The organism is Amycolatopsis cynarae, assembly GCF_026802195.1.
Lineage (GTDB): Bacteria > Actinomycetota > Actinomycetes > Mycobacteriales > Pseudonocardiaceae > Amycolatopsis_E > Amycolatopsis_E rhizosphaerae.
The window spans coordinates 6,332,617-6,388,642 of sequence record NZ_CP113836.1; the positions used below are offsets into that span (position 1 = coordinate 6,332,617).

At 69.2% G+C, this 56,026-nt stretch carries 55 protein-coding genes and 1 tRNA gene (1 of these 56 cut by a window edge); 15 read left to right on the forward strand and 41 right to left on the reverse strand.

Annotated elements, in window-relative coordinates; translation table 11 throughout:
- Positions 1-13 precede the first annotated feature (13 nt).
- Positions 14-1,090 carry a hypothetical protein gene (locus ORV05_RS30495; RefSeq protein ID WP_268755367.1) on the reverse strand — a complete coding sequence of 359 codons (1,077 nt, stop codon included), beginning with the start codon at positions 1,088-1,090 and terminating at the stop codon, positions 14-16.
- Between the two features lie 762 nt (positions 1,091-1,852).
- Positions 1,853-1,934, reverse strand: a tRNA-Tyr gene (locus ORV05_RS30500).
- Positions 1,935-2,058: 124 nt separating this feature from the next.
- Here ORV05_RS30500 and ORV05_RS30505 point away from each other — a divergent pair.
- Positions 2,059-2,550: a YajQ family cyclic di-GMP-binding protein gene (locus ORV05_RS30505; RefSeq protein WP_186382322.1), complete on the forward strand. Its 492-nt coding sequence runs from the start codon at positions 2,059-2,061 to the stop codon at positions 2,548-2,550.
- Here the strand turns inward: ORV05_RS30505 and ORV05_RS30510 are convergent.
- The 4 genes from ORV05_RS30510 to ORV05_RS30525 are packed head-to-tail and all read right to left on the reverse strand — an operon-like array spanning position 2,541 to position 5,287.
- Positions 2,541-3,107 carry a hypothetical protein gene (locus ORV05_RS30510; RefSeq protein ID WP_268755368.1) on the reverse strand — a complete coding sequence of 189 codons (567 nt, stop codon included), beginning with the start codon at positions 3,105-3,107 and terminating at the stop codon, positions 2,541-2,543. The genes ORV05_RS30505 and ORV05_RS30510 overlap by 10 nt on opposite strands.
- 53 nt (positions 3,108-3,160) lie before the next feature.
- The gene (locus tag ORV05_RS30515) at positions 3,161-3,793 is read right to left on the reverse strand and encodes a DsbA family oxidoreductase (protein WP_268755369.1); all 633 of its coding nucleotides are present in this window, start codon (positions 3,791-3,793) and stop codon (positions 3,161-3,163) included.
- A gap of 29 nt (positions 3,794-3,822) precedes the next feature.
- Positions 3,823-4,416 (reverse strand): TetR/AcrR family transcriptional regulator, encoded by a 594-nt coding sequence (locus ORV05_RS30520; RefSeq protein WP_268755370.1) that lies wholly within the window; start codon positions 4,414-4,416, stop codon positions 3,823-3,825.
- A gap of 4 nt (positions 4,417-4,420) precedes the next feature.
- Positions 4,421-5,287, reverse strand: a complete 867-nt coding sequence (locus tag ORV05_RS30525; RefSeq protein WP_268755371.1) for an alpha/beta fold hydrolase — start codon at positions 5,285-5,287, stop codon at positions 4,421-4,423.
- Positions 5,288-5,379: 92 nt separating this feature from the next.
- Here ORV05_RS30525 and rfbA point away from each other — a divergent pair, with 92 nt between their 5' ends.
- The gene (gene rfbA, locus ORV05_RS30530; protein ID WP_268755372.1) at positions 5,380-6,261 is read left to right on the forward strand and encodes a glucose-1-phosphate thymidylyltransferase RfbA; all 882 of its coding nucleotides are present in this window, start codon (positions 5,380-5,382) and stop codon (positions 6,259-6,261) included.
- Positions 6,262-6,283: 22 nt separating this feature from the next.
- On the opposite strand, the gene htpX is transcribed toward rfbA, so the two are convergent.
- A complete protein-coding gene (gene htpX, locus ORV05_RS30535) occupies positions 6,284-7,144 on the reverse strand; it encodes a zinc metalloprotease HtpX (RefSeq protein WP_268755373.1) in 861 nt (286 codons plus the stop codon).
- A gap of 276 nt (positions 7,145-7,420) precedes the next feature.
- Here htpX and ORV05_RS30540 point away from each other — a divergent pair, with 276 nt between their 5' ends.
- Positions 7,421-8,293 carry an LLM class F420-dependent oxidoreductase gene (locus ORV05_RS30540; RefSeq protein WP_268755374.1) on the forward strand — a complete coding sequence of 291 codons (873 nt, stop codon included), beginning with the start codon at positions 7,421-7,423 and terminating at the stop codon, positions 8,291-8,293.
- Positions 8,294-8,332: 39 nt separating this feature from the next.
- On the opposite strand, the gene ddaH is transcribed toward ORV05_RS30540, so the two are convergent.
- Positions 8,333-9,163, reverse strand: a complete 831-nt coding sequence (ddaH, locus tag ORV05_RS30545; protein WP_268755375.1) for a dimethylargininase — start codon at positions 9,161-9,163, stop codon at positions 8,333-8,335.
- A 73-nt stretch (positions 9,164-9,236) separates the two neighbouring features.
- Between ddaH and ORV05_RS30550 the strand changes: the two genes are divergently transcribed.
- The 4 genes from ORV05_RS30550 (at position 9,237) to ORV05_RS30565 (ending at position 13,583) form a co-directional block, all read left to right on the forward strand.
- Entirely contained in the window at positions 9,237-9,683 is a 447-nt protein-coding gene (locus ORV05_RS30550) for an Lrp/AsnC family transcriptional regulator (protein ID WP_268755376.1), read from the forward strand.
- Between the two features lie 21 nt (positions 9,684-9,704).
- Positions 9,705-10,469 carry an enoyl-CoA hydratase gene (locus ORV05_RS30555; protein ID WP_268755377.1) on the forward strand — a complete coding sequence of 255 codons (765 nt, stop codon included), beginning with the start codon at positions 9,705-9,707 and terminating at the stop codon, positions 10,467-10,469.
- Between the two features lie 148 nt (positions 10,470-10,617).
- Positions 10,618-12,519: a 2-oxoacid:acceptor oxidoreductase subunit alpha gene (locus tag ORV05_RS30560; protein WP_268755378.1), complete on the forward strand. Its 1,902-nt coding sequence runs from the start codon at positions 10,618-10,620 to the stop codon at positions 12,517-12,519.
- A complete protein-coding gene (locus ORV05_RS30565; protein ID WP_268755379.1) occupies positions 12,516-13,583 on the forward strand; it encodes a 2-oxoacid:ferredoxin oxidoreductase subunit beta in 1,068 nt (355 codons plus the stop codon). Before ORV05_RS30560 ends, ORV05_RS30565 begins: the two co-directional genes overlap by 4 nt.
- A 305-nt stretch (positions 13,584-13,888) precedes the next feature.
- Here ORV05_RS30565 and ORV05_RS30570 read toward each other — a convergent pair whose 3' ends face one another.
- Both ORV05_RS30570 and ORV05_RS30575 read right to left on the reverse strand, forming a co-directional pair.
- A complete protein-coding gene (locus ORV05_RS30570; RefSeq protein ID WP_268755380.1) occupies positions 13,889-15,025 on the reverse strand; it encodes a sunset domain-containing protein in 1,137 nt (378 codons plus the stop codon).
- Between the two features lie 85 nt (positions 15,026-15,110).
- On the reverse strand, positions 15,111-16,130 hold the full coding sequence (locus ORV05_RS30575; protein WP_268755381.1) for a polyprenyl synthetase family protein: 1,020 nt from the start codon (positions 16,128-16,130) through the stop codon (positions 15,111-15,113).
- Between the two features lie 419 nt (positions 16,131-16,549).
- Here ORV05_RS30575 and ORV05_RS30580 point away from each other — a divergent pair, with 419 nt between their 5' ends.
- Complete coding sequence (locus tag ORV05_RS30580) at positions 16,550-17,773, forward strand: IS110 family RNA-guided transposase (RefSeq protein WP_268759824.1); 1,224 nt, start codon at positions 16,550-16,552, stop codon at positions 17,771-17,773.
- A gap of 80 nt (positions 17,774-17,853) precedes the next feature.
- On the opposite strand, the gene nuoN is transcribed toward ORV05_RS30580, so the two are convergent.
- The 18 genes from nuoN to ORV05_RS30670 all read right to left on the reverse strand — a co-directional run bounded on the left by nuoN (position 17,854) and on the right by ORV05_RS30670 (position 38,055).
- A complete protein-coding gene (nuoN, locus tag ORV05_RS30585) occupies positions 17,854-19,416 on the reverse strand; it encodes an NADH-quinone oxidoreductase subunit NuoN (protein ID WP_268755382.1) in 1,563 nt (520 codons plus the stop codon).
- On the reverse strand, positions 19,413-20,969 hold the full coding sequence (locus ORV05_RS30590) for an NADH-quinone oxidoreductase subunit M (RefSeq protein WP_268755383.1): 1,557 nt from the start codon (positions 20,967-20,969) through the stop codon (positions 19,413-19,415). The genes nuoN and ORV05_RS30590 overlap by 4 nt, the downstream gene beginning before the upstream one ends.
- On the reverse strand, positions 20,966-22,861 hold the full coding sequence (gene nuoL / locus ORV05_RS30595; protein ID WP_268755384.1) for an NADH-quinone oxidoreductase subunit L: 1,896 nt from the start codon (positions 22,859-22,861) through the stop codon (positions 20,966-20,968). Before nuoL ends, ORV05_RS30590 begins: the two co-directional genes overlap by 4 nt.
- A 12-nt stretch (positions 22,862-22,873) precedes the next feature.
- On the reverse strand, positions 22,874-23,173 hold the full coding sequence (gene nuoK / locus ORV05_RS30600; protein ID WP_144587045.1) for an NADH-quinone oxidoreductase subunit NuoK: 300 nt from the start codon (positions 23,171-23,173) through the stop codon (positions 22,874-22,876).
- Positions 23,170-23,985, reverse strand: a complete 816-nt coding sequence (locus ORV05_RS30605) for an NADH-quinone oxidoreductase subunit J (RefSeq protein ID WP_268759971.1) — start codon at positions 23,983-23,985, stop codon at positions 23,170-23,172. Before ORV05_RS30605 ends, nuoK begins: the two co-directional genes overlap by 4 nt.
- 5 nt (positions 23,986-23,990) lie before the next feature.
- Positions 23,991-24,557 (reverse strand): NADH-quinone oxidoreductase subunit NuoI, encoded by a 567-nt coding sequence (gene nuoI, locus ORV05_RS30610; protein WP_268755385.1) that lies wholly within the window; start codon positions 24,555-24,557, stop codon positions 23,991-23,993.
- Positions 24,544-25,872 carry an NADH-quinone oxidoreductase subunit NuoH gene (gene nuoH, locus ORV05_RS30615; RefSeq protein WP_407652610.1) on the reverse strand — a complete coding sequence of 443 codons (1,329 nt, stop codon included), beginning with the start codon at positions 25,870-25,872 and terminating at the stop codon, positions 24,544-24,546. Before nuoH ends, nuoI begins: the two co-directional genes overlap by 14 nt.
- Complete coding sequence (locus tag ORV05_RS30620) at positions 25,869-28,352, reverse strand: NADH-quinone oxidoreductase subunit G (protein WP_268755386.1); 2,484 nt, start codon at positions 28,350-28,352, stop codon at positions 25,869-25,871. Before ORV05_RS30620 ends, nuoH begins: the two co-directional genes overlap by 4 nt.
- Positions 28,349-29,644, reverse strand: a complete 1,296-nt coding sequence (nuoF, locus tag ORV05_RS30625) for an NADH-quinone oxidoreductase subunit NuoF (protein ID WP_268755387.1) — start codon at positions 29,642-29,644, stop codon at positions 28,349-28,351. The genes ORV05_RS30620 and nuoF overlap by 4 nt, the downstream gene beginning before the upstream one ends.
- Positions 29,641-30,366 (reverse strand): NADH-quinone oxidoreductase subunit NuoE, encoded by a 726-nt coding sequence (nuoE, locus tag ORV05_RS30630; protein ID WP_268755388.1) that lies wholly within the window; start codon positions 30,364-30,366, stop codon positions 29,641-29,643. Before nuoE ends, nuoF begins: the two co-directional genes overlap by 4 nt.
- A complete protein-coding gene (locus ORV05_RS30635; protein ID WP_268755389.1) occupies positions 30,363-31,742 on the reverse strand; it encodes an NADH-quinone oxidoreductase subunit D in 1,380 nt (459 codons plus the stop codon). The genes nuoE and ORV05_RS30635 overlap by 4 nt, the downstream gene beginning before the upstream one ends.
- Positions 31,739-32,500: an NADH-quinone oxidoreductase subunit C gene (locus ORV05_RS30640; protein WP_326938097.1), complete on the reverse strand. Its 762-nt coding sequence runs from the start codon at positions 32,498-32,500 to the stop codon at positions 31,739-31,741. Before ORV05_RS30640 ends, ORV05_RS30635 begins: the two co-directional genes overlap by 4 nt.
- A 7-nt stretch (positions 32,501-32,507) precedes the next feature.
- A complete protein-coding gene (locus ORV05_RS30645; protein WP_144587037.1) occupies positions 32,508-33,050 on the reverse strand; it encodes a NuoB/complex I 20 kDa subunit family protein in 543 nt (180 codons plus the stop codon).
- A 4-nt stretch (positions 33,051-33,054) separates the two neighbouring features.
- Positions 33,055-33,468, reverse strand: coding sequence for an NADH-quinone oxidoreductase subunit A (locus tag ORV05_RS30650; RefSeq protein ID WP_407652805.1), 414 nt, complete (start codon positions 33,466-33,468; stop codon positions 33,055-33,057).
- Between the two features lie 292 nt (positions 33,469-33,760).
- A complete protein-coding gene (locus ORV05_RS30655; protein WP_268755390.1) occupies positions 33,761-35,032 on the reverse strand; it encodes a geranylgeranyl reductase family protein in 1,272 nt (423 codons plus the stop codon).
- 10 nt (positions 35,033-35,042) lie between these two features.
- Positions 35,043-35,744 (reverse strand): demethylmenaquinone methyltransferase, encoded by a 702-nt coding sequence (locus ORV05_RS30660; protein ID WP_268755391.1) that lies wholly within the window; start codon positions 35,742-35,744, stop codon positions 35,043-35,045.
- 64 nt (positions 35,745-35,808) lie between these two features.
- Positions 35,809-36,927: a glycosyltransferase gene (locus ORV05_RS30665; RefSeq protein WP_268755392.1), complete on the reverse strand. Its 1,119-nt coding sequence runs from the start codon at positions 36,925-36,927 to the stop codon at positions 35,809-35,811.
- A gap of 6 nt (positions 36,928-36,933) precedes the next feature.
- A complete protein-coding gene (locus ORV05_RS30670) occupies positions 36,934-38,055 on the reverse strand; it encodes a glycosyltransferase family 4 protein (protein WP_268755393.1) in 1,122 nt (373 codons plus the stop codon).
- 186 nt (positions 38,056-38,241) lie between these two features.
- Here ORV05_RS30670 and ORV05_RS30675 point away from each other — a divergent pair, with 186 nt between their 5' ends.
- Together ORV05_RS30675 and ORV05_RS30680 are read left to right on the forward strand one after the other, a co-directional pair.
- Entirely contained in the window at positions 38,242-39,090 is an 849-nt protein-coding gene (locus ORV05_RS30675) for an inositol monophosphatase family protein (RefSeq protein ID WP_268755394.1), read from the forward strand.
- Positions 39,091-39,203: 113 nt separating this feature from the next.
- Positions 39,204-39,614, forward strand: coding sequence for a zinc-ribbon domain-containing protein (locus tag ORV05_RS30680; protein ID WP_268755395.1), 411 nt, complete (start codon positions 39,204-39,206; stop codon positions 39,612-39,614).
- A 39-nt stretch (positions 39,615-39,653) separates the two neighbouring features.
- On the opposite strand, the gene ORV05_RS30685 is transcribed toward ORV05_RS30680, so the two are convergent.
- From ORV05_RS30685 to menD, 3 genes are all read right to left on the reverse strand, one after another.
- Positions 39,654-40,121, reverse strand: coding sequence for a DUF3592 domain-containing protein (locus tag ORV05_RS30685; RefSeq protein WP_268755396.1), 468 nt, complete (start codon positions 40,119-40,121; stop codon positions 39,654-39,656).
- Positions 40,122-40,193: 72 nt separating this feature from the next.
- Positions 40,194-41,699 (reverse strand): M1 family metallopeptidase, encoded by a 1,506-nt coding sequence (locus ORV05_RS30690; RefSeq protein WP_268755397.1) that lies wholly within the window; start codon positions 41,697-41,699, stop codon positions 40,194-40,196.
- Positions 41,700-41,805: 106 nt separating this feature from the next.
- Positions 41,806-43,473 carry a 2-succinyl-5-enolpyruvyl-6-hydroxy-3-cyclohexene-1-carboxylic-acid synthase gene (gene menD, locus ORV05_RS30695; RefSeq protein ID WP_268755398.1) on the reverse strand — a complete coding sequence of 556 codons (1,668 nt, stop codon included), beginning with the start codon at positions 43,471-43,473 and terminating at the stop codon, positions 41,806-41,808.
- Positions 43,474-43,530: 57 nt separating this feature from the next.
- Between menD and ORV05_RS30700 the strand changes: the two genes are divergently transcribed.
- The 3 genes from ORV05_RS30700 to ORV05_RS30710 all read left to right on the forward strand — a co-directional run bounded on the left by ORV05_RS30700 (position 43,531) and on the right by ORV05_RS30710 (position 46,553).
- Positions 43,531-44,454 (forward strand): 1,4-dihydroxy-2-naphthoyl-CoA synthase, encoded by a 924-nt coding sequence (locus ORV05_RS30700; protein WP_268755399.1) that lies wholly within the window; start codon positions 43,531-43,533, stop codon positions 44,452-44,454.
- Positions 44,455-44,462: 8 nt separating this feature from the next.
- Entirely contained in the window at positions 44,463-45,608 is a 1,146-nt protein-coding gene (gene menE / locus ORV05_RS30705; protein WP_268755400.1) for an o-succinylbenzoate--CoA ligase, read from the forward strand.
- Positions 45,609-45,680: 72 nt separating this feature from the next.
- The gene (locus tag ORV05_RS30710; RefSeq protein WP_268755401.1) at positions 45,681-46,553 is read left to right on the forward strand and encodes a 1,4-dihydroxy-2-naphthoate polyprenyltransferase; all 873 of its coding nucleotides are present in this window, start codon (positions 45,681-45,683) and stop codon (positions 46,551-46,553) included.
- A 22-nt stretch (positions 46,554-46,575) separates the two neighbouring features.
- Here the strand turns inward: ORV05_RS30710 and cds1 are convergent, their stop codons facing one another.
- The 3 genes from cds1 to ORV05_RS30725 are packed head-to-tail and all read right to left on the reverse strand — an operon-like array spanning position 46,576 to position 48,448.
- Entirely contained in the window at positions 46,576-47,643 is a 1,068-nt protein-coding gene (gene cds1 / locus ORV05_RS30715; protein WP_268755402.1) for an L-cysteine desulfhydrase Cds1, read from the reverse strand.
- A complete protein-coding gene (locus ORV05_RS30720) occupies positions 47,640-47,978 on the reverse strand; it encodes a DUF4229 domain-containing protein (RefSeq protein ID WP_268755403.1) in 339 nt (112 codons plus the stop codon). The genes cds1 and ORV05_RS30720 overlap by 4 nt, the downstream gene beginning before the upstream one ends.
- 11 nt (positions 47,979-47,989) lie before the next feature.
- On the reverse strand, positions 47,990-48,448 hold the full coding sequence (locus tag ORV05_RS30725) for an Lrp/AsnC family transcriptional regulator (RefSeq protein WP_144590061.1): 459 nt from the start codon (positions 48,446-48,448) through the stop codon (positions 47,990-47,992).
- 168 nt (positions 48,449-48,616) lie between these two features.
- Between ORV05_RS30725 and ORV05_RS30730 the strand changes: the two genes are divergently transcribed.
- On the forward strand, positions 48,617-48,826 hold the full coding sequence (locus ORV05_RS30730) for a BldC family transcriptional regulator (protein WP_144590062.1): 210 nt from the start codon (positions 48,617-48,619) through the stop codon (positions 48,824-48,826).
- A 166-nt stretch (positions 48,827-48,992) separates the two neighbouring features.
- The gene (locus ORV05_RS30735) at positions 48,993-49,166 is read left to right on the forward strand and encodes a hypothetical protein (protein ID WP_268755404.1); all 174 of its coding nucleotides are present in this window, start codon (positions 48,993-48,995) and stop codon (positions 49,164-49,166) included.
- Between the two features lie 6 nt (positions 49,167-49,172).
- Here the strand turns inward: ORV05_RS30735 and ORV05_RS30740 are convergent, their stop codons facing one another.
- The 7 genes in view from ORV05_RS30740 to hemL are tightly spaced (at most 57 nt apart) and all read right to left on the reverse strand, a layout consistent with a single transcriptional unit that may run on beyond the window.
- Positions 49,173-50,258, reverse strand: coding sequence for a MinD/ParA family ATP-binding protein (locus tag ORV05_RS30740; RefSeq protein ID WP_268755405.1), 1,086 nt, complete (start codon positions 50,256-50,258; stop codon positions 49,173-49,175).
- Positions 50,258-51,259, reverse strand: a complete 1,002-nt coding sequence (gene ccsB, locus ORV05_RS30745; protein ID WP_268755406.1) for a c-type cytochrome biogenesis protein CcsB — start codon at positions 51,257-51,259, stop codon at positions 50,258-50,260. The genes ORV05_RS30740 and ccsB overlap by 1 nt, the downstream gene beginning before the upstream one ends.
- A gap of 2 nt (positions 51,260-51,261) precedes the next feature.
- Entirely contained in the window at positions 51,262-52,875 is a 1,614-nt protein-coding gene (resB, locus tag ORV05_RS30750; RefSeq protein ID WP_268755407.1) for a cytochrome c biogenesis protein ResB, read from the reverse strand.
- The gene (locus ORV05_RS30755) at positions 52,872-53,699 is read right to left on the reverse strand and encodes a cytochrome c biogenesis CcdA family protein (RefSeq protein WP_268755408.1); all 828 of its coding nucleotides are present in this window, start codon (positions 53,697-53,699) and stop codon (positions 52,872-52,874) included. Before ORV05_RS30755 ends, resB begins: the two co-directional genes overlap by 4 nt.
- A gap of 57 nt (positions 53,700-53,756) precedes the next feature.
- Complete coding sequence (locus ORV05_RS30760) at positions 53,757-54,329, reverse strand: TlpA family protein disulfide reductase (protein ID WP_268755409.1); 573 nt, start codon at positions 54,327-54,329, stop codon at positions 53,757-53,759.
- Entirely contained in the window at positions 54,326-54,952 is a 627-nt protein-coding gene (locus tag ORV05_RS30765; RefSeq protein WP_268755410.1) for a histidine phosphatase family protein, read from the reverse strand. Before ORV05_RS30765 ends, ORV05_RS30760 begins: the two co-directional genes overlap by 4 nt.
- On the reverse strand, positions 54,949-56,026 hold the 3' portion of the coding sequence (hemL, locus tag ORV05_RS30770) for a glutamate-1-semialdehyde 2,1-aminomutase (RefSeq protein WP_268755411.1). Its footprint extends 230 nt past the window's final position; 1,078 of the gene's 1,308 nt are visible here — the last part of the coding sequence; its start codon lies off the right edge, out of view; the stop codon is at positions 54,949-54,951. The genes ORV05_RS30765 and hemL overlap by 4 nt, the downstream gene beginning before the upstream one ends.

The following is a 56,026-nucleotide window of genomic DNA, read 5'->3' on the forward strand; positions in this document are numbered from 1 at the left end:
CCGGAAGTCAGGTTCAATGAGACACCTCCCTACAACCACGAGGGCCAGCCCCGAGATTCTGCCAACACGTCTCTATTAGGGATCCATCTACCCCGACAAGATTGAAACGAGAGTAAGTTGCTCCACCAGCTAGAGTAGTTTCCACAGAATACTCCACAGCCAGCTCTCTCGTCATTTTTAGCGACAAGCTCACTGGCACCTTATTCAATTCGACTCCGGCAGAAATATACCCAAAAGAACTGGAGGAGATCTTAGATTGTGCCTTATATAAATTATGCGGCGAAGTCTCTGTCATGTCTACGATTTCAATATCCTCAGGGTACGGCCCCCTGCATCGATCCGCTCTTGCCGGTATATCGCGTATATATTGACTCCTTGAATCTGGCGGCATTAACAGATACCGCGCGACATAGTAAACAGCATTACCATTCACGTTCACCCATCCGTGCTGGACCTGGACCTTACTCCGAACGGCAACCTCCACACAGGCATCATTGGCGACATAGGTGCGACGCAGCGCAGACCTGAACTTCAACGACCCGCCTGCGCCAAGGCCTGTAAACCCGAACTTTCCTTGAATACTTGCACCTTCAGCAAGCTGGCTAACAGCCGTAGTTGAACATCCAGCCGCTTGAGGCCTATGGATCCGAATGAGAGGAAGGTACACGTCCCCCACCCACGAGGGAGCGTCAGGATCACGCTCAAATTGGACAGAAACAGGTATAAAACCGAACTTCTTCTCCCTTATAGGAGGATCAGGGAAGGCGAAATAATCCGATACGTCAGCCGAAGAGAGGACGTCGAACGCCTTGCTTCCAGCGTAGACTTTGATACCTCCCAATGATTCAGCAGATAGCGAGACTGTTCCACCTTGCCCCTCCTTCCTTGCGTCAACTATCCGACTTTCAACGATTAGCGATTCCCCGCTTCCTATTTCCATATTTGAGATAGGCCCACTAACACCAATCACCCTGAGCGCCTTAGCCTCATCATCTTCCTTCATCGTTTCAAATGAGGAAACAAGATGAATCACCCCATCGTTCGCAGGTTCCGCGTACTCTACGTCACCAATGTCGCCGATCTTCTGCATGACACTCCTTTACGTAATCTGCATGCTTCCAACTACGCTAACGCCTATTCCACTTTCCAGCTCGACAGATCCGCCCGCACAGGAACTCTGGAGATCACTCTTTTACTAAAATGATGCATGCCCTTAATGATCGAGACGACGGACGAATATCTGTGCCACAGCCCCTCACTTAACGAGACGTCCCGGGAGGAGTGCTGTCGATACCGGCCAGTGCTGCGAGGCAACAACACAGCCCATTGAGTCGACTTACCTCGCGCGACGGCCCGCCAGGCCAACGAGCCGTTACGGTAGGCGGAGATGCCCGAGCCCCCGCGGTGCCTCTCAGTTCGCGATCACCCGAATCCTCCGTCGCTCATCGATCCCAGGTATCGGTATCTACGCGACGACGTTTGCGCCCAGGGGTGGCGGTGCCAACAGCGAGGTGGTACCCAGCGGTCCAGCCCCACGCGCCACAGGCCCTCGCAGGAGTCCCCACCTCTTCATCATCAAAGGTGGGTTCCGCGCCGGTCACGGCCGGGCTGTCTGCCCAGCTTGATTCCACGAGCCACGGGGTGCTAACCATCTACGGGCTTGGCCAGCTTCAACATGTCCAGGAGTTGACCAAAGTTTCTGATACGGAGGGTCTCTGTCTCACTGGCGAGAACTTGGCCGCGTATTTGCCGCGACCACCCGCCGCGGGCCGGACCACCCCGGACACAGCCGGAAAGACAAGATCACCCCCGTGTCCTGTTTTCGCAGGTCGCGGGGGTGATTACTCTGGTGTGGCGGGTGAGGGATTCGAACCCCCGAAGGCAGTGCCGTCTGATTTACAGTCAGATCCCTTTGGCCGCTCGGGCAACCCGCCATGGCCGGGTGGACCGGCCGAGGACAAGAGTACCCAATGCCCCGACGGCCCCGGCAACCGGGTTGGCCATCGGCGGCTAGGGTGTGTGGCCGACCCGACAAGCGAGAGTACGAGGTGGGGATCCGTGGCCGATCCGTCTTTCGACGTAGTGAGCAAGGTCGACCGCCAGGAGGTGGACAACGCGCTGAACCAGGCCGCGAAGGAGCTGTCCACCCGGTTCGACTTCCGCGGCGTCAACGCGAAGGTGTCCTGGGCCGGCGAAGAGGCGATCACCATCGAGGCCGAGACCGAGGAGCGCGCGCTCGCGGCGGTCGAGGTGTTCAAGGAGAAGCTGATCAAACGCGGCATCTCTCTGAAGGCGTTCGAGGCCGATGAGCCCGCCGTGTCCGGCAAGATCTACAAGGTCAACGGCAAGATCATCCAGGGGATCGCCTCGGACAAGGCCAAGCAGATCGCCAAGATCATCCGCGACGAGGGCCCGAAGGGGGTCCAGGCCCAGATCCAGGGCGACCAGTTGCGCGTGTCCGGCAAGAAGAAGGACCACCTGCAGGACGTCATCGCCCTGCTCAAGGGCAAGGACCTGGACATCGCGCTCCAGTTCACCAACTACCGGTGATCCGAGGGCTCTGCTTGTAGGTCGGCCGACCGTACCCGGCGAGCTGGGAGGTCGGCCGACGCGGTTCCGTCTCGTACTTCCCGGCGTGCCCGGAACAGCCGGCGTGTTGCCGGCAGGAAGAACACGAGGATCACGGCGAGGGCACCAAGGACGATGAGCGGACCGCCCACCGCCTGGCAGAATGCCGACCATCCGCGCATGTTCGGGTCAGGAACTGGATCCACGCTCCGACTGGTCGCCGGGTCGGAGACCAGGGAGACGATCTCGATGTAGCTGCCGAAGCCCGCAAAGGGCACGCTCAGCACGGTGGCCACCGCGGCGGCGAGCCTCGACCGGCGCAGCACGAACGGCAGCAGCACCAGCACGAGGCCGACGGTCACGAGGAAGATCATCCGGAGCAGTCGGTAGAGATCGTTGACGATGGCCTCGCCGATCTCCTCGCCCTCCAGGCGTTTGCCCCGCACGGGCGCCATCACCGCGTCCCAGTGAGCCAGCGCATAGCTCAAGGCCACGCGCTCCGAGATCAGCCCGGCACTGAATACCAGCATCGCCATCACGAAAACGACGAGAGCTTGGCGCCCGCCGTCAATTCGACCGTGTCGCCCGAGGATCAGGCTTCACACGCCTTCGCGAGGGCGGCCTCGAAGGTCTCGACCGACTGGGCGCCGGACACCCCGTACCGGTTGTCGAAGACGAAGAACGGCACGCCGTTCGCGCCGAGCGCTCGCGCCTCTTCGGCGTCCGCGCGGACCTCGTCCGCGTAGGTGCCCTCCTTCAGGACCGTTCGCGCCTCGTCCGCGCCCAGACCCGCTTCGGCGGCCAGCGCAACCAGTGAATCCTCGTCGAACACCGACCGCTGTTCGGTGAAGTACGCGCGGAAGAACCGCTCCGTCACCTCGGCCTGCACGCCGCGTTCCTTCGCCAGGTGCAACAGCCGGTGCGCGTCGAAGGTGTTGCCCATGACGCCGCCGTCGAGGTGGTACTCCAGCCCTTCCGCGGCGGCGAGTTGTTCGAGCCGGTGCTCCATCTCCCGCATTTCCGACTCGTCCCGCCCGTACTTCGCGGCCAGCAACGGGAGTTTCGGCACGGTCTCGCCGCGCGGCATCCGGGGGTCGAGCTCGAACGAGCGGTAGACCACCTCGACCTCGTCACGGCGCTCGAAACCGGCGAGGGCGCGTTCGAAACGACGCTTGCCGAGATAGCACCACGGACAGACCACATCGGACCAGACGTCAACGCGCACGCCCAGCCCCAACGTGATCCCGCCGCAGGCTATTCCCGCGCCACCAGCGAGGCGAACCAGTGGCCGAGGACCTGCTGGACATCGGCGCGGGCGGCGGCCGGATCGTCGGCCTCGGCGATCATCCGCGCCCCCTCCATCACCGCGCTCAGCGCGAGCTGGGCCAGTGCGGGCACCGGCTGCGGCACGACCCGCCCCTCCTCGACCGCCTGCGCCAACACCCGGATGAGCAGCCCGAGGCCGTACTCCGCCTCGATCTCGCGCCAGACGCCCCAGCCGAGCACGGCGGGCGCGTCCGTCAGCGAGATCTGCCGGATTTCTTCGCGCAGGCAGGCGTCGAGGAACACGGACAGCGCCACGCCCATTCCCGAGACCGCGTCCGGCGCGTCCTGGAACGCGGCTTCCACTTCGGCGGTGACCTCGCGTTCCAACTCCTCCACCACCGCGCGGAACAGGCCCTGCTTGTCGGCGTAGTGGTGGTAGAGCGCGCCCCGCGTCACACCGGCCGCGCGCACGATCTCGTCGGCCGGGACGGCCTGGTAGCCGCGGCTGGCGAACAGTTCGCGGGCCGCCGCGACCAGTGCCGTCTTGGTGCTGTTGGAGCGATCTTGCTGGGTGCGTCGCACGCCCCTAATGTGCCACGACGCCCGCGAACTCGACGATCTGCCGCACCAGCACGGCGGGCTGGTCCTCGGCGATGAACGTGTAGGTGTCGGGGACCTCGACCAGCCGTCCCTTCGGCAGCAGTTCGGCGAGCCTGCGCCCGAACCTGATCGGGAACAGCTTGTCCTCCGTCCCCCACAGCAGCAGGACCGGGCGCGAGAAGGTGCGCAGCTTCTCCGCCGCCGCCAGTGTGTGACGCGGGTGCACGGCCCGCAGCAGCTTCCGCAGATCCCGGCGCACCCCGGCGGACCGGCTCACCGGCCCGAGATAGGAGTCGAGGATCTCGGGCGGGACGGGCCGCTTGACCACCCAGCCGAACAGCAGCGGGGACCGCTGCAGCGTCTTGCTCCGGGTCACCCGGGCGAGCAGCCGCATCGAACCGGGGAGCTTCGCGAGCACCGGAAGGGGCTTGAAGATCGGCGGGAAGAAGTACTCGAAGCTGTCCGAAGGCAGCAGTACCACGCGGTCGACCCGCTCCGGATGCCGCGTGAGCAGGATCTGGGTCAGCGCGCCCCCGGTGTCGTTGGCGACCAGGATCACGTCCCGCACGTCCAGTGCCGCCAGGAAGGCCGCGATGAGGTCCGCGTGGCCGGGCGGGGTGAGGTCGGCGTCGTCGTTCATCGGCTGCTCGTGCCCGCCGAGCGGCCAGTCCGGCGCGAGGCACCGGAACCCGGCCTCGGCCACCCCCGGCACCACGGCCCGCCACAGATCGGCGTTGGTGAGGATGCCGTGGAGGAAGACCACCGTCCGCCCCGATCCCCGCTCGTAGTAACGGATCCGCCCTTGCGGCAGGTCGAGGTGGCGCTCCTGCCCCAGTGATTCGCTTGTCGTCATACCCGCAGATTTACATACATACTGCATGTATGTAAATACTCCCGCTAGGGTGGGCTCGGAAGGCGCGAGGCCGACTGAGGAGGAGCCGCGGGATGAAGGGGATCGTGCTGGCGGGGGGCAGCGGGACGCGCCTGCATCCGATAACTCAAGCCGTGTCCAAGCAGTTGCTCCCGGTGTACGACAAGCCGATGATCTACTACCCGCTCTCGGTGCTCATGCTGGCCGGGATCCGGGAGATCCTGATCATCTCCACCCCCGAGGACCTGCCCAGCTTCCGCCGCCTGCTCGGCTCCGGCGATCAGTACGGCCTCACCTTCGACTACGCCGAGCAGCCCAGCCCCAACGGCCTTGCCGAGGCGTTCCTGATCGGCGCCGACTTCATCGGCGATGGCGACGTCGCGCTCGTCCTCGGCGACAACATCTTCTACGGGCAGGGTTTCTCCGAGCGGATGCAGCGCGAGGTGTCCTCTTTGGACGGCTGCGTGCTGTTCGGCTACCCGGTCAAGGACGCGCAGCGCTACGGCGTCGGCGAGACGGACGCCGAGGGCAGGCTGGTCTCCATCGAGGAGAAGCCCGAGCGGCCGAAGTCGAACAAGGCCATCACCGGCCTGTACTTCTACGACAACAACGTGGTCGACATCGCCCGCGAACTGCGGCCCTCCTCGCGCGGCGAGCTGGAGATCACCGACGTCAACCTCACCTACCTGCGGCAGGGCCGGGCCAAACTGGTGGACCTCGGCCGCGGTTTCGCCTGGCTCGACACCGGTACGCACGATTCACTGCTGGAGGCGGGTCAGTTCGTGCAGGTGCTCGAACACCGCACCGGGGTGCGCATCGCCTGCCTGGAAGAGGTCGCGCTGCGGATGGGTTACATCGACCCCGACCAGTGCCTGGCCCTGGGCATGAAGCTCTCCAAGTCCGGCTACGGCGACTACGTGGCCGCCGTGGCTCGCGCGGCGGGCGCCACCGGCTGAGCCACCAGCCGAGCCACCGAGGTCAGCGGCCCCGGCGCGCCATCTCCTCGAGCCGGGCGATGCGGTCCTCCATCGGCGGGTGGGTGGAGAACAGCCTCGACAGGGACTCGCCCGGCCGGAACGGGTTGGCGATCATCAGATGCGACTGGGCCACCAGCTGCGGCTCGGGCACCAGCGGCGCGCGCCGCGTCCCCTCGGCCAGCTTGCGCAGCGCCGAGGCCAGCGCCAGCGGGTCACCGGTGAGTTCGGCGCCGGAGGCGTCCGCCTGGTACTCCCGCGACCGGCTCACCGCCAGGCGGATCACCGCGGCGGCGATCGGGCCGACCAGGATCAGCAGCAGGGAGACGAACGGGTTGCCGCCCTCGCGGTCGTTCCCGCCGAAGCCGATGAACATCGCGAGGTTCGCGAGCACGCTGATCACACTCGCCAGTGCCCCCGCCACACACGAGATCAGGATGTCCCGGTTGTAGACGTGGGACAGTTCGTGACCCAGCACCGCGCGCAACTCGCGCTCGGTGAGCAGGTCGAGGATTCCGGTGGTGCAGCAGACGGCCGCGTGCCGCGGGTTCCGCCCGGTGGCGAAGGCGTTCGGCGCCACGGTCGGGCTGAGGTAGAGCGCCGGCATCGGCTGGCGGGCCGAGGTGGCCAGCTCGCGCACGATCCGGTACATCACCGGCTGCTCCGCTTCCGAGATCGGACGAGCGTGCATGGCCCGCAGGGCCAGCTTGTCGGAGTTGAAGTACGTGTAGGCGTTCATGCCGAGCGCGATCGCCAGGCCGACGAACAGGGCGGTACGGCCGAACAGCGAACTGATCGCGATGATGAGGGCACTCAGCAGGCCGAGCAGCAGCGCGGTCTTCAACCCGTTCTGATGCCTGTGCACTTGACCTGCGCCTCCCTCGAGCAACACACCCGATTTCTGAACGTGCCGGCGAGCCGGGAAAGTTCCACGATGATTGTGGTCCGGGCGGGCGCGGGCGACCAAGACCGAACTCGTCACGTCCCGTTCTCCCTGGTGACGCCGCGCGACGAAAGCGCAGGTCGGCCGGTGACACCCGGCCGGTGAATTCGGTCACCACCCGCGGGCAGGAGTGAGGTGCGGTCACCGCGGGTATAGCGCCGGAAACACTTGAACAACAAATCGGACCGGAAGGCGCTCATGAAACTCGGTTTGCAGATTCCGGACTTCACCTGGCCGGGCGGCTCGGCCAGGCTCGGCGCCGATCTCGCCGAGGTCTCCCGTGCCGCCGACGCCGCGGGTTTCGAGTACCTCGCCGTAATGGACCACTTCTTCCAGATCCAGGACGTGGGCCCGGTGGAGAACGACATGCTCGAGGCCTACACCACGCTCGGCTTCCTCGCCGCGCACACCGAGCGGGTCACCCTGCTCACCGTCATCACCGGCGTCATCTACCGCCAACCCGGCGTGCTGGCGAAGGCCGTGACCACGCTCGACGTGCTGTCGGGCGGGCGGGCGATGCTCGGCATCGGCGCGGGATGGAACGAGGAGGAGTCCCGCGGCCTCGGCTTCCCCTTCCCGCCCATGAAGGAACGCTTCGCGATGCTCGAAGAGGCGCTGCGCTACGTCCGGCAGATGTGGTCGGACGACGACGGCCCGTTCTCCGGCGACTACATCCACGCCGAGCGGCTGCTGAACGTGCCGCAGGCCCTGTCCAAGCCGCATCCCCCGATCATGGTCGGTGGCGGCGGGGAGAAGAAGACGCTGCGGTTCGTCGCCCGGTACGGCGACGCGTGCAACATCTTCGACGGCCCGGATCTGCCCCGCAAGCTCGACGTCCTGCGCGCCCACTGCGAGGCCGAGGGTCGCGACTACGACGAGATCACCAAGACCGCGTACCACACCCTCGACATCGGGGCGAACGGGGAAAAGGCCGAGGAACTCAAGACCGAACTCCGGCGCCTCGCGAGCCTTGGCGTGGACGCCGTGATCGGCTCGGTGCCCGGCATGCCGGACACCAGGCTGCTCGACTTCTTCGCCACGGACATCATTCCCGAGGCCGAGGGCTACTGACTCCACTGTCCATTCCGGACATTGGCGGTCGTGGTGTCCCTACTTGCGGATTTCCAGGGTGCAGCACTTGGGGCCGCCGCCCCCCTTGCGCAGTTCGGACAGCTCCACCGGCACCGGTTCGTAACCGCGGTCGGCGAGGCGCTCGGCCAGCGCCGCGGCCTCCGCGGGGAGCACGACGTGACGGTTGTCGGAGACCCCGTTCAGCCCGAAGCACTCCGCGTCGGCGTCGGTGGCGATGACCGCATCGGGGAACAACCGGGCCAGCACGCGCTGTGAACCGGGCGAAAACGCCGGGGGGTAGTAAGCGATTTCCCCTGGCGAGTCGTCGGTCGCCTCGCTGAGCACGAACAGGGCCGTGTCCAGGTGGTAGAAGCGCGGGTCGACCAGCCGCAGGGACAGCACCGGCACGCCGAACACCTCCTGCGCCTCGGCGTGCGCCTCCGGCTCGGTGCGGAAGCCGGTTCCCGCCAGCAGCAGACGGCCCGTCCAGGCGAAATCGCCCTCCGCCTCGTTGATCCGTGACGGCATGGTGATGTCGGGGTAGCCGTGTCCGGTGAACCAGCGACGGTAGTGCTCGGCCTCGGGTGCCCGCTGCGGGGCGCGGAAGCGCGCGCCGAGCACCCGCCCGCCGAGGACGAGACCCGAGTTGGCGGCGAAGACCATGTCGGGCAGGCCGGGCTCCGGCTCGATCTCTTCGACGGTGTGCCCGAGCCTGCGGTAGGTGTCGCGCAACCCGGCCCACTGCGCCAGCGCGCGTTCCCGGTCGACCGGGGTTTCCGGGTCCATCCAGGGGTTGATCGCGTAGTCGACGGCGAAGTAGCGGGGTGGGCACATGAGGTATCGGCGGGTCAGGGGTACCCGAGTGGTCATACATTCAAGGTATGGGGCGCCCAGGCGGCTATCAATCGTTCTTTCTTGTGGGAATACCTGCTAAACATTGCGTGTGAACCCTATCGATCAGCGAATCGTTTCGTGCCTGGTTGCCAACGCGCGGTCCAGCTACGCCGAGATCGGCAAGGTCGTCGGCCTGTCCGCCCCGGCGGTGAAACGCCGGGTGGACCGCCTGCTGGAGACCGGGGTCCTGCGCGGGTTCACCGCGGTGGTCGATCCGGAGGCGCTCGGCTGGGGCACCGAGGCGTTCGTCGAGGTGCACTGCCGGGGCAACGTGTCCCCGGCGCGGATCCGGGCCCGGCTCGAACCGCTGCCCGAGGTGGTCGCGGCCTACACCGTCACCGGCGCGGCGGACGCGATCGTGCACCTGCGGGCGGCGGACATCGGCCAGTTGGAGACCGCGCTGGAACGGGTGCGCGGCCTGGAGATCGTCGACCGCACCGTTTCCACCGTGGTGCTGTCCCGTCTACTGGAACGACCGCCTACGCCGGGAACCTGACCCCCGGGACATGATGGGGGTATGACGGAACGGATTCTCGCCGAGCGCAGGGGCAAGGTCGCGGTGATCACCGTCGACGCCCCGGACCGGCGCAACTCGCTCACCCTGGCGCTGTCCGGCGAACTCGCGGAGGCGGTGGCCGAGGCCGAGCGCGACACCGGGGTGCACGCGCTGATCGTCACCGGCACGCCACCGGCGTTCTGCGCGGGAGCCGATCTCACCGCCCTCGGCGAAGCGCAGGAGGAGGGACTTCGCGCGGTCTACGCGGGGTTTCTCGCGGTCGCGCGCTGCTCGCTGCCGACGATCGCCGCGGTCGGCGGTGCGGCCGTCGGTGCCGGTCTGAACCTGGCACTGGCCGCGGACGTCCGGATCGCCGGTCCCCGGGCGAAGTTCATTCCGCGCTTTCTCGAACTCGGCATCCACCCCGGCGGCGGATTCACCTGGATGCTGCAGCGGGCGGTGGGCGTGCAGCGCGCGCGTGCCATGGCACTGTTCGGTGAAACGCTCGACGCGACGGCAGCCGAACGGGCCGGTCTCACCATGCGGACGGTCGAGGGCGATCACGAACAGTTACTCGAAGCGGCGCTGGAACTGGCCGCCCCGGCGGCCGCGGCGCCCCGTGAACTGGTGCTCTCGACCAAGCATTCCCTGCGCCTGACCTTGGCTCTTACCGAGCACGCGGAGGCCGTGGAGACCGAGCTCGGTCCGCAGGTCGAGTCGCTGAATTCACCGGAGTTCGCCCTCCGTCTGGCGGCCATGCGGGCCGCCATCAACGACAGAAAGTAACTGTTACCATGAGTAGCAGGTAAGCCGGATCACAGGAAGAACCGCCGGATCAAAATCCCCAGTAAGGTGGAGGTATCGGCGGAAGTGCGCCCGGCACAAGGTGTTCTTCGCGGACACGACTAGTCGGGAGAGAGGGATTCCCTGACCTATGAGCACGAGTGCCAACGGCAACGGTGCGTTGTCGGCCACCCGTCCGACCGAGATCTCCAAGTTGGACCGGGTCGTCATCCGGTTTGCGGGTGACTCCGGCGACGGTATGCAGCTGACGGGTGACCGGTTCACCTCCGAAGCCGCAGCCTTCGGCAACGACCTGGCGACGCTGCCCAACTACCCGGCCGAGATCCGGGCCCCCCAGGGCACCATCCCGGGCGTGTCGTCGTTCCAGGTGCATTTCGCCGACTACGACATCCTGACCCCCGGCGACCGGCCCGACGTCCTGGTCGTGATGAACCCGGCCGCGCTGAAGGCCAACCTCGGCGACCTGCCGCAGGGCGCGACCCTGATCGTCAACACCGACGAGTTCAGCAAGCGGAACCTGACCAAGGTCGGCTACGCGTCGAACCCGCTCGAGGACGACTCGCTGTCCGCCTTCCAGGTGCACCAGGTCGCCATGTCGACCCTGACGCAGGGCGCACTGGCCGGCACCGGTCTCGGCAAGAAGGACGCCGAGCGCTGCAAGAACATGTTCGCCCTCGGCCTGCTGTCGTGGATGTACCACCGGCCCACCGAAGGCACCGAGCAGTTCCTGCGGGAGAAGTTCGCGAAGAAGCCGGACATCGCCGAGGCGAACATCCTGGCCTTCCACGCGGGCTGGAACTACGGCGAGACCACCGAATCCTTCGCCACCACCTTCGAGGTGGCCCCGGCGAAGCTCGCCCCCGGCACCTACCGCCAGATCACCGGCAACACGGCGCTCGCGTACGGGATCGTCGCCGCGGGCCAGCGGTCCGGGCTCACCGTGCTGCTCGGCACGTACCCGATCACCCCGGCCTCGGACATCCTCCACGAGCTGTCCAAGCACAAGAACTTCGGTGTGATCACCTTCCAGGCCGAGGACGAGATCGCGGGCATCGGCGCCGCGCTGGGTGCCTCCTACGGCGGCGCGCTCGGGGTGACCAGCACCTCCGGCCCCGGCATCGCGCTCAAGTCCGAGACCATCGGGCTCGGCGTGATGCTGGAACTGCCGCTGGTGGTGATCGACGTGCAGCGCGGCGGCCCGTCCACCGGCCTGCCCACCAAGACCGAGCAGGCCGACCTGCTGCAGGCGATGTTCGGCCGCAACGGCGAATCCCCGGTACCGGTCATCGCGCCGCAGTCGCCCGCCGACTGCTTCGCCGCGGCCGTGGAGGCGACCGAAATCGCGCTCAAGTACCGCACCCCGGTGATGATCCTTTCCGACGGGGCCAACGCGAACGGCTCCGAGCCGTGGCTGATCCCGAACGTGGAGGACCTGCCGGACCTGCGCGTGGAATTCGCCACCGAGCCCAACGCCAAGGACGGCTCGGCCGAGTTCTGGCCGTACGTCCGCGACCCCGAGACGCTGGCCCGCGAATGGGCGATCCCCGGCACCGCGGGCCTGCAGCACCGCATCGGCGGACTGGAAAAGGCCGACGGCAAGGGCAACATCTCCTACGACCCGGACAACCACGACCACATGGTCCGGTTGCGCCAGGCCAAGGTCGACGGTGTCGCGGTGCCCGACCTCGTGGTCGACGACCCGAGCGGGAACGCCCGCGTGCTGGTGCTGGGCTGGGGCTCCACCTACGGCCCGATCGGCGCGGCCTGCCGCCGGGTGCGCAAGCGCGGGCTGGCCATCGCGCAGGCCCACCTGCGCCACCTCAACCCGTTCCCGGCCAACCTCGGCGAGGTGCTGGCCTCCTACGACAAGGTCGTGGTGCCGGAAATGAACCTCGGCCAGCTCGCGCTGCTGCTGCGCGCGAAGTACCTGGCCGACGTCCACTCCTACACCAAGGTCGCCGGCCTGCCGTTCAAGGCCGAGGAGCTCGAGGCCGTGTTCACCGACATCATGAAGGGGGTCGTGGCAGCATGACGGCCATCGATCTGGGTCTCCCGGCCGTCACCGGCCTGGACCTCGTCCCGCACACCGACGAGCCGCAGAAGGCCAAGGACTACAAGTCCGACCAGGAAGTGCGCTGGTGCCCCGGCTGCGGGGACTACGTCGTGCTCAACACGGTGCAGTCCTTCCTGCCCACGCTCGGCCTCAAGCGCGAGAACATCGTGTTCGTCTCGGGCATCGGCTGCTCGTCGCGATTCCCGTACTACCTCAACACCTACGGGATGCACTCGATCCACGGGCGCGCCCCCGCCATCGCCACCGGCCTGGCCACCACCCGCCCCGACCTGTCGGTGTGGGTCGTCACCGGCGACGGCGACGCGCTCTCCATCGGCGGCAACCACCTGATCCACGCCCTGCGGCGCAACGTCAACCTCAAGATCCTGCTGTTCAACAACCGGATCTACGGGCTGACCAAGGGCCAGTACTCGCCCACCAGCGAGCCGGGCAAGGTCACCAAGTCCACCCCGATGGGCTCGCTGGACACTCCGTTCAACCCGCTCTCGCTGGCGCTGGGCGCCGAGGCCACCTTCGTCGCCCGTGCACTGGACAGCGACAAGGCCGGGCTGACCGAGGTGCTCACCGCGGCCGCGCAGCACCGCGGCTCGGCGCTGGTGGAGATCTACCAGAACTGCCCGATCTTCAACGACGGCGCGTTCGACGTCCTCAAGGACGCCGACCAGGCGGCGGAACGGATCATCCCGCTCAAGGCCGGGCAGCCCATCCGATTCGGCGCCGAGGGCGAGTACGGCGTCACCAGCAGCGGGTGGGGCGGACTGGAGATCGGCAAGGTGAGCGAGCTCGGCGAGGAGAACCTCATCGTGCACGACCCGTCGATCGACAGCACCTCGTACGCCTTCGCGCTTTCGCGGCTGGGCGACCAGCACCTCAACCACACGCCCACCGGGATCTTCCGGCAGGTCCAGCGCCCGACCTACGACGACCAGGCCCGCGCGCAGGTGGAACAGGCCCGCGAGGCCCGTCAGCCCGACCTGCAGGCCCTGCTCACCGGCAAGGACACCTGGACCGTCACCGCCTGACAGCGGGAAACGAAAACGGGGTCGTGAGGAGACCACCTCACGACCCCGTTGCCGTGAGGGGTCCGGCAAAGTCGTGTCGCTCGGCCGCGCGAGTCCCACCTTCCGGCGCTTGTGTCCCATGCTGGTGCGCGTGAGTTCCACGTTCGTGTGGGGTTGTGTGCCCCGAAGGTCGCCTTGAGGGTCAAAAATGCTCTCAAGGTCGCCTTGAGGGCAAGCGCTCCTCAGCCGAGGAGCGTCTGCCGACGGCTGCCGTGAGGGGACCCCTCACGGCAGCCGCTCGACAGGGCCCCGATTGACGCTCAAGGTCAGAGCGGGCGGAAGCCGACGCGCTCGGCGTCCGTTGGCGTGCGGAACCACACCTCGGCCACCATGCGGGCGAACTGCGGAGAATCCTCCGTGCAGTAGCGCAACGCGGTGACACTGGCCTTGACCGCGAAATCGTCGGCGGGCTTGCCACCGCCGGGCCGGGGCATCGCCGAACCGGGACCGAACGGGCCGGGCGGCACCGAACCCGACGAGAGGGAGCGGGACTCGCCCGCACCGCCGGCCGTGCTCACCGCAGGCTCGAACAGGGAGCCGCTGCGCCCCCTCCCCTCGGCGTCGAGTGGTTCGCGGCGCTCGATCGCGCGCATGGACGGCGGGCTCAGCTGCGGCATTTCGGTGCCCCTCGGCGGGGTCTTCGGCTGGCGCTTGGGCAGCAGGACCTGCGTCGACTCGACCGGCGTCTCCTCGTGGGCGACCGGAGCACTGTCCCCGCCGAAGGCGTAGGCGGGGGGTGCCGGCTCGACGGCCTCCTCCCGCTCGTCCAGCAGTCCGTGCCGCCCCGTCTGCTCCGGCGCCGGTTCGAACAGCGAGCCCGCCTCGTGGCCGGTGTCGAACAGGGATCCTGTCTCGCGGCCCGGCTCGAAGAGGGACCCGGCCTCCTTGCCGGATTCGAACAGCGAGCCCGATTCCGCCTGCTCGAACGGCGCGAAGACCGAGGTCTTCTCGGCCTCGGTCTCGGGTTCGGGCCGGTGCTCGGATTCGGGTTCCAGTGCGGAGGACACCGGCGAAGAGAACAAGGACCCGCCGGACTCGGCCTGCTCGGTGACCGGACTGCCGAAGCTGTCCCGTTCGTACCAGTGCGGTTGCGGCCCCGGTTCGGGCTGGGCGGGATAGTCGGCCGGGTGCTCCGGCTGGAATGGCTCCGGCTGGAACGGCTCGGGCTCGAAGGCACGGGTCGGCTCCGGCTCGGGCTCCGGTTCGAAGGTGCGGGTCGGCGCGACCCGCTGCTCCGGTTCCGGTTCCGGCTCCCGTGCCGGTGCGGCCTGCGCGGCGAGCAGCCTGCGTTCGAGGAGGCGGTTCCTGGCCTGCGCGGGGCGGACCAGCAGCAACCAGGTCAACAGCACACCGGCCGCGAACGCCAGCACGCTCCACAACCACACCTGTCCGAAGAGGGACATCGTGGGTCCTTTCTCTTCCTAACGCACCGGTAGCACTTTCAGTGACACCGGAACGCCTCGCTCATGACGCGATGAAGGGATCGCGTCAGCGCGTACGAGCGACAAGATAATCCGCGACCGACTCACAGGCGTCGCGTGCCGCCGAAGCGGGCAGCGCCGACAACTGCGCCCGGGCGCGCCGGGCGTAATCGGCCAGCGTAGCCGTCGCGCTGTCCAGGCCCTTCGAGACCCGAAGCAACTGGAGGGCCTCTTCGACCAGGTCATCGTCACCGATCGGCCCGGCCAGCAGTTCCCGCAGCCTCGGATCCGTTTTCGGGTCGGCGAGCGCGAACAACATCGGCAGGGTGCGCACACCCTCGCGGAGATCCGTGCCCGGCGTTTTGCCCGACTCGTGGGACGGCGAGGCGATGTCGATGACGTCGTCGGAGATCTGGAAGGCGGTGCCGATGATCTCGCCGAACCGCTGCAACGCCTCGACGTGTTCGGGTTCGGCCCCGGAGACCATGCCCCCGAACCGGCCCGCGGTCGCGATCAGCGAACCCGTCTTCTGCGCCACCACGCTCAGGTAGTGCTCGACAGGGTCCTCGCCGTCACCGGGACCGACGGTCTCCCGCATCTGTCCGGTGACCAGTTCACCGAAGGTCTCCGCGATGATCCGCGCCGCGTCCGTGCCCAGTTCCGACACCAGCCGGGAGGCGTGCGCGAACAGGAAGTCGCCGGTCAGGATCGCGATCGTGTTGTCCCAGCGGGCGTTGACGCTCTGCGCGCCGCGCCGCATGGTCGCCTCGTCCATCACGTCGTCGTGGTACAGGGTCGCCAGGTGGACCAGCTCCACGGCGGCCGCCGCGGTCACGACGCCCTCGTGGTTTCCCTTGCCGAACTGGGCGGCGAGCAGCGTGAACATCGGCCGGAACCGCTTGCCCCCGGCTTCCACCAGATGCGAGGCGGCTTCGTGGACCGCCTTGACGTCGCTCCGGGCCGTTTCGCGCAGCAGGTTCTCGACGTCGGCGAGTCCAGCGGCCAGCGTGCGCAGCAGTTGCTCATCGGCGATCCGCAGGCCCACGCTCGCGCGCAGATCCTCGATGGTGCCACTCTGAACCGACACTTCTCCCCTGCCCTCTCGCGCTCCGTACGGTCCTCACCAGCGTAATGGCAAGCAAGGACGGGTTGGCGCTCCGCTCGCCAAGGGCATCGGTGACGATCGTGACAGGCCACTCCCCGTAACCCGGGCAACCCCTCTGACCTGCGAAGTAGCCGTGAAGGGTCCCTAATGGGGTGTGTTCGGGCTGGTTTGGCAGGCTCGGATGTGGTGGCTGCTGGTGGGTGAGCACTTGTGGGTCCCGGGTTTGTTGAGATCTTCGTGAAGACCGTGCCCCTGCTGGTGGTGGAAGAGGTTGATCACTGAAGGGATGTCGTGCCGACCTGTGTGGTGTGAGCACTTGACCATTAGGCCGTTGATCTTCTTCCACGTGGCTGCCGGTGACTCGTTCGATACGGACTGGTGGTTGGAGGGTTGAGGGCGTGGTGTTGTTCGTGGGTGATGACTGGGCGTGTGATCACCATGATGTGGAGATCCAGGATGCGTCCGGGCGGCGGCTGGTCAGGGCCCGGTTGCCGGAAGGAGTGCAGGGGGTAGCGCGGCTGCATGAGTTGCTGGCGCGGTGGTTGCCCGCCGATGCCGAGCCGGACCAGGTGTTGATCGGGATCGAGACCGATCGGGGGCCGTGGGTGGCGGCGCTGGTCGCGGCGGGGTATCGGGTGTTCGCGGTCAATCCGCGGCAGGCGGCGCGTTCGCGGGAGCGGTTGGGGGTGTCGGGTGCGAAAAGCGACGCCGGGGATGCGCATGTGCTGGCGGATCTGGTGCGCACTGACGGGCACCAGTTGCGTGAGGTTGCCGGGGACAGTGACCTGGCCGAGGGGGTGCAGCAGCTGGCCCGGGCGCATCAGTCCCTGATCTGGGACAGGACCCGGCATCTGCTGCGGTTGCAGGCGGTGTTGCGGGAGTATTTCCCGGCCGCGCTCGAAGCGTTTGCCGACCTGGGGGCGCCCGAGGCGCTGGCCTTGCTGGCCAAAGCCCCGGATCCCGCGCGGGCGGCCAGGCTGTCCCGCGCGCAGATCACCAGTGCGCTGAGCAGGGCGGGCCGTCGTGACGTCACGGGCAAGGCCGAGGCGATCCGGGCGGCGCTACGCGCCCAGCATCTGGGGCGTGGCCCGGTCCTGACCGCCGCTTCCGCGGCGGTCACCCGCTCGCTGATCTCGGTGATCACGACCCTGACCAGCGAGATCAGTGAGCTGGAGGGCGAGGTGAAGACCCATTTTGGGAGGCACCCTGACGCCGAGATCTACCTGTCCCAGCCCGGTCTCGGACAGATCCTCGGCGCCAGGGTGCTCTCCGAGTTCGGCGACGACCCCGACCGCTACCGCCACGCCAAGGCCCGTAAGAACTACGCCGGCACCAGCCCCCTGACCATCGCCTCCGGCCGCAAAACCACCGTACGGGCCCGCTACGTCCGCAACGACCGCCTCATCGACGCCCTGATGCGCCAAGCCCAGTCAGCGTTGAAAGCCTCCCCCGGAGCCCGCACCTACTACGACCAACTCCGCACCCGCGGCCTCACCCACTACGCCGCCCTACGCCAACTCGCCAACCGACTCGTGGGCATCCTCCACGGATGCCTCAAAACCCACACCCCCTACAACGAAACCACCGCCTGGACACACCACCAACACGAGCAGACCGCCGCTTGACAAACAAAACCCAGGGATGTCTTCACGGTCGATATGACCGTGAAGGGACCCTTCACGGCTCTGGATGAGCCGCCCCGCCGTCAGAACGCGAAGGTGCCCGCTCCGGCCCAGTTCAGCGCGAACGACGGGACCACGCCCAGCAGCAGGGTGACGATCACGCCGAGGGTGATGGCGGCCGTGGTGAACGCACCCGGCACGGTCACCGCGGGGCCGTCCACCGCCGGCTGCGAGAAGTACATCAGCACGATCACCCGGAGGTAGAAGAACGCGGCGACCGCGCTGAACACCAGCGCGACGACCACCAGTGGCGCCATCCCGTCCCGCAGGGCGGCCGAGAACACCACGAACTTCCCGACGAAACCGCTGGTGAGCGGGATCCCGGCGAGCGCGAGCAGCAGGAAGGTGAACACGCCCGCCAGCAGTGGCGAGCGTTTCGCCAGGCCGGCCCACGCCGACAGATGGGTCGCCTCGCCCGAGGAGTCCCGCACCAGCGACACCACACCGAACGCGGCGAGCGTGGTGAACCCGTAGGCCAGCAGGTAGAACAGTGTGCCCGACAGGCCCTGGTCGGTCATCGCGATGGTGCCCACGAGCAGGAACCCGGCGTGCGCGATGGACGAGTAGGCGATCATGCGTTTCACGTCGGTCTGGGTCAGGCCGAGGATGGCACCGACGGCCATCGACACGATCGCCACCGCCCACAGCACCCCGCGCCATTCCCAGCTGGTCGATTCGAAACCGACGGTGAGCACCCGCAGGATCGCGCCGAACGCGGCGACCTTGGTGCAGGCGGCCATGAACGCGGTAACCGGGGTGGGCGAGCCCTGGTACACGTCCGGGGTCCAGGTGTGGAACGGGCCCACGGATCCCTTGAACAGCAGGCCGACGACCAGCAGTCCCATGCCGACGAACAGCAGGGTGTCCGAGCGGTCCGAACCGGCCGCGGCGTGGGCGATGTCGGCGAGCTTGACCGAGTTGGCGTAGCCGTATAGCAGCGCCAGGCCGTACAGGAAGAACGCCGACGAGAACGCGCCGAGCAGGAAGTACTTGACCGCCGCCTCCTGAGACAGGAGACGACGGCGCCGGGCGAGGCCGCACATCAGGTACAACGGCAGGCTCAGCACTTCCAGCGCGATGAACATGGTGAGCAGGTCGTTGGCGGCACAGAAGGTCATCATGCCGCCGAGCGCGAACAGGGTCAGCGGGAAGACCTCGGTCTGCATCCCGGTGCTGCCCACCTGCGCCCGGTCCTGGAAGGTGCCGGGCCTGATGGACGCCTGGGCCACGAACGCGCCACCGGGCTCGATCGAGCGGTCCGCGATCAGCAGCACCGCCCCGATCGCCAGCGCGAGCAGCGTGCCCCACAGGAACAGCGCGGGTTTGTCCACCGAGATCGCACCGGCGAGCGTGGTGAGCCCGGCCTTGGGTGAACCGCTGACGTACACGACGAGCGCGACACCGGCGGCCACGATCGCGAGCAGGCTCAGCGTCACCTGCGCGGACCACCGGAGGTGCCGGGGCAGGAACGCTTCGAACAGCACGCTGACGCAGGCCGCCGACAGCACGACCAGCACCGGAAGGATCGCCGCGTAGTCGATCTGCGGCGTCGCGATCTGCCCCTGCTGGGCCAGTACCTCGATCACTTCGCCTGTCCTCCTTGCAGGGCCGAAAGCGTTGCGTCCACGGATGGTCCGACGGTGTCGAGCACCGGCTTCGGGTAGAAGCCGAGGCCGATGATCAGCACCACCATCGGCACCAGGATGGCCAGTTCCTTGCGGCCGAGATCCTTGATTCCCTTGCGGGCGCCCAGTTCCGGCGCGATCGCCGTACCGGGGCCTCCCCCGGCGCCCATCAGCGCGTCACCGCGCACCGGCCCGGTCATCAGGCGCTGGTACAGCCACAGCACGTAGGCCGCGGCGAGCACCATGCCCAGGGTGGCCAGCGTCGCGTACACCGGCTGGGTTTCGAACGAACCCAGCAGCACCAGGAACTCGCTGACGAACGAGTTGGTGCCCGGCAGGGACAAAGTGGACAGACCGGCAATCAGCAGCATGCCGCCCAGCAGCGGGGTCACCTTGTACATCCCGCCGTAGTCGGAGATCCGGGTGGACCCGCCACGCGCGATCACCAGGCCGAGCACCACGATCAGCATCCCGGTGGCCAGGCTGTGGTTGAGCATGTACGTCACCGAGCCCACGGTGGCCTGGCCGGTGAACGCGAAGATGCCGAGTGCGATGAATCCGAAGTGCGCGATGGACACGTAGGCGACGAACCGTTTCATGTCCTGCTGCCCCGCGGCCAGTATCGAGCCGTAGAGCACCCCGATCACCGCCAGCACCAGCACCAGCGGCGCGAGCGCCTTGCTGGCCTGCGGGAACATCGGCAGGTTGTACCGCAGGAAACCGAAGGTGCCGACCTTGTCCAGCACGCCGACCAGCAGTACCGCGATCCCGATGGGCGCCTCCCCGGCCGCGTCGGGGAGCCAGGTGTGGAACGGCACCAGCGGTGCCTTGATCGCGAACGCGAGGAAGAAGCCGAGGAACAGCCAGATCTGGGTGGAGGCCGGTGCGTCGCGCACGACGGTGACCAGGGTGGCCCAGTCGAAGGTGCCCTTGCCGAGCTTGTCCGCGGCGATCGAGTACGCCCCGATCGCCGAGGCGAGCATGATCAGGCCGCCGAGGAACGAGTACAGGAAGAACTTCACCGCCGCGTACTGCCGGTTCGCGCCGCCGTAGCCGCCGATCAGGAAGTACATCGGGATCAGCATGATCTCGAACAGCACGTAGAACAGGAACACGTCGGTGGCGGCGAACACCGCGATGGTCAGCGCCTCCTGCACCAGGATGAGCGCGAAGTACCCGCCGGCGCTGCGCCCCTCGGGCAGCCGGTCGGCGGGGCCGAGCGCGGCGAGCACGATGGGGACCAGGAACGCGATCACCGCGATCATGATCAGCGCGATGCCGTCCACCCCGAACGAGATGTGGATGCCGAAGGCCGGGATCCAGTCCATCGAGGTGGTCTGCTGCAGGCGGGCACCGCCGGGGTGGTAGCTCGCCCAGGTCGGGATGATCAGCGCGAGTTCCACGAGCGCGAACGCCAGTGCGGCGCGGGTCGCCAGCCGGTCGTCGCGCCGCAGCCCGGTGAGCACGAGCGCGCCGACGAGCGGCAGGAGGATGAGGGCAACCAACCAGCTCATGAGAACCTCACCAACAACAGGGCCGCGACCAGCACGAACGAACCGGCGAGCATCGACAGGGCGTACGAGCGGACGAACCCGGTCTGCAGCCGCCGCAACCGGCCCGATCCGCCGCCGAGCGCGGCGGCCAGCCCGTTCACCGCGCCGTCCACGCCTCGGCTGTCCAGGTAGACCGAGAACCGGGTGAGCCACAACCCTGGCCTCGCGACCAGCGCCTCGTTCAGCGCGTTGCCGTACAGGTCCTTGCGGGCGGCGCGGACCACCGCCGAGACCTCCTCCGGCCGTTCGACCGGGGTTTCGCGGCGGCCGACCACGAGCCAGGCGACCAGCACGCCGAGCGCGGCCAGCGCGATGGTGAGCCACGGGACGAGCGCGTGCGGGATGACCGTCTGCGCCGGTTCTTCCAGCGGGCCGAGCGACGGGACGAGCCAGTCGACCAGCCGGTGGCCGAGTGAGAGGAAGGCACCGGCGCCGACCGAGCCGACCGCGAGCACGATCATCGGCACGGTCATCACCGGTGGCGACTCGTGCGGGTGGTAATCCTTGCCGTCACTGGTCTTCAGGTCCTTCCAGCGTTCCTTGCCGAAGAAGGTCATCAGCATCAGCCGGGTCATGTAGAACGCGGTGAGCCCGGCGCCGAGCACCGCGGCGCCACCGAACACCCAGCCGCGCCAGCCCTCCTGGCCGAACGCGGCCTCGATGATCGCGTCCTTCGAGAAGTACCCGGACAGGAACGGGAACCCGATCAGCGCCAGGTAGCCGAGACCGAAGGTGACGAAGGTGATCGGCATCCGGCGGTAGAGCCCGCCGAAGCGGCGCATGTCCACCTCGTCGTTCATGCCGTGCATCACCGAACCGGCGCCGAGGAACAGCCCCGCCTTGAAGAAGCCGTGCGTGAGCAGGTGCATGATGCCCAGCGCGTAGCCGAACGGGCCGAGGCCGACGGCCAGCATCATGTAGCCGATCTGGCTGACGGTCGAGTAGGCCAGCACCTTCTTGATGTCGTCGTAGGCGCAGCCAATGATCGACCCGAGCAGCAGGGTGACCGTGCCGACCAGTGCGACGACCAGCCGCCCGTCCGCGGTGACGTTGAAGATCGGGTTCGCGCGGGCGATCAGGTAGACCCCGGCGGTGACCATCGTGGCGGCGTGGATCAGGGCCGACACCGGGGTCGGGCCCTCCATCGCGTCGGGCAGCCAGGCCTGCAGCGGGAACTGGCCCGACTTACCGCAAGCACCGAGCAGAAGCAGCAGGGCGATCGCGGTGACCACCCCGGCCGGGGCGTGGCCGATGCCCGCGAACACCCCGGCGTAGCTGACGCTGCCGATGTACTTGAACATCAGGAAGATCGCCAGTGCCAGGCCGACGTCGCCGACCCGGTTCATCAGGAACGCCTTCTTCGCCGCGGTGGCCGCCGACGGCCGGTCGGTGTACCAGCCGATGAGCAGGTACGAGGCCAGGCCCACGCCCTCCCAGCCGAGGTAGAGGGTGATGAAGTTGTTGCCCAGCACCAGAACCAGCATCGAGGCGACGAAGAGGTTCAGGTAGCCGAAGAACTTCCGGCGATCGGCGTCCGCCGCCATGTAGCCGATCGAGTAGATGTGGATCAGCGAGCCGACCCCGGTGATCAGCAGGACGAACACCAGCGACAGCGCGTCGATCCGGAACCCGAAGTCGACGTCGAGGCTGCCCACCGGGAACCACGAGTACAGCTTCGTGTCGACCGGGTCGCCGTTGCTCGAAAAGAACAGCACCAGGCCGTAGACGAAGGACGCGATGACGGTCGCGCAGCCGAGCAGGTGTCCCCACGCGCCGGTCCGCCTGCCGCCCGCGAGCAGGATCAGCGCGCCCAGGGCGGGAAAGGCGACCAGCAGCCACGATGATGCGATCACTTGAGCCTGCTCCTAGTACTTGAGGAGGTTGGTGTCGTCGACCGAGGCCGAACGCCGGGTCCGGAAGATCGACATGATGATCGCCAGCCCCACCACGACTTCGGCCGCGGCGACGACCATCACGAAGAACGCCATCACCTGGCCGCCGAGCCCGCCGTTCATCCGCGAGAACGTGACCAGCGTCAGGTTCACCGCGTTGAGCATCAGTTCGATGCACATGAACACGACGATGGCGTTGCGGCGTACCAGCACCCCGACCGCGCCGATCGAGAACAGCAGCGCGGACAGCAGCAGGTAGTAGGTGGGAGTCATCGGTCCTGCGCCCCCTCGGTTCCCTCGGCGCCCACCAGTGCGTGCGCGTCCGGTTCGGGTTCGGTGCCCTCGACGCGCTTCCGCTCGGCTTCCAGGCGGGCCGTGGGCGTGGATTCGATGATTTCGGAGAGCGATTCCGGGGCCACCGAACCGTCGGGCAGCAGCGCGGGGGTCGCCACCGAATGCGAGGTGGCGAAGACGCCGGGCCCCGGTTTCGGCGAGATCCGCTCGTACTCGCCGCGGAACCGGGCTTCGACGAGCTCCTTCTGGCTGCGGCGCCCCGTCTTGGGGGTGAACGCCAGCACCATCGCGCCGAGTGCGGCGGTGATCAGCAGGGCCGAGGTGAGCTCGAACGGGAACAGGAAGTCGGTGAAGATCAGGCGGCCGAGAGCGGCCGGGGTGCCGTTCGGGGCCGGTGCGGGCACCACCTTGGCCAGCGACCGGGTGAGCGCGGTGGCGATCAGCCCGGCGATGCCGATGCCGAGGACGCCCGCCCACAGGCGCTGTCCGCGAAGGACCTCCACCACCGAGTCGGAGCTTTCCCTGCCGACCAGCATCAGCACGAACAGGAACAGCATCATGATCGCGCCGGTGTAGACGATGATCTGGGTGAAGCCGAGGAACGGGGCCTGCTGCACCATGTAGAGCACCCCGAGCGAGAACATCGTCATCGCCAGGAACAGCGCCGAGTGCACGGCGTTGCGGGAGAAGATCAGCCCGAGCGCGCCGAGCAGCGCGATCGGGCCGAGGATCCAGAACGCGACGGCCTCGCCCGTGGAGACGGTCTGCTCCGCGGCCTGGGCCAGGATCAGGCTGGTCACTGGATGACCTCCTCACGTGAGGTCTCGACGGTTTCGCCCGAAGGCACGCCGCGATCGCGGGCGAGTTCGGGGCCGTTGACGTAGTAGTCCTGCTCGTCGTTGCCGAGCCGCATCGGGTGCGGCGGCTGCTCCATGCCGGGCAGCAGCGGGGCGAGCAGGTCCTCCTTGGTGTAGATCAACCGCTGCCGGTCGTCGTCGGCCAGCTCGTAGAAGTTGATCATCGTGAGGGACCGGGTGGGGCAGGCCTCGATGCACAGGCCGCAGCCGATGCAGCGCAGGTAGTTGATCTGGTAGTCCTTGCCGTAGCGCTCGCCCGGCGAGTACCGCGCCTCCTCGGTGTTGTCCCCGCCCTCGACATAGATCGCGTCGGCGGGGCAGGCCCAGGCACACAGTTCGCAGCCGACGCACTTCTCCAGCCCGTCGGGATGCCGGTTGAGCTGGTGCCGCCCGTGGTAGCGCGGCGCGGCGGGCGCGCCGGCCTCGGGATACTCCTCGGTCGCCACCTTCTTGAACATCATCGAGAAGGTGACCCCGAAACCCTTGAGGGGATCAAACATTCCCATCGGAACTCCCTACCTGGGCGGGTTCACCGGACCGCACGGCCCGGGGGCGCTTCTTCCTGGCGGCGGAGCGGTCCGGCACCGGCGGGACCTTCAGGTCCAGCGGGGGCAGCGGGTAGCCGCCGCCGGTGATCGGCACGCTGTCGGTGTCCGGCGGCACCTTCTTCTCGGGCACCAGCATCGCGATCGCGATGGCGACCACGATCACGATCCCCCCGCCGACGAGGATCTGGGCGGTGGTCAGTCCGCCGCTGTTGCGGATCGCGCGGATCGCCGTGATGACCACGATCCAGAGCAGGTTGACCGGCACCAGCACCTTCCAGCCCAGCTTCATGAACTGGTCGTACCGGAACCGCGGCAGCGTGCCGCGCAGCCAGATGAAGCCGAACAGCAGCGCGAACAGCTTGACGCCGAACCAGATCAGCGGCAGCCAGCCCTGGTTCAGCGGCGAGTCGAGCCCGACGAACGGGAACATCCAGCCGCCGAGGAACAGGGTGGTCGCGAACGCCGAGACGATCACCATGTTGACGTACTCGGCGAGGAAGAACATGGCGAACTTCATCGAGGAGTACTCGGTGTGGAAGCCGCCGACCAGCTCCGATTCGGCCTCGGGGAGGTCGAAGGGGGCCCGGTTGGTCTCGCCCACCATCGAGATCAGGTAGATCACGAAACTGGGCAGCAGGAGGTAGAAGTACCAGCCGTGCGACTGGGCGGCGACGATGTCGCCGGTGGACAGCGACTGCGCGTAGAGCACCACGCCCACGATGGACAGGCCCATCGCGATCTCGTACGAGATCACCTGCGCGGCCGAGCGCAGCCCGCCGAGCAGCGGATACGGCGAGCCCGAAGACCAGCCCGCCAGCACGATCCCGTACACCCCGACCGACGAGCAGGCCAGGATCACCAGCACGCCGACCGGCAGGTCCACCAGCTGCAGCACGGTCCGGTGGCCGAAGATCGACACCTCCGGGCCGAACGGGATCGCCGACAGCGCGATCAGCGAGGGGACCACCGCGATCACCGGGGCCAGGAAGTAGACCTTCCGGTCCGCGGTGTCGGGGATGATCTGCTCCTTGAACGGCAGCTTGATCGCGTCCGCGAGGGACTGCAGGTAGCCGCCCGGCCCGACCCGGTTCGGCCCCGGCCGGTTCTGCATCCGGCCGACCGCCTTACGCTCCCAGACGATCAGGAAGATCGTCATGATCGGCCCGATCAGCAGGATCACGACCGCCTTGAGCAGGATCAGCCACCACGGGTCGTCGGCCAGCAACTGGGCCCTGGTCAGGTGGTCGGCCTGAGCCAGCACCATTCCCGTCATCGGGCACCTCCCCGGATCGACACCACAGCTCCGTGCCCCACGCCGAGGGTGCGTCGCACGGTCGAGCCGGGCGAGTTGCCCGGCAGCCACACCACGTCCTCGGGCAGGTGCTCCTCGGCCTCGACCGGCAGGGTGACGGCACCCCGACCGGTCGACACCGTCACGGTCGGCCCGAGTTCGGCGGCGAGCTTCGGCGACACCCGGGCGACCACCCGGCGGGCGGTCCCGGCCAGGTGCGGCTCCGCCCGCTGCAGGGAGCCCTCGTCGAGCAGCAGCCGCCAGGTCGCCAGGCGCGCCTTGCCCTCGGGAAGCGTCAACCGGGCGCCGCGCACCGCTTTCTCGGCGGTGAAGGACGCCCGCACGGCAGTGGGACCGAGGCGGGAGAAGTCCCCGTAGGCGGCCGCGGGCGTCTGGGTGAACAGGTCCGCGTCCATCTCGACGGCCAGCGTGTCGAGCACCCGGCAGTCGGACAGCGCGCCGGTGTTCTCGATGGTGATGTCGAACTCGCGGCGGCGGCCTTCCCAGTCGAGGTAGCTGCCCGCCTTCTCGGCGTCCGGCGCGATCGGCAGCACCACGTCGGCGTGCTCGGTGACGCCGCTCGGCAGCAGTTCCAGGCTCACCACGAACTCCGCGCGGGCGAGCGCCCGGCGGGCCAGTTCGGGATCGGGCAGATCGTCCGGGTCGACCCCGCCCACCACCACACCGGCCAGGTCGCCCTCGGCGAGCGCGGCGAGGATGCCGCTGGTGTCCCGTCCCGGCTCGGCGGGCAGCGAGACGCGCCAGGCGGCCTCGACCTCGGCACGGGCCCCGGCGTCGGTGACCGGGCGGCCGCCCGGCAGCAGGGCCGGCGCCGCACCGGCTTCGAGCGCCCCGCGCTCGCCGGCCCGGCGCGGGATCCAGGCGATCTTCGCCCCGGTCCGCTCCGAAAGCCGGTCCAGCGCCGAGAACAGGCCGGGGATCTCCGCGGCCCGCTCGCCGACCAGGATCACCGCCCCGTCGGCGGCCAGTGCCGCGTCCAGGTCCGGCGCGTGTTCGGCAAGGCCCTCGATCGCGGCGGCCTCGCCGCCGGGCTCGCAGGCGAGCAGTTCACCGGAGGTCCTGCGCACCGCGGGGGTGCGCCACTGTCCGATGTGGACGACCCTGGTCCCGCGCTTGCGGGCCGCCTTGCGCAGCCGCAGGAAGACGATCGGTGATTCCTCCTCCGGCTCGAAGGCCACGCACAGCACTGTCGGCGCGTGTTCCAGCGACGCGTACGACACCCCTGTCTCGGGCGTCGTCCCCACCACATGCGCCGCGAGGAAGGACAGCTCCTCGGCGGAGTGCGGGCGGGCGCGGAAGTCGATGTCGTGGGTTCCCAGCGCGACACGGGCGAACTTGGCGTAGGCGTAGGCGTCCTCGAAGGTGAGCCTCCCACCGGCCAGCATCGCGGCGCCCTTGCCGTCGCGTGCCTTCGCCAGGCCCGCCGCGGCCACCCGGAGGGCCTCGGTCCACGAGGCTTCCTTGAGCTCGCCATCGGCATCGCGCACCAGCGGCCGCCGGAGCCGCTCCGGCACCTCCGCGTACCGGAACGCGAACCGGCCCTTGTCGCACAGCCATTCCTCGTTGACGTCCGGATCGTTCCCGGCGAGCTTGCGCATCACCTTGCCGCGCCGGAAGTCGGTGCGCTCGGCGCAGCCCGACGCGCAGTGCTCGCACACGCTCGGCGAGGACACCAGGTCGAACGGGCGGGACCGGAACCGGTACTGCGCACTGGTCAGCGCGCCGACCGGGCAGATCTGGATGGTGTTGCCGGAGAAGTACGACTGGAACGGCTCCCCCGAGGACGTCCGCCCCGCCGCATCCAGCACGTCCGCGGTCTGCCCGGTCCCGATCTGCTGCTGCGCGCCCCGCTCCAGCAGATCGATGAACGGGTCACCGGCGATCTGCGCGGAGAACCGGGTGCACCGCTGGCACAGCACGCACCGCTCGCGGTCCAGCAGGACCTGCGTGGAGATCGGCAGCGGCTTCGGGAAGGTGCGCTTCTTCTCCACGAACCGGGAATCGGTCCGGCCGTGCGCCATCGCCTGGTTCTGCAGCGGGCACTCGCCGCCCTTGTCGCAGATCGGGCAGTCCAGCGGGTGGTTGATCAGCAGCAGTTCCATCACGCCCTGCTGCGCCTTGTCCGCCACCGGCGAGGTCAGCTGCGTCCTCACCACCATGCCGTCGGCCACCGTCATCGTGCACGAGGCCTGCGGCTTCGGCATCGGCCGTCCGCCCAGCTCCACCTCGACCAGGCACTGGCGGCAGGCGCCCGCCGGGTCGAGCAGCGGGTGGTCGCAGAACCGCGGGATCACCGTGCCGAGCCGTTCGGCGGTGCGGATCAGCAACTCACCCTTCGGGGCGATCACCTCTTCGCCGTCGATGGTGAGCTTGACGTGGCCCTCGGGCACCGGGGTTTCCGGCCGTTCCGTACCGGATTTCTCACTGGGTGCGATCGTCATGCCTGTGCTCCCACCAGCTGGGGCTCGGCGCCCTGGTCGCCCTGCTGCTCGCACAGCGCAAGGAACTCGTCCCGGAAGTACTTGATACCGCTGGTGATCGGGCTGACCGCACCGTCACCCAGCGCGCAGAACGCGCGGCCGAGGATGTTGTCGCAGACGTCGAGCAGGGTGTCGATGTCCTCCTTGGTGCCCCTGCCCGCCACCATCCGCTCCAGGATGTGCGCGAGCCAGTAGGTGCCCTCGCGGCAGGGCGTGCACTTGCCGCACGACTCGTGCTCGTAGAACTTCGTCCACTTCATCACGGCCCACGGCACCGACACCGTTTCGTTGAAGACCTGGACGGCGGTCGTGCCGAGCATCGATCCCGCTTCGGCGGCCCCTTCGAAGTCCAGCGGCACGTCCAGGTGTTCGGGGGTGAACAGCGGGGTCGAGGACCCGCCCGGGGTCCAGAACTTCAGCGGGATGCCGTCCTTCATGCCCCCGGCCAGCTCCAGCAGTTCCCGGAGCGTGGTGCCGAGCGGGGCCTCGTACTGGCCGGGGCGCTCGACGTGCCCGGAGATGGAGTAGATCTTCGGGCCGGGCGACTTTTCCCGGCCCATCTTGCGGAACCAGTCGGCCCCGCCGTTGACGATGTAGGGCGCGCTCGCGATCGTCTCGACGTTGTTCACCGTGGTGGGCGCCGCGTAGAGCCCGGCGGCGGCCGGGAACGGCGGCTTCAGCCGCGGCTGGCCGCGGCGGCCCTCCAGCGAGTCGAGCAGCGCGGTCTCCTCACCGCAGATGTAGGCACCGGCACCCGCGTGGACGGTGATGTCCAGATCGAAGCCCGAACCGAGGATGTTCTTGCCGAGGTAACCGGCCTGGTAGGCCTCCCGCACCGCCGAGTTCAGCCTTCGGATGCAGTGCAGTGCTTCGCCCCGGACGTAGATGAAGCAGCGGTGCGACCGCATCGCGTACGAGGCGATGACACAGCCCTCGATGAGCGAGTGCGGGTCCGCCATCATCAGCGGGATGTCCTTGCAGGTCCCCGGTTCCCCCTCGTCCGCGTTGATCACGAGGTAGTGGGGCTTGTCCTCGTTGGGGGGCATGAAGGACCACTTCACCCCGGCCGGGAAGCCCGCGCCGCCGCGGCCGCGCAGCCCGGCGTCCTTGATCAGCTGCACGAGCTGTTCCGGGGTGCCCGCAAGCGCCTTCCGGAGCGCGGTATAGCCCTCGAGCCGTTCGTAGGTCTCCAGCCGCCACGAGTTCGGTGACAGCCACCGCTTGGTGAGGACGGGAGTCAGCGGATCCGTCATTTCGCCTGTACCTCCGGTAGCGGGGCATCCTCCATGACCGGCGCCGTCCAGCCCCGGTCGGCCGCCAGCCGCGCGCCGCGCAGCGTTTCCGGCGCCTGCGATGGACCGTCCACTTCGGAACGGAAGGTCTCCTCGTCTTCCGGGAAGAACCCGGCGAGGCGCAGTTCGGCACCGCGGAAGTCGGTCAGCGGTGCGCCGCGGGTCGGCGGCGGCTTTTCCCCGCGCCGCAAGGCATCCACCAGTTCCGCGGCCGATTCCGGCGTCTGCTTGTCGTAGTACTCGTAGTTGACCTGCAGCACGGGGGCCAGATCGCAGGCGGCGAGGCATTCCGCGTGTTCCAGGGTGATCGAACCGGGCTCACCCGGATCCCCTGCGGTCTCCTCGTGGCCGACGCCGAGACGCTCCTGCAGCTTCTGGTAGATCGCGTCGCCGCCGAGCGCCGCGCACAGCGTGTTGGTGCAGACGCTGACCAGGTGCTCACCGCACGGCCGCCGCTTGTACATGGTGTAGAACGTGGCGACCGCGCCGACCTCGGCCTCGGACAGGCCGAGCTGGGCGGCGCAGAAGTCGATGCCCTCCTGGCTGACATGGCCCTGCACGGACTGGACCAGGTGCAGCATCGGCAGCAGCGCCGACCGCGACTGCGGATACCGGCCCATCAGGTCCTGGGCCTTGGCCACGACATCGGGTCCGAACAGCTCGGACCGGGGTTCGGTGCTCATCGGTCCACCCCTCCCATCACCGGGTCGATGGAGGCCACCGCGGCGATCACGTCGGCCACCAGGCCGCCCTCCGACATCGCCGGCATCGACTGCAGGTTCACGAAACTCGGCTCACGGACATGCACCCGCATGGGCCGGGTGCCCCCGTCAGACACGACGTGGAAGCCCAGCTCGCCCCGCGGGGACTCGACCGGCGCGTACACCTGGCCCGCAGGCACCTTGAAGCCCTCGGTGACCAGCTTGAAGTGGTGGATCAGCGACTCCATCGACTGGCCCATGATCTTGCGGACGTGTTCGAGCGAGTTGCCCATGCCGTCACTGGAGATCGACAGCTGCGCGGGCCAGGCGATCTTGCGGTCCTCCACCATCACCGGGCCGGGCTCGAGCTTCTTCAGCGCCTGCTTGATGATCCGCAGCGACTGGTGCATCTCCTCGACGCGGCACAGGTAGCGGGCCCAGCAGTCGGCCTCGGTCGAGGTGGGCACGTCGAACTCGAACTCCTCGTAGGAGGAGTACGGCTCCACCTTCCGCAGGTCCCACGGCAACCCGGCCGAGCGCAGCACCGGCCCGGTCACGCCGAGCGCGAGGCAGGCGTCCACCGGCAGGTACCCGACGCCCTTGAGCCGGTTGCGCCAGATGGGCTGACCGGTGAACAGCTTGTCGTACAAGGGAAGGCGCTGGTCCATCACCTTGACGAAGTCGCTGATCTTCTGGTGCGCGTCGGTGGGCAGGTCCTGCGCGATCCCGCCGGGACGGATGAACGCGTGGTTCATCCGCAGCCCGGTCAGGTACTCGAGCAGGTGCAGCACTTCTTCGCGTTCGCGGAAGCCGAGCGTCATCGCCGTGGTGGCACCCAGTTCCATCCCGCCGGTGGCGATGTAGACCAGGTGCGAGCCGATCCGGTTGATCTCGCACAGCAGGACCCGGATCAGCTGGGCCCGCCTCGGCACCTCGATCCTCAGCAGCTTCTCCACCGCGAGGCAGTAGCCGAGCTCGTTGAACAGGGGCGACAGGTAGTCCATGCGGGTCACGAAGGTGACGCCCTGGGTCCAGGTCCGGTACTCCAGGTTCTTCTCGATCCCGGTGTGCAGGTACCCGATCACCGAACGCAGCTGGGTGACCGTCTCGCCTTCCAGTTCCAGCACGAGCCGGAGCACGCCGTGCGTGGACGGGTGCTGCGGGCCCATGTTGATGACCATGCGCTCGTCGTGGATGGCGTCGGTGAGGACGTCGTCCCAGTCACCGCCGCTGACGTGGTAGATCCGGCCTTCGGTGGTCTGCCGGGATTCCGCGTAATCCACACCGTTGGTGCTGTCGGCCCCTTCGGCCGTGGTGTCGGTGCCGGTCGTGACGTCCGAGAGTCGTTCGGTGGTCATGAGTAGGCCCTCCGCTGGTCCGGCGGCGGGATCTCCGCGCCCTTGTACTCCACGGGGATCCCGCCGAGCGGGTAGTCCTTGCGCTGCGGGTGCCCGTCCCAGTCGTCCGGCATCAGGATCCTGGTCAGCGCCGGATGGCCGTCGTAGACGATGCCGAACATGTCGTAGGTCTCCCGCTCCTGCCAGTCGGCCGTCGGATAGACCTCGACGACGGAGGGCACGTGCGGGTCGGCGATCTCGAGGGTGACCTCCAGGCGGATGCGGCGCCGGTAGGTCATCGACGTCAGGTGGTACACTGAATGCAGCCGCTGCGGCACGTCGGGTCCGTAGTCCACACCGGACACCGAGCTGCACAGTTCGAACCGCAGTCCCGGATCGTCCCGCAGCATCCGGCAGATCGCCACCAGATGCGTCTTTTCCAGGTACAGCGTGATCTCCCCGCGGTCCACGGTGATCTGCTGCACCGTCTCGGCGGGGATCCCGTGCTCGCTCAGCGCCGCGAAGAACTGATCGGCGAACTCGTCGAACCAGCCCCCGTAGGGGCGTTCCGCGGGCGGCGGGGAGTAGGCGGGCAGCCGCAGCCCGCCGTAACCCGAGGTGTCACCGCTGCCGCGGACCCCGAACATCCCCCGGCGCTCGTGGCCGGCGACCACCGGCTGTGCCGGGCGGACACCCTGCGGTTCGAGCCCGTTCTCGGCGCGCTGGGCGCTCGAGGACTCGCCGCCGGTCTCCGGCTTGCTCACTTCGTCACTGGGCATTCGCGGATCACTTCTTCGCGTACTTGATCGACGAGGGGATGAGTGCGGTCCGCTGCCCCGCCCGGAGCGCCGCTCGGCGCGGGCCCATCGGTTCGTCCTGGATCTTGGCGTGCAGCTTGAGAATCGCGTCGAGCAGCATTTCCGGCCTTGGCGGGCAGCCGGGCAGGTACATGTCGACCGGGACGATGTGGTCGACCCCCTGCACCACGGCGTAGTTGTTGAACATCCCGCCCGAGGAGGCGCACACGCCCATCGCCAGCACCCAGCGCGGCTCGGCCATCTGGTCGTAGATCTGCCGCAGCACCGGCGCCATCTTCTGGGTCACCCGGCCCGCGACGATCATCAGATCCGCCTGGCGCGGGGTCGCGCTGAACCGCTCCATGCCGAAGCGGGCGATGTCGTAGCGCGAACCGCCGGTGGTCATCATTTCGATCGCGCAGCAGGCGAGCCCGAAGGTGGCGGGCCACAACGAGTTCTTGCGCGCCCAGTTGACCAGGCCTTCCAGGCTGGCCAGCAGGATTCCGTTGGGGAGCTTCTCTTCCAGACCCATGGCGCTAGTTCCAATCCAGTCCGCCGCGCCGCCACACGTAGGCGTAGGCGAAGCCGACCGTGGCGATGAACAGAAAGATCTCCACCAGGCCGAACAGGCCGAGCGCGTCCGCCGAGACCGCGAACGGGTAGAGGAAGACCATCTCGATGTCGAACAGGATGAACAGCATCGCGGTGATGTAGTACGCGACCGGCATCCGGCCGCCGCCCACCAGCGGCTGGGGTGAGGGTTCGATGCCGCATTCGTAGGCCTGGAGCTTCGCCCTGTTGTACCGGCTCGGCCCGACGAGCGGCCCGAGGAGCACGGAGAACACGGCGAACGCGGCCGCCAGGACGAACAACAGGACCAGTGGCACGTACATCCCGGGGCCGGTGGGGCTCACCGAAGCGCCTTGCGCCGTCAGCACGGTATGCACCATCCCTTCCGCACCGTCGCGGAGTCTGTCGCGACTTCGCATGCGACGACCATCACACCGTTTGTGAATTTGTTCACAAGCCAACCGACGAAGTTGTGAACCCGTTCACAAAGCACGGGGGCAGTGTAGGACTTTCCTCACACCGTTGTCGCGGGGTCCTCGAGTTAAGGCGGACCTAACCCCAGAATGCCCCGAAAGGGGGCAGCAAGCCCACTACCTGGGAGGAAAGGATCAAGATCGAGTCCGGCGCCCGGTTATACGGAGAGTCAATGTGACATAACCCACGTGGGGGTGGTCACACGCTCGGGGTAAGACGGGCGGCGACCGAGATCATCCGGTCCACCGCGTCCCCGCCCTTGGCGTCGTAACAGCCGGAAAGGCCCTTGTAGATGAGCGGAATCAGCGGGTTGACCCGCAACCCGTAGCGGGTCGCGACCCGCATCACCTTCGGGTACCCGATGGCCTTCGCGAACAGGTTGCCGAGCCGGTAGTACCCGCCCATCAGTTCCTTCAGTGCCCGTGGGTAACCGAGCAGCGCCCGCTCACGGGACGGGCCCGCCGGGCGGGCCAGCGCCTGCACCACGAACTCGGCGGCCAGCTGCGCCGACTCCATCGCCGAGGAGATGCCCTCACCGTTGAACGGACTGACCATGCCCCCGGCGTCGCCGAGCAGCAGTAGCCCGTCCCGGTAGTGCGGCGTGCGGTTGAAGCCCATCGGCAGTCCCGCCCCGCCTATCCGGCCGATGGCGTTCTCCTCGCGGTAGCCCCATTCCTCGGGGGTGGAGTCCAGCCACGAACGCATCAGCGCGCGGTAGTCGGTGTTCCGGAACGCCTTCGACGTGGAGAGCATGCCCAGCCCGACGTTCACCGTGCCGTCGCCGAGCGGGAACGCCCAGCCGTACCCCGGCAGCAGCTTCGGATCGCGCGGGTCGCTGCGGTCCCACAGCTCGAGGTGCCCCTCGATGAACGCGTCGTCGTGCCGCGGGCTCCGGTAGTACCGGCGCACCGCGACGCCCATCGGGCGTTTCTCGTTCTTCTCGATGCCGACCGAAAGCGCCAGCCGGGCGGACACCCCGTCGCAGGCCAGCACCAGGGGCGCGAAGTAGCTCACCGGCGTCTTGTCCGGACCGGTCTTCGCGGTGACGCCGATGACGCGGCCGGTCCGCTCGTCGGTGATCGCCCCGGTCACCGAGGTCCGCTCCAGCAGCCGTGCCCCCGCCTTCACCGCGGTCTTCGCCAGCAGCTCGTCGAAGTCGTGCCGGGTCCGCGAGACCCCGTAGGGCGGGAAACTGGTCAGCTCGGGCCAGTCCAGTTCGAGGGTGAGCTCGCTGGTGAGGATGCGCAGGCCGCGGCTGTGCTGCCAGCCCGCCTCGGGGCTGGTGTCGATGCCCAGGTCGATCAGCTGCTTCACGCCGCGGGGCGTGATGCCGTCGCCGCAGACCTTCTCGCGGGGGAAGGTGGTCTTCTCCAGCACGAGGACGTCGACCCCGGCGCGGGCGAGGTAGGTGGCCACGGTGGACCCGGCAGGGCCGGCCCCGACGACGATTACCTGCGCGTCCTGCGTCATGCGTCGAAGTCTACGGGGCCTTCTCGACCGGCTTGGTGGCCCGATGGATCGCGACGGCCCCGAAGGTGAGGTTGAGCCATTCGACGTCGCTCCAGCCCGAAGACGCGATCATCTCCGCCAGCGTGCGCTGGTCCGGCCAGGTCAGCATGGATTCGGCGAGGTAGGCGTACGCCGCGGGGTTGGACGAGGTCAGCCTGCCGACGAGGGTCATCGCGCGCACGATGAACTTCCGGTACAGGAACCGGATCGGACCGAAGGCCGGCGTAGACACCTCGCAGATCACCAGCCGCCCGCCCGGCCGTACCACGCGGGCGATCTCGGTCAGCGCGGCCTTGGTGTCGACGAAGTTGCGGATGCCGAAGCTGATCGTGGCGGCGTCGAAACTGTTGTCCCCGAAGGGAAGGTGCAGCGCGTCCGCGGCGACCATCGGCACCCCGCGGTGCTTGCCGCTGGTCAGCATGCCGAGTGAGAAGTCCGCGGCGAGGCACCAGGCGCCGCCCCGCGTGTACTCGCTGGTGGACACCCCGGTGCCCGCGGCGAGGTCGAGGACCTTCTCGCCGGGCCGCGCGTCCAGCACTCGTGCGGTTGCGGTGCGCCAGCGCCGGTCGAACCCGAAGGTCATGAACGAGTTGGCCCGGTCGTAGCCGGCCGCGACGCCGTCGAACATGGCGGCGACCTCGTGCGGGTCCTTGTCGAGGTTCGCTCGGGACATGGCACCAACCTAAACCGCCGGATCCGGCGCGGATGCCGCGGGCCGAGCAACGCGCCGAAGCGCTTCACCCGGCGGGGCGTTCCCCGAGGACCGACAGCATCGCCTCGACCGACGCGGGCCAGGTGAACTCCTCCGCCCGCGCACGCGCCGCGGCACGGCGCGCCGGTTCGGGCGTGGCGAGCAGACCGGTCACCGCGGAGGCGAAGGCGTCCGGCGCGTCCGCGACGGCCGCACCGCATCCGGGCCGCACGATCTCCCGCAGCGCGGACGAGGCGGAGACGACCACCGGCGTGCCCGAGGCCAGCGCTTCGAGCGCCGCGAGACCGAAGGTCTCGTGCGGTCCCGGTGCGAGCGAAACGTCCGCGCTCGCCAGCAGGCGAGCCACCTCCCTCCGGGCGGTCAGGAAACCCAGGAACGTCACGGGAAGTCCGCGCGCGCGGCGTTCCAGCGCCCGGCGGCGCGGCCCGTCGCCCGCGATCACCAGCCGGACCCGGTCACCGGCCGCGGTGAGCTCGGCCACCGTGTCCACACTGCGCTCCACGTGCTTCTCCGGCGACAGGCGTCCACAATGGACGATGAGAGCGTCGGCGCCGCTGGCCAGTTCTCTGCGCCAGCCGGGATCGCGCAATCCGGGGGTGAACGTCGCCAGGTCCACCCCGAGCGGTACCCGGCACACGTTGGGGGCCCCGATGCGGTCGAACTCCTCCCGTGCGAACGCGGTGGTGCAGACCACCTGGTCGTAGCCGCGCGCCATCCTGGCGTTGGCCACGTCCGCGACCCGCCGCGCCAGCGGGCCCGGCAGCAGGAACTGCGCCAGCAGGCGGTCCAGCCGCTCGTGCGAGATCACCACGCTCGGCACGCCGTGGCGGCGCGCCCACGCCCCCATCCCGCGCAGCGTCAGCCGGTCCGACACCTCCAGCCGGTCCGGCCGCAGCCGGCGCACCAGCGCGCGCACGCGGTACGGATCGACCGCGCGGTACCCCGCCGTGCCGGGGATTTCCGGCGCGGGAAGGGAAAACCGCCGCACGCCGGTCGGCAGCACCTCGTCGGCGTAGCGCCTGCCCGGCACCACGAGCGTCACCCGATGCCCGTCGGCGACGTAACCGGCGCCCAGATGGTGCAGCGCCGTGCGCAGACCGCCCGAGCGCGGGCCGTAGAAGTTGGCCAGCTGGACGATGTGCATCGGCGCTCAGGCGGCGCGCGCCACGCGCTCGGTCACGGCCTGGTAGTGCCCGACGAGCTCCGCGCACACCGCGGGCCAGGTGCGCCCGAGCACCACCCGCCGGGCCTTGCGGCCGAACCGCGCCCGCAGTTCCGGATCGCGCAGCTCGCCCACGCGCCTCACGAGTTCGCGCTCGAAACCCACCCGGTCGGCGGGCAGCAGGTGACCGGTCCGCCCGGGCAGCACGAGATCCTTCGGTCCGCCCGCATCCGGCGCCAGCACCGGGAGCCCGGAGGCCATCGCCTCCTGCACCGCCTGGCAGAACGTCTCGTACGGTCCCGTGTGGACGAACACGTCGAGGCTGGCGTATGCGGCCGACAACTCGTCGTCGTAAAGCGCACCGAGAAACGCCGCCCCCGGCAGCCGTTCCCGCAACGCGGGCAGTTCCGGGCCGTCCCCGACCACGACCACCCGCACCCCGGGCATCCCGGCCAGCGCCACCAGCCGGTCGACCTCCTTCTCCGGTGCGAGCCTGCCCACGAATCCGACCAGGAGCTCGCCGTGCGGCGCGAGCCGCGCCCGCAGTTCCGGATCGGCGTGCGCCGGGGAGAACCGGTCGACGTCGACCCCTCTTCCCCATCTGTGGACCCGCGGAATGCCCTGCTCGCGCAGCGCTTCCACGGAATGCGTCGACGGGGCGAGCGTGCGGTCGGCCTTGGAGTGCAGCCTGCGCACCCAGCGCCAGGCGGCCCTGGCACCGAGGCGGAGGCCGTATGCCGTGGCGAAACCGGCGATATCGGTCTGGTAGACCGCGACCGCGGGCACCCGCAGGCGCCGCGCCGCGGCCAGCCCCCTCGCCCCCACCACGAACGGCGAAGCCAGGTGCACCACATCGGGCCGGAAGGCGGTCAGCGCGGTCAGCACGGTCCGCGTCGGCAACCCGATCGGCAGCGAGTTGACCACCGGCAGGTCCACCGCCGGGATCCGGACCACCGGCGCCCCCCGGTACTCGAGCGGGCCGGTCAGCCCCGGCGCGACCACGAGCACCTCGTGGCCGCGGTCGCGCAGGTGTTCCACCACGCGGAGCACGGAGTTGGTCACGCCGTTCACCTGCGGGAGGAAGCTTTCGGTGACGATGGCGACGCGCACCACCCGAAGGTCCCATCCGGTCCGGTTCGCCGGGAGAAGGCCGTGTAACCAGTGCGCTAACGCTGCCGGAACTTCTCGAACCCCCCGCCGGGCGCCCGAAAGACGGCACCCGATTGGGCTGAGAGGGTGACACACTTCATCTCGCCGTAGCGTTCCATACACTCGGCACCGCCACACTAGGCGAGCATGACCCTCTTATCCGCGCGCCCGTCCCAGCCGGTCGAGCCCGGCCTGCTGTCGCGAGCGCTCGAAGTAGCGGGCCGGCTGGCCAACGACGCCACGGACGTGATCACCGCGACCGCCGGGCGCGGCGCGCATCCGGACGTCAGGGACTCCCCCTTCGACTGGGTCACCGACACCGATCGGACCCTCGAACGGCACACGCGCCGCGTGCTGACCACCGAATTCCCCGGAATCCCCGTCGTCGGCGAGGAATACGGTGCGGACGTCGGCGCCCAGCAGGCGCCGTACCGGTGGGTGGTCGACCCGGTGGACGGCACCGCGAACTACGTCGCCGGGGTGCCCTGGTGCGCCTACAGCCTCGCGCTGGTGGACGCCTCCGGACCGGTGGTCGGGGTGGTCGCCGATCCCTATCGCGGCCAGATCTACGCGGCCGCCCGCGGCCGCGGCGCACGAGCCAACGGCCGGCCGGTGCGCCTGCTGGACCGTGACGGCACCGCGGGCGCGATCGTCTGCACCGAACTGGCGCGCAAGGGACCGTGGCCGGGCATGGGCGGGTTCATCGAGCGCGCCGCCGAGGCCCATGCCGGGGTTCGCGTGCTCGGCTCGGCGGCACTGTCGATCGCCCAGGTCGCGCTCGGCCACGCGGCGGCCGCGGTGCTGCACAGCTACCACGAATGGGACGTGGCAGGTTCGGTCGCGCTCGCCATCGAGGCGGGCGCCGTGGTGCTGGACCGTCACGGCGAGGGCACCGCACTGCCCGCGGACGGCTTGCTCGTCGCCGCGCCGAGTGTGGCCGAGCAGGTGCTCTCATGGTGGCAGGATTCGGCCCGCAGAGCCGAAAATCGGATGTAAGACGCAAACGTCCGCAAAAACAGCCGAGATCGTTATTCACTCACACAACGGCGGAACGCTCCCGTAGGGTTCGGCGTCTCAGCACGCGTCCCCTGCGAAGACCTGGAGCACAAGTGATCATCTACGGCTACCGGCGCAAGGTCCACGACCTGACCACCGCGACCTACCTCTGCACCCAGTGCAACAACCCCACCGCGCACGCGCTGCGCCGCGCGGTCACGAAGTTCACGCTGTTCTTCATCCCGCTGTTCCCGATCGCGTCGCGCTACTTCACCGTGTGCACGTTCTGCGGGGCCACGAACAAGCTCACCAAGGCGCAGGCCATGCAGGTGCAGGAGATGAACGCCCAGCAGGCGGTGGCGCCCACTCCCGTGGCCCAGCAGCAGATGATGGCGCCCCAGCCGCAGGCCGGAATGCCGGGCGTGCCCGGCATGCAGCAGCAGATGCCCCCGGCTGGTTACCCCCAGCAGCAGCAACCGGGTGGATACCCGCAGCAGCAGCCGGGTCCCTACGGACCTCAGTGACGTCCGTGACGTCAGTGACGTCACTGACCCGGTAACCCGCTACTGGCCGGGCAGGGCGGCGGCGGCCATCGCGGTCTGCTGCCGCGCCCGGTGGCGCATCCACCACAGCAGCGAACCCGCCACCAGCCAGGTGACCAGCACCGTGCTCCCCAGCGGCAGCAGGGTCCGCACGGCGGTCCGGCCCGCGACCCTGGCCAGCTCCGGATTGGTGGTGTCGTATTCGACGCGCACCAGATCGCCCGCGGCCAGCCCGCTCGGGTAGAGCACCCCGTTCGCGGGGATGTGCACGACGCCGTCCGGCGTCTCGAACCGGATGATCGCGCGGTCCCAGGACACCGCGTTCACGTCGGCGGTGGTCACCCCGAGATGACCGGAAATGGCCTGGTCGTTGCGGATGGCGGCGAGCAGCAGACCGACGCAGAGCGCGGTGAGCAGCCCCGCGACGCCGAGCAGGACACGGCGCGCGAAGCGCTGCCGTCGTTCGCTGGTCGTCACGGCACCGAGCATAGAGGTCCTCCCGTGTCCCACGCCCAGCCACGCGAGTCCGGCAACGGGCTGAGCGTGGAACACGGGCGGGCGTCAGTACTGGCGGGCCTGCGCCAGCGACTCGTGGGTGCTCTTGATCTTGGCGTACGCCTTGGGCTGCCCCTGGGTGCGGAACGGGGCCGCCCCGTTCGGGCCGACGGCGGGCTTGCCCTTGGTGAACAGCCAGGTGGTGAACAACTCGTGCAGCGAGCGGCCGGAAACCCGTTCGGCCAGCGCGATGAACTGCTCGATGCGCGCCGAGCCGCCCTTGTGCTCGGCCACCCACGTCTTCAGGATCGTGAAGAACGCGGCGTCGCCGACGGTGGTGCGCAGGGCCTGCAAGGCCATCGCCCCGCGGTCGTACACGGCGTCGTCGAACTGCTTGGCCGCGCCCGGATCACCGGGCAGCACCTGCCAGAAGGCGTTGTCGGCCGGGTAGGAGTCGTAGACGTATTGCGCGAGTTCGGCCGGCGTGCCCTCGCCCTCGTGCTCCGCCCACAGGTACTCGGCGTACGAGGCGAATCCCTCGTTGAGCCAGATGTCGCTCCAGCGCCCCAGCGAAACCGCGTCCCCGAACCACTGGTGCGCGTTCTCGTGCGCCACCACGGAGGTGTTGCTCCCGGCCCGGAAGAACTTGCCGCTGTAGACCGGGCGGGTCTGCGCTTCGAGCGCGAAGGACAGCCCCGGCGAGACGACTCCGCCCTGTGCCTCGAACGGATAGGGGCCGAACTGGGTGGCGAGGAACTCGTCGATCTCCGGGGTGCGCTCGACGCTGGCCTTCGCGGCGTCCAGCGAATCGCCGATGGCCGGGTCGTAGGCGGTGATGAACGGCTTGCCGTCGGGGGTGGCCGACTGGTTGATCTCGAACTTCCCGACCTCCAGCGTGGCCAGGTAGGTGGCCTGCGGCCGCGTGCTGCGCCAGTACCAGCGGGTCCACCCAGCCCGCTGCTGGGTGCGCCGGACCAGCGTGCCGTTGGACAGCGCGGCGACGCTGTCCGGCACCTCGACCGAGACGTCGTAGGTCGCCTTGTCCGTCGGGTGGTCGCTGGCCGGGAACCACCACTGGGAGCTCTGCGGCTCGTCGACCGCGAGCGCGCCGTCGGCGGTCTTCTTCCAAGCCGTGTAACCGTCGATGACGACCTTGGACGGGGTGTCCGCGTAGTTCACCACCACGGTGATCATCCGGCCCTTTTCCAGCGGCCGGGCCGGGGTGACGACGAGCTCGCCCGACTCCTTGGGGTCGACGTGGAAGGTGGCGGGCAGGTTGTCGACGCGGATCGAGTTGACGTGCAGGCCGAAGTCGAGGTCGAAGCTGCTCAGGTCCTGGGTAGTGGTGGCGAGGATGGTCGTGGTGCCGGACAGCAGGTCGGTCGCGGGCTGGTAGGTCAGGCGGATGTCGTAGTGCGCGACGTCGTATCCGCCGTTTCCGGCGTAGGGGTAGTAGGGATCGCCGACCCCGGAGGAGCCCGGGGCCGGCGCGGCGGTGGCGGTGCTGGCGAGAAGGACGCTCGCGATGCCCGTGGCGATTGCCCCCAGGCCCGCATGGGTTCGCAGACGCATGGCGGCGAAAGTAACCGGAAAACAACCAACCGGATACAGCCATAAGAAGGGTCTTACCGGCAGATACGCCCGAATGGCCTAGCACGCTCCGCCGGATATCGCACTTTTACGTAAAAGTGCGCCCCAGGGCACCGGAGACGGCCGCGCGCATCCGCCCGTGCAGATCGCGATGGCGGGACCGGTCCACCCGTACTTCGACCACGCGCAGGCCCGGTGCCGGGGCGAGCGCCTCGCGGAACTCCGCCAGGCTCCCGGCCACCACGTGCGGCACGTGGAAACCGGCGCACAGCGCGCCCAGATCGGCCCCGTGCGGGGTGCCGAACACCTGCTCGAAGGCGTCCCCGTGCTCGGGGGCGCCCTGTTCCAGCAGCGAGAAGATGCCGCCGCCGTCGTCGTTGAGCACGACGATCGTGAGGTCGGGGCGGTCACCGGCGAGCAACGCGTTGACGTCGTGCAGGAATGTGAGGTCCCCGAGCAGCGCGTAGGAAGGACCTCGGTGGACCGTCGCGGCGCCCAGCGCGGTGGACACCGTCCCGTCGATCCCGGCGACACCGCGGTTGCGGTGGACCAGGATGTCCGGCCGGATACGCCCCGCCAGCGCCACGTCACGGGCCGGGTTGGACGAACCCACGACGAGCAGCGAATCCGTGGGCACCGCGTCCACCAGCTCCGCCGCCACCCGCAGGCCGCTCGGCCACGGCTCCTTCCGCAACGCGCGGGCGACCGCCTCCGAGGCGGCGCCGTCCGCCCGTTGCCAGCTCGCCAGCCACTCCGGGTCCGCGGGTTTGGTCGGCGCGTCGAACCACTGCCCGACCTGGCGGACGTTGTGCGCGGGCGCGGGCCAGTCCGCGTCCGGCCGCACCAGCAGCACCTCCACGTCGGCGTCCGACAGCAACGCCTGCACCTGCCGGAACACGGTGGGCCGCCCGATGCACAGGACCTGTTCGGGCCGGTGCCGCGCGATGAACTCCTCGGCCCCCAGCAGCCAGATCCCGCTGGCGATCGCGGTCGACCCGGACAGCCCCAGCCCGCCGGTCTCCGACACCACCGGCCAGCCGTGCTGCTCGGCCCATTCGCTCGCCGCCCGGACCCCGCTGTCGCAGGCGATGACCAGCCCGGTCCTGGCGGAGGGCACCACGAACGAGGGGAGCGCTCCGAAGTCGGGCAGTTCGGTCCAGCGCGCGCCGCCGGGCCGCCCCTCCAGCGACTCGAACCACTCGTCGTCGCCGTCGGGCACCAGCGGCTCGCGGAACGGGATGTTCAGGTGCACCGGCCCGCAACGCCACTCCCCGTAGGCCGCGTTCCACGCGCGGCACACCTGGCTGCGCCAGTAGGCGTTCTGCCCGGCCCGGCGTTCGGCGACGGCGAGCTCGTCGAAATACCGCACCGCGTCCCCGTAGAGCCGCTGCTGGTTGATCACCTGGTTCGCCCCGGCCGCGCGCAGCTCGGGCGGGCGGTCGGCGGTCAGCACGATCAGCGGCACCCCCGCCCGGTCCGCTTCCAGTACCGCGGGGTGGAAGTTGGCGGCGGCGGTGCCCGAGGTGCAGACCACGGCGACCGGGCGGCCGGTACGGGCGGCGATCCCCAGCGCGAGGAAGCCTGCGCCCCGCTCGTCGATGCGGACGTGCAGCTGGAGCCTGCCCGCCGCGGCGGCGTCGTGCAGCGCGAGCGACAGCGGTGCGTTGCGTGAACCCGGCGAGAGCACCACATGGGAGACGGTGTTGCGGACGAGCTCGTCGATGATGACCTTGGCCTGCGCCGTGGACGGATTCACCAGGCGCCTCCTGGTGCGTCGTCCGTCATCATGGCCACACGTCCTATTCTCCCAAACGTGCATGACGCCCAGGTTTCCGAGCTGTTAGACCCGACCGCGTGGACCGAGGTCGAGGGTTTCAGCTTCACCGACATCACCTACCACCGCTCCGCCGAGGCACGCTCGGGTAAGCGCGTCGTGCGCATCGCGTTCGACCGCCCCGAGGTCCGCAACGCGTTCCGGCCGCACACCGTCGACGAGCTCTACCGCGCGCTCGACCACGCGAGGATGAGCCCGGACGTCGGCTGCGTCCTGCTCACCGGCAACGGGCCGTCGCCGAAGGACGGCGGCTGGGCGTTCTGCTCCGGTGGTGACCAGCGTATTCGGGGACGCTCCGGCTATCAGTACGCGAGTGGCGAGACCTCCGACACGGTGGACCCGGCGCGGGCGGGCCGCCTGCACATCCTGGAGGTCCAGCGGCTCATCCGGTTCATGCCGAAGGTGGTCATCGCGGTGGTGCCCGGCTGGGCGGCCGGCGGCGGCCACTCGCTGCACGCGGTGTGCGACCTCACCCTCGCCTCGCTCGAACACGCCCGGTTCAAGCAGACCGACGCCGACGTGGGCTCGTTCGACGGCGGCTACGGCTCGGCCTACCTCGCGAGGCAGGTGGGGCAGAAGTTCGCCCGCGAGATCTTCTTCCTCGGGCGCGAGTACACCGCCGAGCAGATGCATGCGATGGGCGCGGTGAACGCGGCCATCCCGCACGCCTCGCTCGAAGCCGAGGCGCTGCAGTGGGGCTGGGAGATCGTCGGCAAGTCGCCGACCGCGCAGCGGATGCTCAAGTACGCCTTCAACCTGCTCGACGACGGCCTGGTCGGCCAGCAGCTGTTCGCGGGCGAAACCACCAGGCTGGCCTACATGCAGGACGAGGCGGTCGAGGGCCGGGACGCGTTCCTCCAGAAGCGGGACCCCGACTTCTCCGACTACCCGTACTACTACTGAAGGCCCGCATGCGCGAGGTGTGGACCGACCGGCCGGGCTCGATCGCCGAGCTGCGGTCGGCGCTGGCGGAAGCGCTGGACGGGGGCCGTACGGTCCTGCCGCTGGCCTCCGGGTCCGAGGGGCTGCTCACGGCCATGGCGCCGGAGGAGCCGGTGGAACCCGGCACCGCCGTGATCATCGCCACCTCGGGCTCCACCGGGGAGCCGAAGGGGGTGCTGCTGTCCGCGAACGCCCTTCTCGCCTCGGCCACCGCGACGCACACCCGGCTCGGCGGTCCCGGTCACTGGCTGCTGGCCACGCCGGCCCAGTACATCGGCGGGCTGCAGGTGGTCGTCCGCACGCTGATCGCCGGAACGGAACTCGCGGTGCTGCCCCCCGGCGGATTCCGCGCCGAGAAGTTCGCCGAGGCCGCCGCGGACATCCTGCGCGCCGACGGTCCTCGGTACACCGCGCTGGTCCCCACCCAGCTGACGCGCCTGCTCGACGCGGGCGGGCCGGGGCTGGCCGCCGCCCGCGCGTTCGACGCGGTCATCATCGGCGCCGCGGCGACTTCGGCCGGGCTGCGGGAGCGGGCGGCCGAGGCCGGGGTGGCGATCGTGCCCTCGTACGGGATGAGCGAAACGGCCAGCGGCTGCGTGTACGACGGGGTCCCGCTGGACGGCGTGACGGTCGAGATCGCCGGAGACGGGCGGGTACTGATCGCGGGACCGGTGCTCGCGCACGGCTACCGGCTCCGCCCCGACCTGACCGCGCAAGCGTTCGCGGACGGCTGGTTCCGCACCGGCGACCGCGGCGAGCTGACCGGGGGCAGGCTGACCGTGCTCGGCCGCATCGACGACCTGATCAACACGGGCGGGGTCAAGGTGTCGGCGGCCGCCGTGGAGCGCGCGCTCGGCGCCGTCCCCGGGGTGCGCGAGGCCTGCGTGGTGGGCGTGCCGGACCAGGAGTGGGGCCAGTTGGTCGCCGCGGCCGTGGTGCGTGAGGGCGGCGGGCCCAGCGCCGAGGACCTCCGTGCCGCGGTGCGGGCCGCCCTCGGCGCACCGGCCGTGCCGAAACGGTTCGAATTCGTCGAGGCGCTGCCACTGCGGGGCCCCGGCAAGGTGGACCGCCAGGCCGTCACCGCCCGGTTCTCCGGCGCCTCACCGCAGGCGTGACGGAAGCTACCCGCAGCGCACCGGGGCGTGCCGCCCGCCAGGGACTGACCGCCGTCCACCAGAATGGGTGATATGGCGACAGTGACTCAGTGGATCGAGGGGGCCCGCCCCCGGACGCTGCCCAATGCGGTGGCCCCGGTCGTGGCCGGCGTGGGCGCGGCGATCGGGATCGATGCGTTCTCCTGGTGGAAGTCGCTCCTCGCCCTGCTGGTCGCGCTGGCCCTGATCATCGGCGTGAACTTCGCCAACGACTACTCGGACGGGATCCGCGGGACCGACGAGAACCGCGTCGGGCCGCTGCGGCTCGTCGGTTCCGGGGCCGCCGCCCCCAAGGCCGTGCTGGCCGCCGCACTCACCTCGCTCGGCGTCGCCGGGCTGCTCGGCCTCGCACTGGTGATCCTCAGTGGCCGCTGGTGGCTGCTGCTGATGGGGGCCGTGTGCCTGTTCGGCGCGTGGTTCTACACGGGCGGCAAGAAGCCCTACGGCTACTCGGGACTGGGTGAGATCGCCGTCTTCGTGTTCTTCGGCCTCGCCGCCGTGCTCGGCACCGTCTACGTGCAGGCCGGGACCGTCAGCTGGCCCGCCGTGGGCTGCGCGGTCGCGGTCGGCTGCTTCTCCACGGCCGTGCTGACCGCGAACAACCTCCGCGACATCCCCACCGACCGCGAGGTGGGGAAGAACACCCTGGCCGTCCGGCTGGGCGACACCGGCACCCGGCGGTTCTACCTGCTGCTGGTCGGCGTGCCGTACCTGGTCACCATCCTGCTCGGCATTGCCCACCCGCTCGCGCTGATCTCGCTGGTCACCGCGGTCCTGCTGGTCACCCCGGTGAAGGCGATCACCGGGGGCGGCACCGGCCCCGGCCTGATCCCCGTGCTGCGCGACACCGGACTCGTCATGCTGGCGTGGTCGGTGCTCACCGCGATCGCCCTCGCCCTCGGCTAGAGAAAATTTTTGCCCTGGAGCCTCAGGCGGTGGTCCAGCGGCCGGTGGCGAGGAACTCGTCCATGACGGCCAGGTGCGGCTCGATGTCGAGGCCGTGCTCGGCCAGCCACTGGTCGTCGTAGTAGGTGCGCGCGTACCGCTCGCCGCCATCGCACAGGAGCGTGACCACGCTGCCGGCCTGCCCGGCGGCCAGCATGCGTGCGATCAACTGGAAGGCGCCGTACAGATTCGTTCCGGTGGAGCCGCCCGCCCAGTACCCGGTGCGCTGGCGCAGGAAGCGGATCGCGGCCAGCGATCCGGCATCGGGCACCTGGATCATCTCGTCGATCACCGCGGGGACGAACGACGGTTCCACCCGTGGCCTGCCGATGCCCTCGATCCGGGACGGCATCCCGGTGGTGTAGTCGGGCGCACCGGTCTCCCAGCCGCCGTAGAACGCCGAGTTCTCCGGGTCGACCACGCAGACCTTCGTGGTGTGCCGCCGGTACCGCACGTACCGGCCGAAGGTGGCGCTGGTGCCGCCGGTGCCCGCGCCGACCACGATCCAGGACGGGATCGGATGCCGCTCGGCCTTCATCTGCGTGAACACGGACTCGGCGATGTTGTTGTTGCCCCGCCAGTCCGTCGCCCGCTCCGCGTAGGTGAACTGGTCGAGGTAGTGACCGTTGCATTCGGCGGCCAGGCGCTCGGCCTCCTCGTACATCTTCGCCGGAATGTCGACAAAGTGACATCGACCACCGTAGAACTCGATCAGCTGGACCTTCTCCGCGCTGGTCTTGCGAGGCACCACGGAGATGAACTCCAGCCCGAGCATGCGGGCGAAGTAGGCCTCCGACACGGCGGTCGAGCCGCTGGAGGCCTCGATGAGCACGGTGTCGGGCCCGATCTGCCCGTTGACCAGGCCGTAGAGCAGCAGCGAACGCGCCAGCCGGTGCTTGAGTGAGCCGGTGGGGTGAACGGACTCGTCCTTGAGGTAGAGGTCGATCCCCCAGTCCGGCGGCAGCGGGAAGACGTGCAGATGCGTGTCGGCGCTGCGGTTGGCGTCGGCCTCGAGCAGCCGGATCGCCTCCCGGACCCAGGCCCGGTTCATGCAGCCTTGTCCCCGTCGCCCGTCGAGGAGCCGGCGGTGTCACCGCTCACGGGCTCCTCGTCCTGCGGATGATCGTCGCGCAGCTGCGCCCGCAGCTCGGCGCGCTGCCGGGCACGTCGTTCGTTGCGCTTCGCCAGGCCCGCGGTGACCCGGGCGTTGAGACCGCGGAAGGCGAGCAGGCCCACCGGCAGGCCGACCACGATCCCGATCGCCAGTGCGACCAGGAACGGCACCTTGACCAGGATCAGCACGGCCGCGACGACGACGATCAACCCGAACCGCGCGAGCAGGTACAGCGTCAGGTCACGGGCCAGCCGGGGCGGTGTTTCACTCACGGCCTTCAAGGCTACGCGCCGTCGAGTCCGCTGTTGTTGGGTCGCCCCTCGAACCGCGTGGACAGCACCACCGTGGTCCTGGTCCTGGCGACGCCGTCGATCCGGCGGAGCCTGCCCAGCGTGCGTTCCAGATCGTCCACCGTCGGCACCCGCACCTGCACCACGAAGGCCTCGTCCCCGGCCACGCCATAGCAGCTTTCCACCTCGGGCAACGCGGCCAGCGCCTTCGCGACGTCGTCGTCCTCGGCGGTGTCGGTGGGCTGGATGCCCACCAGTGCGGTGACCCCGAGCCCGACGGCACTCGGATTGACCATCGCGTGGTATCCCGTGATCACCCCGGCGCTTTCGAGCTTGCCGACCCGCTCGTGCACGGAGGACGCCGACAGGCCGACGGTTCTGCCGAGCTCCGCGTAGGTCGCCCTGCCGTTCAGCCGCAACGCGGCGATGATCTTGCGATCGACTACGTCCACCCCGCCACCATAGCGCCGCGGAGACTGGGCGTTTTGTCCCTTACTACCTCTTTACTCTCCGACAACCGTTCGAGTACCTGGCGGGTGAGATGCAACGATTGCCGCGTTGTTTTTTCCGGAGGCGAATTGCCTCCGGTTGTAGCAGTGAGGTCGTTAAGGAGGCGGAAAATGACCGCGACCGTAGGAGGGCGGCTCCTCACTCCCGGTGAAGTCGCCGCACTGTTCCGTGTGGACCCCAAGACCGTGACCCGCTGGGCGACCGCGGGCCGGATCGGCTCGATCCGCACCCCCGGTGGACACCGCCGGTTCCGTGAATCCGAGGTCAACGCGCTGCTGGCCGAACTCACCACCGACGCCAGCGAACCCACCCGCGGCTGACGCGCCGCCAGCTGCCCCGCGGCCCGGCGGCCGGACGGCACGTTCCGCAGGCCGCCGCGGGCGCGGGGGCGCCACCGCCCGGGGACGACCCCGCCCGGAAACCGGGCAAAAGGGCTACCCTCACAGGCGGTAGCATCGCGCAACACGGCACCGGAAGGGGGCGAGCATGATCTACCTGCTCGCAGCGATCGGAGCGCTCACCATCGCCGTCCTGATGTGGCGAGCCTTCGCACCGGAACGGGTTGGCGTGTCCTCCCGCAGGGCTCCCGTCGCCCCGGACGACGACCCCGAGTTCCTGCGTTCCCTCAGTGAGCGGCAGCGCCGCCAGGACGAGGACTGAGCGCGGTCAGATCTTGCCGGGGAACGCGTCGGCCATCGCCGCCGCGAGTTCCAGCAACGCGGTACGCGTCTGGGGAGCCAGGCGCTCGAGTTCGATCTCGGCCCCTTCTTCCAGGTGCGGGTCGAACGGAATACGGCACACGGCGCGCACGCGCGCCGAGAAATGCGCGGCGAGCCGGTCCAAATCGACGGAGCCCGCGTTCGGCCGCACCGAATTGATCACCACCAGCGACCGCAGGACCAGATCGCGGTAGCCGTGCGCCTCCAGCCAGTCGATGGTGGCCGAGGCGCTGGTGGCGCCGTCCACCGAGCCGGACGAGACCACGACCAGCGCGTCCGCGAGGTCGAGGACACCCTTCATGGCCGAATGCATCAGGCCGGTCCCGCAGTCGGTGAGCACGATGTTGTAGTAGTGCTCCAGCAGGCCGATCACGCGCAGGTAGTCGGTTTCCGAGAAGGCCTCCGACACCGCCGGGTCCTGCTCGCTGGCGAGGATCTCCAGCCGGCTGCCGCCCTGCGAGGTGTAGGCCCGCACGTCGCTGTACCGCGTGATCTTGTCCACGTCACGGAGCAGGTGCCGCACCGTGGCCGTGGTTTCGATCGGGATCTTCTGCGAGAGCGTTCCCCGGTCGGGGTTCGCGTCCACCGCGATCACGCGGTCGCCCCGCAGCGAGGCGAAGGTGGCTCCGAGGGTGGTGGTGATCGTGGTCTTGCCCACCCCGCCCTTGAGGCTCAGCATCCCGATCTTGAACGAACCCCGCAGCGGCTGGTTGATCCGCCGGGCGAGTTCACGCTGCCGCCGTTCGGCCGGGCTCTCCCCCGGGTTGATGAGCTTGCCGGTGCCCAGGTACACCGCCTTGCGCCAGCCCGACACCGGTGCGCGCTTCGGCTGGGGCACGGGCTGTCCCTGATAGGCCGCGGGCCGCGAGGGCTGCGGCAGAGGCGGGTACTGCGGCTGGAGCGGGGGCAGGTTGGGGTCCTGCCCCTGGGGAGGCGGTGGCGGGTACGACGAAGGCACCGGCCCCGGATAAGGCGTGGAGTCGGTGCTCTCGTCCGAAAAATAAGACTCTCCCCGCGACTGCGGTGGCGTCATCAGCCCACCCCGGCGTAGGAATGCAGGCCCGCGGTGACCAGGTTGATGAAGAACAGGTTGAACACGGTCGCGGCGAACCCGAAGATGTTGATCACGGCGGCGCGGCCGCCCCGCCAGCCGGCGGTGGCCCGCGAGTGCAGGTAGGCCGCGTAGATCACCCAGGCCACGAAGGCGGTGGTCTCCTTGGGGTCCCAGCCCCAGAACCGGCCCCAGGCCGACTCCGCCCAGACGGCGCCGCAGAGCACGCCGAAGGTGAACAGCGGGAAGGCGAGCACGGTGGTGCGGTAGGCGACCCGGTCCAGCACGTCGGCGGCGGGCAGGCGGCCGGCGAACTTCGCGAAGCGGGCCGGGTTCTGCTCGTGCGACTGGCGGATCAGGTACAGGATGCTGGCCACACCCGGGACCAGGAAGATGCCGGACGAGATGGCGGCCGCGGACACGTGGATGACCAGCCAGTACGACTGGAGCGCGGGCTGCACCGGGGCGGCGGTCGCGTAGAGCAGCGTGCCGTTGATGAACATCAGGATGACGATCGGCAGCATCATGAACCCGGACAGGTGCCGCACCGGGAACTTCTTGATCACCAGCAGCCAGGTCGCCATGCCGATGAAGGTCGCCAGCATGATGTACTCGTACATGTTGCCCCACGGCGCGCGATCGGTCGCGAACCCGCGGAGCACCAGCGCGGCCAGGTGCAGCAGAACGCCGAGCACGGTCAGCGCGGCGCCCATCCGGCCGATCCGCTCGGCACGGCCCGTGGGCAGCGCCGGGGGCGTCACCGCCGGGGCATCGGTCCCGGTGCCCATGGTGACCTCGGTGGCGTCAGGGCCACCCGCCCCGACCAGTTCGCGGGTGCGGACCCCGGCGCGCTCGGCGGCACGGCGGCTCTTGACGCCGAAGGACTGCTCGATCAGGAAAAACAGCAGCGCCAGTACGTAGATCGCCGTCGCGGTGGTGTACGACCAGTCGCTGTACCGGGACAGCGTCTCGTTGATCGGCATGCCTACTTCCTCTTTCCCTCAGTGAGGAACTCGTCCGCCATGCGCGTGAACTCCTCCCCGTATCCCGCCTGGTCGGTGCGGGCGAGTCCAGCCACCTGCACCACCGTACCTTTTTCGCCGCCGTCCGCAGGGCGGACGCGCAGCCACACCCGGCGCCGCTTGACCAGCAAGGACGCCCCGAGACCGAGCAGCATCGCGATCGCGAAGACCAGCACGTAGTCCTGCGTGGGGTCGTGCGAAACCTGCAGCGACGCGTACTTCTGGACCCCGTCGAAGCTCACCTTGGTGCCGTCGTCGAGGGTGAGGGACTCCCCGACCGCGAGGTTCTTGCGCGCCACGCGCTTGAGCCTGCCGTCGTTCACCATCGACTGGTCGATGGAGAAGATCGACTGGCTGCGGCCGGAGTCGAGCCCGAGATCGCCGCGCATCACGTCGATCGCGACCATCGGGTTGTCCAGCGCGGGGCCGGTGGAGGTCAGGATCCCGCCGTGCAGCAGCGACGAGGGCGCGAACAGCCCGGTGATCGCCAGTTGCCTGGTGCGCCGCTCGGCCGCGTCCGTCACGCCGGGGGGATCGAATTTCGTGGCGCCCTCGGACAGCATCGTGGCCTGGTTCGACGCGCGCCACTGGGTCGTCTGCGTCCTGGTCGTCCCGTCCGGGTAGGTGACGGTGAACCGCGGCGAGTAGCCGTAGCCGAGCAGGTAGACCCGGTCGCCCGCGGTCCGCAACGGCTCGTTCACCTCGAGCTGGTAGGGCCGCCAACTGCCGGTCTCCAGGTCCGCGCCGGACTGGTACTGGATGTCCGCCCGGTAGTGCAGCGGCTGGCCCGCCGCGGTGTAGGTCGCGTTGAAGTCGTTGACCTTGACGCAGAACGGGTCCAGCCGGGTGCCGTCGACGCGCAGCCCGGGGTTGAACGTGTCGTAGGCGAAGACGCCGGAGTTGCAGAACTGGGAACCGTCGGCCTGGACGATGACCTGGCCCTCGTAGCTGTACATCTTGCCGAGGGCGAAGGCCACGATCAGCCCGAGCATGCCGAAGTGGAAGACCAGGTTCCCGGTCTCCCGCAGGTAGCCCTTTTCCGCGCTGATCGACCGGACGCCGTCGCCCTCGTCCCGCTCGGCGATCCGCCAGCCGCGCAGGCGTTTGCGGGCCTTCTCGAGCATCTCGTCGGCGCTCTGGCCGACGGTGCCTTCACGGAAGTGCGGCATCCGGGAGAGGTTGCGCGGGGTGAGGACCGGCTTGGCCCGGATCGCGCGCAGGTACTCGCCGGTGCGCGGGGTGAGGCAGCCGACCAGCGACACCAGCAGCAGCAGGTAGATCGCGGAGAACCAGACGCTGGAATAGACGTCGAAGAACTGCAGGCGGTCCAGCACGGTGCCCCACCAGCCGTGGCTGGTGATGTACTGGTCGGTCTTCGGCGCGTTGAGCACGCGCTGCGGCAGCAACGCGCCGGGCATCGCGGCGAGCGCCAGCAGGAACAGCAGGATCAGCGCGGTCCGCATCGAGGTCAGACCGCGCCAGGTGTTGCGGACGAAGGCCAGCGCCTGCCGCACGGGGCCTGCCCGGTAGGGCTTCTGCGGCTCCGGTGACTTCGGTGGCGCTTCGGTGGCGGTCACAGCGGCAGCACCGTGTCCGTGACGAGCGCGTTGCGCAGCCAGTTCACCAGTTCACCCCACAGGCCGGTGACCAGGAGCACGCCCACCACCAGCAGCAGGGCACCGCCGAACAGCTGCACGCGCCGGCCGTTCCGCCGCAGCCAGTCGGTGGCCCGTACGGCCCATCGGGCGCCGAGCGCGATCAGCAGGAACGGCAGGCCGAGGCCGAGGCAGTAGACGAGGACGAGGACGAAGCCCCGCGCACCGGCGGTGCCGGTCGCGGTGGCCATCGCGAGCACGCCGGACAGCGTCGGGCCGATGCACGGCGTCCAGCCGAGCCCGAACACGGCGCCGAGCAACGGCGCCCCGAGCAGCCCGCCACGCGGCACCCGGTGCGAGCGGATGTCCTTCTGCAGTACGGGGAACAACCCGAGGAAGACCAGGGCCATCGCGATGGTGACCACGCCACCGATACGCTGCAGCAACTCCTGGTTGCCGAGCATCGCGTCGGCGAGCCAGACCAGGGTGCCGATACCGGCGACGAACACCACGGTGAACCCGAGCACGAACAGGGCGGCCGCGCCGACCACGGCGTAGCGGCCCTTCTTGCGGCCCTCGTCCACGCTGACCGCCGGCGCCTCCGCGCCGACCAGCGCGGCGAGGTAAGCGAGGTAGCCCGGCACCAGTGGTACGACGCACGGGGAGGCAAACGAGATGGCTCCCGCGACGAGGGCGACTCCGGCGGCGACGAGCAGCGGACCGGAGGTCGCCAGCTCGGTCACGGAGGAGTTCACTCTGCTGAGGGTAAGCAGTGTGTTTCGTGTGAGTTCGTCGGGTCCGCTCATCCGGCCCCCACCGCGCCGAGGCGCCCGCGGCGGGGTACCGCCGGGTCTGTGCCGGGCCTATTCCGCGGCCAGCCGCTGCACCAGCGGTGCGATATCGCTGGCCAGGACGCTGCGCAGGTACACCGCGGCCACCCGGTGCTGCCGGTCCAGCACGATCGTGGAGGGCACCACGTTCACCGGATAGCCGGACAGGCGCAGCAGGCTGCGGCCCGGCGGATCATAGATCGACGGGTAGGTGAGGCCACGATCACGCACGAAATCCTGTGGCGCGGACCGGTCGTCGTCCCGCACGTCGAGGCCGACCACCTGCACCCCGGCGGCCTGGTTCTGCTGGAAGAGCTTCTCCAGCTCGGGGGCTTCCGTGCGGCACGGGGCGCACCACTGGCCCCAGACGTTGAGCACGGTGACCTTGCCCGCGAAATCCGCGAGCGAGATCTGCTTGCCCTGGTTCATCAGGTCTTCGCCGGAGAGGTTCGGGATGGGCTTGCGCTCGTCCCCGTTGTAGAAGATGTCGGTCTTCCCGCCGGGCGAGACGAACTCGAAGGTGTTGCCCTGGTTGACCGCGTCCTTGCCGGTCGAGCAGCCCGCCAGCAGCACCAGCCCCAGCAGCGCGATGAGCAGCCGTTTCATGCCCCGGTCACCTTCGGGTCGGTGGCACCGGCCGGCTCGCTGTAGACGATGTCGACCAGCTCCTCCCCGTTGAAGACCAGGCTGGTCAGCGAGGCCAGCGAGCACTGGCGGTGACGGGGGTCGTGCCACAGGGGTTTCGCTTCGAGGAAGCGGCGCAGCGTCCAGATCGGCAGCTGGTGTGAGACGCACAACGCCTCGTGCCCCTCGGCCGCCGCGCGGGCGCGGTGGACGGCCCCGAGCATCCGGTGCGCGATCTCCAGGTACGGCTCGCCCCAGGAGGGCACGAACGGGTTGCGCAGCTTCGGCCAGTGCCGGGGCTGGCGCAGGGCGCCGTCGCCGACGGACACGCGCTGCCCCTCGAAGTCGTTCGCCGCCTCGATCAGCCGCGGATCGGTGTGCACGTCGAGCCGGTGCGCGGCGGCGATCGGCGCGGCCGTCTCCTGCGCACGCTCCAGCGGCGAGGCCACCACATGCGTGATGTCGTGCCCGGCGACCGCCTCCGCGACCGTGAGGGCCTGGCGCCGCCCCCGCTCGGAGAGCCGGAATCCGGGCAGACGGCCGTAGAGGATTCCGTCCGGGTTGTGAACTTCGCCGTGCCGGAGGAGGTGCACGATAGTGGTCACCGGGCGGCCTCCGCCGCCGCGGCGGCGGCCGCCGCCGCGGGCAGCGCCGCCTCGATCACCTCGAACGCGGCGTCGTCCATGGCGGCGTTGACGAACCAGGCCTCGAACGGGCTGGGCGGGCCGTACACCCCGCGCTCCAGGAGCGCGTGGAAGAACGGCGGGAAGCGCCAGGTGTGCGAGTTGGTCGCGTCGTGGTAGTTGCGGACCGGTTCCTCGGTGAAGAACACGCTGAGCAGGTTCCCGGCGTAGGCGACGTGGTGCGGCACACCAGCCGCGGTGAGCGCGTCGGTGAACAGCGCGCCGAGGCGCTGCGAGTTGAGGTCAAGGGCGCGGTACACCTCCTCGTCCGCGGCGCGGAGGGTGGCCAGGCCCGCCGCCACCGCCACGGGGTTCCCGGAAAGCGTGCCCGCCTGGTAGACCGGGCCGCCGGGGGCGAGCCGGGACATCACGTCGGTGCGCCCGCCGAACGCGGCGGCGGGCAGCCCGCCGGACATCACCTTGCCGAAGGTGTACAGGTCGCCGGGCACCGATTCGAGGCCGTACCAGCCCGAGCGCGATACCCGGAACCCGGTCATCACCTCGTCCATGATCAGCAGGGCGCCGTGCTCGTGGGCGAGGTCGAGCAGCGCGGCGTTGAAGCCCTCGGCGGGGGCCACGGCGCCCATGTTGCCCGCTGCGGCCTCGGTGATGATCGCGGCGATCGAGTCCGGATTGTCCGCAAAGGACTGACGGACCGCTTCGATGTCGTTGTAGGGCAAGACGATCGTGTCGGCCGCCTGCGCGCCGGTCACCCCGGGCGAGGTGGGGAGGCCGAGCGTGGCGACCCCGGAGCCGGCCTGGGCGAGCAGGGCATCCACGTGACCGTGGTAGCAACCGGCGAACTTGATGATCCTGCTGCGGCCGGTGAACCCGCGCGCGAGCCGGATCGCGCTCATCGTGGCTTCGGTGCCCGAGTTCACCAGGCGGACCCGGTGTACCGGATCGACCCGCGTGATGATCTCCTCGGCGAGTTCGACCTCACCGGTCGTCGGGGTGCCGAAGGACAGCCCCGAACTCGCGGCCGCCCGCGCCGCG

Excerpts from the sequence above, each read along its gene's own strand:
- ORV05_RS30645 (WP_144587037.1), bottom strand. The coding sequence starts at position 33,050 with ATGGGTCTGGAAGAGAAGCTCCCCAACGGAATCCTGCTGGCCAGCCTG.
- ORV05_RS30635 (WP_268755389.1), bottom strand. The coding sequence starts at position 31,742 with ATGACCACCGAACGACTCTCGGACGTCACGACCGGCACCGACACCACG.
- nuoE (WP_268755388.1), bottom strand. The coding sequence starts at position 30,366 with ATGAGCACCGAACCCCGGTCCGAGCTGTTCGGACCCGATGTCGTGGCC.
- ORV05_RS30735 (WP_268755404.1), top strand. The coding sequence starts at position 48,993 with ATGATCTACCTGCTCGCAGCGATCGGAGCGCTCACCATCGCCGTCCTG.
- ORV05_RS30590 (WP_268755383.1), bottom strand. The coding sequence starts at position 20,969 with ATGAGCTGGTTGGTTGCCCTCATCCTCCTGCCGCTCGTCGGCGCGCTC.
- ddaH (WP_268755375.1), bottom strand. The coding sequence starts at position 9,163 with ATGACCACTCGGGTACCCCTGACCCGCCGATACCTCATGTGCCCACCC.
- ORV05_RS30690 (WP_268755397.1), bottom strand. The coding sequence starts at position 41,699 with ATGCGTCTGCGAACCCATGCGGGCCTGGGGGCAATCGCCACGGGCATC.
- ORV05_RS30570 (WP_268755380.1), bottom strand. The coding sequence starts at position 15,025 with ATGTCCCTCTTCGGACAGGTGTGGTTGTGGAGCGTGCTGGCGTTCGCG.
- ccsB (WP_268755406.1), bottom strand. The coding sequence starts at position 51,259 with ATGCCGATCAACGAGACGCTGTCCCGGTACAGCGACTGGTCGTACACC.
- ORV05_RS30640 (WP_326938097.1), bottom strand. The coding sequence starts at position 32,500 with ATGCCCAGTGACGAAGTGAGCAAGCCGGAGACCGGCGGCGAGTCCTCG.
- ORV05_RS30685 (WP_268755396.1), bottom strand. The coding sequence starts at position 40,121 with ATGCTCGGTGCCGTGACGACCAGCGAACGACGGCAGCGCTTCGCGCGC.
- ORV05_RS30660 (WP_268755391.1), bottom strand. The coding sequence starts at position 35,744 with ATGTCCCGAGCGAACCTCGACAAGGACCCGCACGAGGTCGCCGCCATG.
- ORV05_RS30650 (WP_407652805.1), bottom strand. The coding sequence starts at position 33,468 with ATGGTGCATACCGTGCTGACGGCGCAAGGCGCTTCGGTGAGCCCCACC.
- nuoH (WP_407652610.1), bottom strand. The coding sequence starts at position 25,872 with ATGACGGGAATGGTGCTGGCTCAGGCCGACCACCTGACCAGGGCCCAG.
- ORV05_RS30675 (WP_268755394.1), top strand. The coding sequence starts at position 38,242 with ATGACCCTCTTATCCGCGCGCCCGTCCCAGCCGGTCGAGCCCGGCCTG.
- cds1 (WP_268755402.1), bottom strand. The coding sequence starts at position 47,643 with ATGAACCGGGCCTGGGTCCGGGAGGCGATCCGGCTGCTCGAGGCCGAC.
- menE (WP_268755400.1), top strand. The coding sequence starts at position 44,463 with ATGCGCGAGGTGTGGACCGACCGGCCGGGCTCGATCGCCGAGCTGCGG.
- ORV05_RS30665 (WP_268755392.1), bottom strand. The coding sequence starts at position 36,927 with ATGCACATCGTCCAGCTGGCCAACTTCTACGGCCCGCGCTCGGGCGGT.
- ORV05_RS30740 (WP_268755405.1), bottom strand. The coding sequence starts at position 50,258 with ATGACGCCACCGCAGTCGCGGGGAGAGTCTTATTTTTCGGACGAGAGC.
- ORV05_RS30560 (WP_268755378.1), top strand. The coding sequence starts at position 10,618 with ATGAGCACGAGTGCCAACGGCAACGGTGCGTTGTCGGCCACCCGTCCG.
- ORV05_RS30525 (WP_268755371.1), bottom strand. The coding sequence starts at position 5,287 with ATGACGACAAGCGAATCACTGGGGCAGGAGCGCCACCTCGACCTGCCG.
- ORV05_RS30710 (WP_268755401.1), top strand. The coding sequence starts at position 45,681 with ATGGCGACAGTGACTCAGTGGATCGAGGGGGCCCGCCCCCGGACGCTG.
- ORV05_RS30495 (WP_268755367.1), bottom strand. The coding sequence starts at position 1,090 with ATGCAGAAGATCGGCGACATTGGTGACGTAGAGTACGCGGAACCTGCG.
- ORV05_RS30760 (WP_268755409.1), bottom strand. The coding sequence starts at position 54,329 with ATGAAACGGCTGCTCATCGCGCTGCTGGGGCTGGTGCTGCTGGCGGGC.
- ORV05_RS30540 (WP_268755374.1), top strand. The coding sequence starts at position 7,421 with ATGAAACTCGGTTTGCAGATTCCGGACTTCACCTGGCCGGGCGGCTCG.
- nuoI (WP_268755385.1), bottom strand. The coding sequence starts at position 24,557 with ATGGGAATGTTTGATCCCCTCAAGGGTTTCGGGGTCACCTTCTCGATG.
- ORV05_RS30620 (WP_268755386.1), bottom strand. The coding sequence starts at position 28,352 with ATGACGATCGCACCCAGTGAGAAATCCGGTACGGAACGGCCGGAAACC.
- nuoF (WP_268755387.1), bottom strand. The coding sequence starts at position 29,644 with ATGACGGATCCGCTGACTCCCGTCCTCACCAAGCGGTGGCTGTCACCG.
- ORV05_RS30565 (WP_268755379.1), top strand. The coding sequence starts at position 12,516 with ATGACGGCCATCGATCTGGGTCTCCCGGCCGTCACCGGCCTGGACCTC.
- ORV05_RS30755 (WP_268755408.1), bottom strand. The coding sequence starts at position 53,699 with ATGAGCGGACCCGACGAACTCACACGAAACACACTGCTTACCCTCAGC.
- ORV05_RS30730 (WP_144590062.1), top strand. The coding sequence starts at position 48,617 with ATGACCGCGACCGTAGGAGGGCGGCTCCTCACTCCCGGTGAAGTCGCC.
- nuoK (WP_144587045.1), bottom strand. The coding sequence starts at position 23,173 with ATGACTCCCACCTACTACCTGCTGCTGTCCGCGCTGCTGTTCTCGATC.
- ORV05_RS30555 (WP_268755377.1), top strand. The coding sequence starts at position 9,705 with ATGACGGAACGGATTCTCGCCGAGCGCAGGGGCAAGGTCGCGGTGATC.
- rfbA (WP_268755372.1), top strand. The coding sequence starts at position 5,380 with ATGAAGGGGATCGTGCTGGCGGGGGGCAGCGGGACGCGCCTGCATCCG.
- ORV05_RS30655 (WP_268755390.1), bottom strand. The coding sequence starts at position 35,032 with ATGACGCAGGACGCGCAGGTAATCGTCGTCGGGGCCGGCCCTGCCGGG.